This is a genomic window from Variovorax jilinensis (assembly GCF_030316885.1).
GTDB classification, from domain to species: Bacteria; Pseudomonadota; Gammaproteobacteria; order Burkholderiales; family Burkholderiaceae_C; genus Variovorax; species Variovorax jilinensis.
Genome location: NZ_JASZYQ010000008.1, coordinates 114,924 through 172,431, shown reverse-complemented (window position 1 = coordinate 172,431; position 57,508 = coordinate 114,924). Strand labels below are relative to the sequence as shown.

The following is a 57,508-nucleotide window of genomic DNA, read 5'->3' as shown; positions in this document are numbered from 1 at the left end:
GACCGGGCGCACCTCGAAGGGCGTGGCCGCCTTCTCGACCAGGAACAGCGAGAGCTCGCCATTGCAGCTCTCGCTGAAGGTGCGCGCCACCACGATGCCGAAGTCGGCGAAGAGACCGCCGGTGATCCACAGCTTGTTGCCGTTGAGCACGTAGCGGTCGCCGCGCTTGTCGGCGCGGGTCTTGATCTCGGCCACGTTCGAACCCACGTCGGGTTCGGAGATCGAGACGAAGGTGCGCCGCTCGTTCCTGAGCAGCGGGCGCATGAATCGCTCCTTCTGCGCCTCGGTGCCGTAGGCGCCGATGATGCCGGCCACGATGTTGAGCGTGTTCACCATCACGCGCAGCGAGAGCCAGCAGTAGCCGGTCTCTTCCATCATCACGGCCCAGGTCGGGAAGTCGATTCCCAGCCCGCCATCCGCCTCGGGCAATGTGCCGCCCAGGTAGCCGAAGTCCATCAGGCCGGTCAGCACCTCGTAGGGAAACTGCTTGTCGGCCTCCGCCTTGGCGATCAGCGGGCCGACCTTGTCCTTGAGATAGCGACGGATGTTGTCGCGCAGCAGGATCTGGTCGGCGTCGAGGCCGTCGATGTCCACGGATTCAGCCATAGCGGCCTCCGGTGACGAACAGCGTGGTGCCCGTGATGTAGCGCGCATGCTCGGAGGCCATGAAGGCCACCGCGCCGCCGATGTCCTCGGGCTGGCCCGGGAAGGTGACCTGGTTCTTGGCCATCACGTTGGCCTTGATGGTCTCGTAGTTGGGCAGGCTCTTGATGTACTCGGTCTCGATGTAGCCCGGCGCGATCGCGTTGACCGTGATGCCGTTCCTCGCCTGCTCGAAGGACAGCGCCCGCGTGAAGCCGACCAGCCCGGCTTTGGCGCTGGAATAGTTGGCCTGGCCTGGATTGCCGAACAGCGCGCGCGAGGTGATGTTGACGATGCGGCCCCACTTGCGCTCCTGCATGTGCGGGATGGCTGCGCGGCAGCAGTGGAAAGCGCCCTTGAGCGTGACGTCGAGCACCAGGTCCCAGTCGCTCTCGTCCATCTTGAGCAGCGTGCGGTCCTTCACGAGGCCGGCGTTGTTCACCAGCACGTCGATGCGGCCGAAGGCCTCGCGTCCGGCCTCCACCATGGCGCGCACCTGCGCCTCGTTGCGCACGTCGCAAGCCGTGGCGATGGCGCGGCCGCCCCCGGCCACGATGCCCTGCGCGGTCTGCTGCGCGGCGTCGGCGTCCAGGTCGGTGATGACCACCGCCATGCCTTCCCGCGCCAGCATGCGCGCCGTTTCCGCGCCGATGCCGCGCGCCGATCCGGTCACGATCGCGACGCGGTCTTTCAATCCGAGGTCCATATCAGTCTCTCCTGTTTCAAGTGGTGGTTTCGTGATCGGCCAGCAGTGCGCTGCTCGATTCGCGCAGCGCCCGCAGGTAGATGTCGTGGTTGCGATCCATGCGCTCGGTCGGCCCGGCCAGCGACAGCGCGACCGGCTGCTCGTTGAGCCAGCCCGATACCGCCAGCGCGCGCACCCCTTCGATGCCCTCGCCGCGCGTTTCGTACCAGCCCGCGTCGCGGCTCTTCTCGAGCTGCTGCGCAAGGGTGTCGATCCGGACCACGGTGTCGGAAGTCACGGCGCGCAGCCGCAGCTGCTCGAGTTCCGCGGTGAGCGCCGGCGCCGGCAAGGCCCCGAGCAGGGCCTTGCCGAGTGCCGACGCATTGAGCGCCACCCGCTCGCCCACATCGAGGATGTAGCGCAGCGGCAACCGACTCGGCTGGGCGGCGGCGATCTTGGCGGCGTGCCGGTCCAACACGCCGAAGAAGGCGCTTTCGTTGGTGCGCTCGGCCAGCTGGTCGACCGCCTCGCGCGCCAGGGTGAGGAAGGCGTCGTTCTCGGTCACCTGCCGCGCCACCTGGTGCAGGCGGGCGCTGGGGTAGAAGCGCCGCGACCGCGGCGTGCGGTTGAGGTAGCCCAGCGTGTGCAAGGTGTGCAGCAGGTCCGAGCAGCTGCTCTCCGCCAGTGACAGGTGCCGCGCCATCTCGGAATTGCTGAGCTCCCGTCGCTCGCGGGCAAAGACCTCGAAGACGGCCAGCGTCCGGCTGACGGCAGGGATCACGGAAGGCATGGGCGGGGTCCAAAAAAAGATTCGTCTAATCCGAGGATGCGTATTACTATACGCCACGTCGGATTGATGTCGAGTTCCTTTTTTTCGATCCCGCATGCGTTTTCATCCCGCCAACCCTCGGAGACACCCCATGAAACTGCCCTTGTCCAAGCCGAAGGCGCGCCGCGCCCGGCGCCTCGTCCTCGCCCTGTTCGCCGGCCTCGCCGTGCTCGCGCAGATGCCCGCCGCGGTCGCGCAAACGGCCTATCCGTCCAAGACCGTCACCCTGGTGGTGCCCGGGCCGGCCGGTGGCATCACCGACCAGTTGGGACGCCTGATTGCGACCAAGGTGGGCGAGCGCCTGGGCCGCACGGTGATCGTGGACAACCGGGCCGGCGCCGGCGGCAACCTCGCCGCCGAAGCGGTGGCCCGGGCGGAACCGGACGGCTACACGCTGTTGATGGGCACCCAGGGCACGCAGGCCACCAACCAGTTCCTCTACAAGAACCTGCATATCGACCCGGAGCGCGATTTCGTGCCCGTGCATGCGCTGATCTCGATCCCGAACATCCTGGTCGTCAACGCCAGTCGCCCATACCGCACGGTCAAGGAGCTCACCGACTACGCGCGCGCCAATCCCGGCAAGCTGACGGTCGCCTCGGCCGGCAACGGCACCGGCACCCACCTGTCCGCCGAGCTGTTCCAGGCCGTCGCCGGCGTGAAATTCGTCCATGTGCCCTATCGCGGCAGCGCGCCGGCCATCAACGACCTGCTGGGCGGGACGGTCGACCTCAGCTTCGACTACCCGATCACCACGCTGGGCCACGTCGAGGCCGGCAAGCTGCGCGCGCTCGCGGTCACGGGTCCCAACCGGCTCGCCGCGCTGCCGCAGGTGCCGACGATTGCCGAAGCGGGCTATCCGGCCGCCGAGTCGACGTCGTGGATCGGCCTGTTCTTCCCGGCCCGGACGCCCGCGGCGGCGGTCGATCGCTGGAAGACGGAACTGGATGCCGTTCTGCGCGATCCGGCCGTGGTCGAGAGTCTCGCGCGCATGGGCGGCGCGCCGCTGATGCTGTCGGGCGCGAAGTTCGGCAGCTTCGTGCAGGGCGAGCGCAGCAAGTGGAAGGACATCATCCAGCGCTCCGGCGCCACGGTGGACTGACATGAAGGGGACGACAGACGCACCGGGCGCACTGGCCGGCCTGCGCGTGATCGACCTCACGCAGATGCTGGCAGGGCCGGTCTGCACCCAGGTGTTGGCCGATCACGGCGCGGAGGTGATCAAGATCGAATCGCTCGCCGGGGACGGCATCCGCACCTCCGGGCCCTTCCGCCCCGACGATCAGCTGCGCGCCTTCGGCGGCTACTTCCAGAGCGTGAACCGCAACAAGTCGTCGATCGCGATCGATCTCAAGCAGGCCGAGGGCCGCGCACTGCTGGAGCGCCTGGTGCGCGACGCCGACGTGGTCGTCGAGAACTTCCGCACGGGCGTGATGGAGCGGCTGGGCCTGGGCTTCGAGCAGTTGCGCGAGTCCAATCCACGGCTGGTCTATGCCGCCATCCGCGGCTTCGGCGATCCGCGCAGCGGTGAGAGCCCCTACGCCCACTGGCCCGCGTACGACGTCGTCGCGCAAGCCATGGGCGGCATCATGAGCATCACCGGCACGGCCGAGGGCGGCCCGACCAAGATCGGTCCCGGCATCGGCGACATCGTGCCGGGCCTGATGCTCGGCATCGGCATCCTGGCCGCGGTGCACCATGCGCAGCGCACCGGCCGCGGGCAGTTCGTCGACGTGGCGATGGCCGACAGCGTGCTCGCGTTGTGCGAGCGCATCGTCTACCAGCAGTCGTACGAAGGCCGCACGCCCGGCCCGGAAGGCAACCGCCACCCGCTGCTGTGTCCCTTCGGCTTGTTCGAGGCCACCGACGGCTGGGTCGCTGTTGCCTGCCCCGACGAGAAGCTGTGGGGCCAGCTGGCCCGGATCATCGGCCGGCCCGAGATGGTCGACGATCCGCGCTACGCGACCAACCCTGCGCGCGTGGACCATGCGGCAGATGTCATCGCCGCCGTCGAGGCGTTCACCCGCCGCCACAGCAAGGCCGAGTTGGCGAGGCAGCTGGGGGGCGTCACGCCGTTCGGCCCGGTCTACACGGCGCGCGACATCTTCGACGACCCCCATTTCGCCAAGCGCGAGATGCTGGTCGAGGTCGAGCACCCGGGCTGCAGCACGCCGGTGCGTATTGCCGGCGTGCCGATCAAGCTCAGCGAGACACCGGGCGGCATCCACCGCCGCGCACCCCTGTTGGGAGAGCACACCGATGCGGTGCTGCACGGCCTCGGTCTCGGGCCGGAAGAGGTCGCGCAACTGCGCGCGCAACGTGTCGTCGCTTGAGCACGGCACTTCACATCACAGGAACCGACATGCAGACATTGACCGAGGAGCGCAAGCTCATCCAGGAGGCCGCGCGCGAATTCACCCTGAAGCGCGTGCTGCCGCTGGCCAACAAGCTCGACCCCGAAAAAGGCGCCATCCCGCGCGAGCTGATCGACGAGATGGCCGAGCTCGGCTATTTCTCGATCCTGATTCCCGAGGAATACGGCGGCCTGGGGTTGGGCGCCTTCGAATACTGCCTGGTGGCCGAGCAACTGGCGCGCGGCTGGATGAGCGTCGCCAGCCTGATCGCGCGCGGCAACGGACTGATCGGCGCCCTGAAGTCGCTGAGCCCCGAGCGCAAGCAGTCGTGCCTCCCGCGCATGGCGCGCGGCGAGTACCTCGGCGCCTTCGCCTTGTCGGAACCCAATGCCGGCTCCGACGTCGCCAACATCACCTGCCGCGCGGTGCGCGACGGCGACCACTGGGAGATCACCGGCAGCAAGTACTGGTGCACCTTCGCCGATCAGGCCGACTTCATCCTGGTGTTCGCGCGCACCGATACGAAGATCGATCCGAAGGCCCGCCACCGCGGCATCTCCGCCTTCATGGTGGACAAGCCGCGCGGAGAATTGCCGCATGGCTGCCAGGGCAGCGTGATCCCGAAGATCGGCTACCACGGCTGGACCACCTGGGAGCTGGCCTTCGACAAGTGCCGCGTGCCCGCCGGCAGCATGGTGGGCGAAGAAGGACGCGGCTTCTACCTGGCCACCGCCGGCTTGGAGACGGCGCGTGCGCACACGGCCGCGCGCTCGATCGGCCTTGCGCAAGGCGCGCTGGAAGACTCTCTCACCTATGCCAGGGACCGCAATCAGTTCGGCAAGGCCATCGGCGATTTCCAGGCGATCCGCTTCAAGCTGGCCGACATGGCCACGCAGATCGAAGCCGCGCGCAGCCTGATGCATGCCGTGTGCCTGAAGATCGACGAGGGCGAGCGCTGCAGCACAGAGGCGGCCATGGTCAAACTCTTCGCCAGCGAGATGAGCGAGCAGGTGACGAGCGAGGGGCTGCAGATCCACGGCGGCGCCGGCTACACGACCCACTTCGCGGCCGAGCGCTACTGGCGCGACGCGCGCCTGACCAAGATCTTCGAAGGCACTTCGGAGATCCAGAAACGCATCATCTCCGACGCGCTGCTGGGCAAGGCATCGGCATGAGCAAGCAACGCAGCGGCAACTTCTTCGAGGACTTTCACCTCGGCCAGCGCTTCGCGCATGCGACGCCGCGCACCCTCGGCCTGGCGGACCAGAGCCTGTACATCGCGCTGACCGGCAGCCGCGCTTGCCTGCACAGCGCGGACACCACCGCACAGGCCCTCGGCTTCGCACGGCGCCCAATCGAAGACCTTCTGGTCTTCAACACCGCCTTCGGCAAGACCGTGCCGGACATCTCGCTCAACGCGGTGGCCAACCTCGGCTATGCCGAACTGCGCTTCCTGGAGCCCGTGTTCGACGGCGACACCCTCGGCGTCGAGAGCGAGGTGATCGGGCTCAAGGAGAACGCCAACCGACGCAGCGGGGTGGTCTACGTACGCTCCAGCGCGCGCAACCAGCACGGCCGCGAAGTGTTGGGCTGGGTGCGCTGGGTGATGGTCCACAAGCGGGATGCGGCCGCGGCCTGTGGCGAGCCGGTGCTGCCATCGTTGGCCGCCCATGTCGCGCCGGACGCCCTCGCCCTGCAGGTCTTCGGCGAACAGGTGGCGAGCGCACCGCGCGTCACGGGCTGCAGCGATCAATACGAAGACTACGCCGTCGGCGAGCGCATCGACCACCCGGCGGCCATGACCCTCAACGACAGCGACCACAGCCTGGCCACGCGGCTCTACCAGAACACCGCCAAGGCCCACTTCGATGCCGCCACGATGGCGCGGAGCCCGATGCAGCGCCGCCTGGTGTACGGCGGCCACGTCATGTCGATCTGCAAGGCGCTGGCCTACGACGGCTTCGAGAACCTGCTGTCGATCCTGGCCATCCACGGCGGCCGCCACGTGGCGCCGACCTTCGCGGGCGACACCCTGCGCTGCGCGACCCAAGTCGTCGAGTGCCTCGACTTCGAAGGCGCGCCGGTGGGTGCCCTGCGCCTGCGCATGGTGGGTGCCAAGAACGTCGAGGCCACCGAGCAGATCCGCTTCACCGCGCCCAGCGAGCCGCCCGATCCGCACACGGTGCTCGATCTCGACCTCACCGTTGCCCTTCCCAAAAAACGCATCCATCGACAACACCCATGACCCACCCCGTTCACCCCGACCAGGCCCTCTTTTCCGGCGAGAAGGCGTTTCCGGTGCTCGCCGCGTGCGAGCATTTCGCCGGCAGCGAGAAGCTGATCCTCAAAGCACTGGCGCTCCAGGACGAACTCGGGCCCGTCTTCGACATCACCTGCGATTGCGAGGACGGTGCCCGCGCCGGCGAGGAACAGGCCCACGCGCAGATGGTCGCCACCCGCATCAACGCACCCGACAACCGCCATAAAAAGCTGGGCGTTCGCATCCACGACCCTTCGCATCCGGCCTGGCGCCAGGATGTCGAGATCGTGGTCGGCACGGCGGCCGAACACCTGGCCTACGTCACCATTCCCAAGGCAACCTCGGCGGCCCAGGTGGCCGAGGTGATCGATGCCGTGCAGCGCGTGGCGCGCGGCGCGGGCCGGACCGCACCGGTCCCGATCCATGCGTTGATCGAAACGCATGGCGCGCTGCGCGAGGTGCAGGCCATCGCCGCCTTGCCCCACCTCGAGGTGCTGGACTTCGGCCTCATGGATTTCGTGAGCGGCCATCACGGCGCCATCCCGGCCTCGGCGATGCGCAGCCCGGGCCAGTTCGAGCACCGGCTGCTCGCGCGGGCCAAGGCCGAGGTCACGGCCGCAGCACTTGCCGCCGGCGTCGTGCCCGCGCACAACGTCTGCCTGAACCTCAAGGACGCGCAGGTGATCGGCAGCGATGCGCGGCGAGCGCGCGACGAGTTCGGTTTCCAACGCATGTGGAGCATCTACCCCGCGCAGATCGTGCCGATCATCGAAGCGATGCGACCCGACTTCCAGGAGGTGGCCGATGGCACGAAGATCCTGCTCGCCGCCCAGGCGAACGACTGGGGCCCGATCCAGTACGAGGGCGAACTGCACGACCGCGCCACCTACCGCTATTTCTGGAGCGTCCTGAAGAAGGCGGACGCCACCGGAATGAGGTTGCCGGCCGCCGCGCGCCAGGCCTTCTTCGGCGCACGGTAGGACGCCCTCCGGCCGAGGCGTTGCCGAATCTTGCGAAACTACGCGTTTTCGTTCGGAGAATCTGATGCCTTCCCTGGTCGCCGGCGCGACGCGCACCCTTGCCGTCATCGAGATCTTTGCGCGCGAGAAGCGCGCACTGTCCAACTCGGACGTGGCACGCATGCTGTCCGTGGCGGACAGCAGCAGCCTCGACCTGTTGCACACGATGCACACGGCCGGCTATCTCATGCGGACCTCGCGCACCCTGCGCTACTACCCCACCGCCCGTCTGTGGGAGGCAGCCCAGCAAATCAACGAGAACGACCCGCTTTCTACCGTCGCCCGCGAGGCGGTGGAGCAGCTGGTGGAAAAGACCGGCGAGAGCGCCTTCTTCGGCGTCCTCGACAACGACGCCGCCAAGGTGGTGGCAGCGCAGTCGAGCCGCCAGCCCCTGCGCTACGTCGTCGAGGTGGGCGACCGGGTGAACCTGCGGGCCTCCGCGCTCGGCAAGGCGCTGCTGGGCCTGCAGTCGGACGAGGAGCTGGGCGCCATGCTCGGCAAGATGAGCTTCAAGCCGATCACGCGGCGCACCATCACGGACCCCAAGCGCTTTCGCAGCGCGGTGGTCAAGAGCCGCGAGCAGGGTTGGGCCGAGGCGCTGGGCGAAGGCACCGACGGCGTCGACGGCCTGGCGGTGGCCGGCTGGATCGGCGAGCTGCCCGTCGGCCTTTCGCTTGCCGGACCGAGCGAGCGCATGCAGCACCGTCGCGCCGACTACCTCGAGGCGCTGAAGAGCGTCGCGGCGGCGCTGCTGATCGGATAGTTGCGCCGGCGGCCAGCCTCAGGCCGTGCCTTTACCTTCGACCGCGCGGTCCCAGTCGTAGGCCGGCGACTCCTTGCGCAGGAAACGCTGCACGGCATCGGCATGGAAGGGCAGCGACATCGCCACCGCCTGTTGGTGGGCTTCGATCTCGGCCATAGTGCGGTAGTCGCAGTCGAAGCTGCGGTTCAGCGAATTCTTGATCATGCCCAGCGCGTCGCGCGGGCCGCGCGCGAGCCGCGCTGCCAGGTGGCGCGCTTCGTCGAGCAAGCATGCCGGCTCGTGCACGGCATGGACGATGCCGAGCGACCGGGCCTCCTCGGCACCGAAGCGCCGCGCGGTCATCATGAGCTCCTTGGCCTTTGCCAGGCCGACCAGCCGCGGCAGGGTATGAAAGGCGCCGAAGTCAGGCACCATGCCCATCCTTGCAAAGACCATGCAGAAGCTGGCACGGGTGGATGCCAGCACGAAGTCGGCCATGAGCGCGATCGAGGCCCCGGCGCCGAAGGCCGGGCCATCCACCGCGGCGATCACCGGCACGTCGAGCGAGCGCAGCCGGTCCAGCCAGCGATGATGATCGGCGGCGATGCGGCTGCGCGCCTGTGCGGCCGCCCCTGCCTCGGACTGCGAGGCGTGCATGGCGGCCATGCCTTTCACGTCACCGCCGGCACAAAAGCTGCCGTCGGAGCCGGTGACGATCAGGGCGCGGATGCCGCGGTCGTTCTCGACCCGCTCGAGCATGTCGCGGTAGTCCTCGCGCATCGCCATGCTCAGCGCGTTGCGCGCTTCCGGCCGCCGGTGCGTGAACTCGGCCACGCCGCCGGGGCCGATGCGAAGCGTCGCCTCGCGCAGCGCGAGGAGGTCCGATGTGGTCATCGTTCAGCGCTCCCGGGAAGCGCCTGGGCCGCGTCGCGGTACCACGCGATGCCATGGACGTCCTCGTGCACCACTGCCTCCCCGCGATCGACGAGGTAGTGAAGATAGGCTACCGCCTCGCCGGTCGCGAGCTGCTGGACGAACACGCTGGCGAACTCCTTGCGGCCGAACAAGGTCTCGAAGCAATCGACCGCGCGGCGATCCGCTTGCTCAAGAGCGTCGCGCAGTCGGTCTAAGGCCCGATGCCGCTTGCGCTCGAGCTGCGCGAGCCGCCCGTGCAGCCCGCGGAACGGATCGTGGTGGGCGGGAAGCACCAGCACGTCGTCGGGCACCACCCGCCGTAGCATCGCGAGGGAGGCAAGCCAGTCCTGCATGGGATTCGCGCCGGGCTCGGAGGGCCAGACCGACACGTTGGAAGAGATGCTCGGCAGCACCTGGTCGCCCGATAGCAACAGGCCGCGTGCCGGACAGTACAGGCAGGCGTGTTCGGTCGAATGGCCGCTGCCGACCAGCACCTGCCAATCGTCGTCACCGATGCGAACGCACTCGCCGTCGCGGATGCGCCGATAGCGCGTGGGCAGGGGCGCCATGTGCCGTCCCATCGGTTGCAACGCGCCCAACGCCGCGGCATCCCAGCCGGCGCGCGCGTAGAAGGACAGCTCGGACGCCGACATCAAGCCCCCGCTGCGGGCCTGCAGCAAGGATGCCTGGAGGTACTCGCTGCGCGTCATCCACAGCTCGCCATCGAACTCCGCGCACAACCAGCCGGCCATGCCGACATGGTCCGCGTGCAGATGGGTGCCGATCACGCGCCGGACCGGTCGGCCTTCGAGCGGCCCCGCCGGCGACAACAGTCGACGCCATACCTCGAGCGCTGGCTCGTTGGACATGCCGCAGTCGACCACGGTCCAGCCGTCGCCGTCGCGCAGTGCCCAGGCATTGACGGTCTGGCCGCTGGGCAGCGGCAGGCGCTGCCAGAGGATTCCCGGCGCGATCTCGAGCGCCACGCCGAGTGCAGGCGCAACCCCGCAAGGAAAGTGCAGCGGCGCGTCAGGCGCCGCCGCGCGTTCCTCCATGCAAGTGGCGCTCATGTCGAGCCCCGGTCGGCCCAGAAGGGCTCGCGCAGCTTTGTCTTGAGAATCTTGCCGGCGCTCGACAGCGGCAGCGCGTCGCGGAACGCGACGCTCTTCGGGCACTTGTAGCCGGCGATCAGCTCGCGGCAGTGGGCGCGCACCGCGGCCTCGTCCAGTTCGGCACCCGGCCGGCACACCACGATGGCATGCACCGCCTCCCCCCACTTCTCGTGCGGGATGCCGATCACGGCGCACATCGCGACATCCGGGTGCTGGGCGATGGCGTTCTCCACCTCGGCGGAATAGACGTTCTCGCCGCCGCTGACGATCATGTCCTTGATGCGGTCGACGACGTAGAGCCGGCCGTCGGCGTCCATGTAGCCGCCGTCGCCCGTGTGCAGCCAGCCGTTGCGCAAGGCCCTCGCGGTCTCTTCGGGCTTGTTCCAGTAGCCCAGCATCATGTTGGGCCCGCGCGCGGTGATCTCGCCCACCATGTCACGCGGCACTTCCTGCCCTTCCGGATCGACGATCCGCACTAGCACGGCCAGGGCCGGACGGCCCACAGAGCGCGACACGCCGCTCCTTCGCGCAGCCTCGCTGTGGTCCGCCGGGCCGCTGGACGAGATGACGGGACAGGCCTCCGTCAACCCATAGGCATGCGAAAGCTCCACCTGCGGCAGCTTGTGAACCGCCTGCTCGACCATCACGCTGGCACTCGGCGAGGCGCCATAGCCCAGCCGCCTGAAGCTCGCAAGGTCGAACTTGTCGAAGTCGGGGTGCTCCAACACCGCCTGGATCATGGTCGGCACCATCACCGTGTCCGTGATCCTCTCGCGCTCGATCGCCTCGAGCACCGCGCGCGGATCGAAGGCCCGCAATACCGCCTGGCATTCGCCCGCGATGGATTGCATGACCACCCGCCCCACCCCGGCAATGTGAAACAGCGGCACCACGTGCAAGGTGGTGCTGCCCTGCAGGATCGGCGTCTCGGCCAGCCGCTGGACCGCCGCCGACCACAGGTTCAGGTGCGATTGCATGACCCCCTTGGGATGCCCTGTGGTGCCGCCCGTGTACATGATGCAGGCGAGGTCGTTGCCGCCGCGGCCGGCATCGGCGGCAGTGGCGTGCCCCGCGATCAGGTGTTCGTAGTCCAGCATTCCGTCCGGGGCCGGGCCCTCGCCGGCGTGGATCAAGAGCGGGGCATGGCGGGCCCCGGCAGCGATCCTCGGTGCCAGCGGTGCGAAGGCGTCGTCGACGATCAGGATGCGGGTGTCGCAGTCGTCGAGCGAGTAGACGATCTCGGGCACGCTCCAACGCGTGTTGACCGGATTGAGCACACCGCCGGCCCACCACACGCCCATGATGCATTCGAGGAAGCGGTCGGAATTGAGGGCCAGCACGCCGACGCGATCGCCCGCCTGCAGGCCTGCCGAGCGCAGCGCGCCGGCGAGCCGGCCGACGCGTTCGCCGTGTTCCTGGAAGCTGCGGCGACGCTTGCCGAAGATGGTCGCCGTCTTGCCGGGCGTCTGCTGCATGGACCGCTGGAGGCTGAGCGTGAGATACATGGTCGGGTCGATTTCCTGCTCTGTCTTCAAGCGCCCACGCGGGCCAGGCGCGCGGCCTGCGCATCGACGTCGCCGCAGAGATGATCCAGCACATGGACCCGGCGCAGGCAATGTCCGACGGCGTATTCCTCGGTCATGCCGATGCCGCCATGCGACTGGATGGCGGCCTGGCAAAGCAGGCGCGCGTGCCGGCCGATCACCAGCTTGGCTCTGGCCAATTCGATGCCGGACGCGGGTGAGCCGGTGTCGTCCGCCGCCACAGCGGCCGCCATCGCCATGCTGCGCGCGATCTCCAGACTGACCTTCATCTCGGCGATGCGATGGCGCAGCGCCTGGTACTCGCCGATCAGGCGGCCGAATTGCTTGCGCGTGGTCACGTAGCCGGTGCTGAGTTCGAAGGCCTTGTCCATGGCCCCGATCATGCCGGCGCAGGCGGCGGCTGTCCCGGCGTCGAGCGTCGCCTGGATGGCGGCATGCTGGTGCGCGAGATCGGCCGGGTCGCCCAAGGCCGAGGCCGCAACACCGCGCAGCGTGAGTTCGGCTGCCGGCGTGTCATCGACCAAGCGGAACCGGCGCAGCCCCACGCCTGCGGCAGCGGGGTCGACGAGGAACAGCGCCACGCCCTGCGTCGCATTCACGTCTCCCGCCACGCGGGCGCTCACCACCAGCCAGCCCGCCGCATCGGCATGCAGCACCAGGGGCTTGCGACCATCGAGCCGCCAGCCATCACCGTCGCGAACGGCGCAGGTCGGCGCGCCCTCTTCCTCCTCGTCCGCCCAGGCCAGGCGCAGTTCGCCGGCGGCAAGCGGGGGCAGCAGCGCATCCTTCTGCGCCTCGCTGCCCGCCAGGTGTACGGCCGTACCGCCGAGGACGCAGGAGGCCAGCACGGGCTCCAGCGTCAAGGCACGCCCGAGCGCTTCGAGCAGCGGCAGTCGATCGACCGCCGTGCCGCCCAATCCGCCGTGGGCCTCTGGAATGCCGAGCGCGAGCACGCCCAGTTCTGCCAGCTGGCGCCAGACCTGCGGGCTCCATCCTTCGGCCGAGGCCGCGATGGTCCGGCGCTGCTCGAAGCCGTAGTGATCGCCCAGCAGCCGCGACAGGCTCTCGGACAGCAGCAGCTGTTCTTGCGTGATCTCGAAATTCATGTGCGTCAGCCCAGGATGGCCTTGGCCAGGATGTCCTTCTGCACCTCGCTCGATCCGCCGTAGATCGAGGTGGCGCGATGGAAGAAATAGCGCGACACCGTCGCCGCATCGGCATGGAGGGCGTCCGCGCCGTCGCTGGCCCGCCGCTCCAGCCCCGCGAGGCCGGAGACGCGCGCGAGCAGGGCGGTGATCTCCTGGATCAGCTCCGAGCCCTTGAGCTTGAGCACCGAGGCGAAGCCCGGCAGCGTGCGCCCGATGTCCGGATCGAGCAGGAAGCGCCAGGCCGTGAGTTCCAGCGCACGCACCTCCGCGCCCAGCGCCGCCAGTTCGCCGCCGAACTTCGCGTCGTCGACGAGGCGCGTGCCACCGCACCTCGGCCGGCTGGCCAGCTCGCGCGCATAGTCCAGCCGCTCCCAGCACTGGCCCACGCTGGCCACCGACACCCGCTCGCTGACCAGCAGGTACTTGGCACAGTCCCAGCCCCGGCCCTCCTCGCCCACCAGGTTCTCGACCGGCACCCTCACGTCGTCGAGGAACACCTCGTTGAGATGGTGCTGGCCGTCGATGGACACGATCGGGCGCACCGTGATGCCCGGGCTCTTCATGTCGATCAGCAGGAAGGAAATCCCGTCCTGCTTGCGCGCCGCCTGCTCGGTGCGTACCAGCGCGAACATCCAGTCGGCCTGGTGCGCATGGGTGGTCCAGATCTTCTGGCCGTTGACCCGGTAGTGCTCGCCCTCGCGCTCGGCCCGCGTGCGCAGCGAGGCCAGGTCGGAGCCGGAGCCGGGCTCCGAGAAGCCCTGACAGAACCAGAGATCCAGGTTGGCGAGCTTGGGCAGGAAGAAGCGCTTCTGCGCCTCGGTGCCATAGCGCAGCAGGACGGTGCCCAGCATGTTGACGTTGAAGCCGATCGGCTGCGGCGCCGACGCGCGGTAGAGCTCGTCCACCAGGATCAACCGGCGCGCCACGTCCAGCCCGGCCCCGCCGTACTCCGTCGGCCAGTGCGGGGCGGCCCATCCGCGGGTGTTGAGCAAGCGCTGCCAGGTCACCGAATCGCGCTTGCGCGGTGCATGGCCGCGACGCAGGCGCTGGCGGATTTCGTCGGGCAGGTGGTCTCGGATAAAAACGCGCACCTCGTCGCGAAAAGCGGCCTGGGTGGGGTCGAGTTCGAGCTTCATGGCAGTCGGATGTCGGCCTTGCCGTGGTTGATGACCAGGGTGTCGCGTTCGAGCGCGCGGGCACGGAAGGAGCCGTCGTCCCACAGCTCGACCCGCACCGTGTCGCCCGGCAGCACGGGTGCGCTGAAGCGCAGGCTGAGCGCGGCCAGGCGTGCGGCGTCGTAGTCGCAGAGCGTGCGCAGCAACGCGTGGCCGCACAGCCCCAGCGTGCACAGGCCATGCAGGATCGGTCGCGCATAGCCGGCCTTCGCGGCTGCCGCCGGGTCGGCATGCAGCGGGTTCAAGTCGCCATTGAGTCGGTAGTAGAGCGCCTGCTCGGGCCGTGTCGGAAGGTCGAGCGTGTGGTCGGGCGCACGGTCGGGCGGCCGATGCGCCGGAGCGACCGGCCGCGTGGGCCCGCCGAAGCCGCCGTCGCCGCGCAGGAACAGCGTGCTGTGCAGCACGGCGCAGCGCTCTCCGGTGGCGGCATTGCGCAGCTCTTTCTCGGTGTAGAGCAGCGCACCCCTGTCCGCGCCCTTGTCGACGACGTCGAGCACACGCAGCCGGGCGACGATCTCGCCCTCGGTCGGGAGCGGAGCCTCGAAGCGCATCGACTGCTCGCCATGCACCGCGCGGACGTAGTCGATGCCGAGCGCCGGATCCGCCATCCATGGCCCTTGCGGCGCCAGCACCACCGCCATGAAGGGCAGGATCGGCATGTCCGCGCGCGCGGGATCCACGAAGGACAGCTGACGGGCGTCAAGCGGGTCCTGGCCCAGCCCCACGGACAGCGCATACAGGGCCGCATCGCGGCGAGAAAGCTTCTGCCGCGCCTCCGGGATGGGATGGTCGAGCAGTTTCGGAAGGTCGATCATTGCGTCGAGGCTCCTACATCGGGTCCCAGGCGAAGACATCGCGCGACAGCTCCAGCGGCGCCATCGACGGCCTGAAGGCCGGGATCGCGCGCTCGATGCAGCCCTGCACCGTCCAGCCGGCCGAGTCGTGCATGGTGCGGATCGGGCGCGGCTGCGAGAACAGGAAGATCTCGTTGTTGCGCACGCCGAAGATCTGGCCCGTCACTTCGCTGGCCGGGTCGCTGAGCAGCGCCAGGGTGAAGGGCGCGATCTTGTCGGCCTCCATGGTCATCAGCATCTTCATGCGGGCGGCCTGTTGGGGCGTTTCCGTCGGGATGCTGCCGACCATGCGGGTGAAGGCGAACGGTGCGATGCAATTGGAACGCACGCCGAACTTCTGCATGTCCACCGCGATCGACTTGGACAGGCCCACGATGCCCATCTTGGCGGCGGCATAGTTCGCCTGGCCCAGGTTGCCGACCAGGCCCGAAGTGGAGGTCATGTGGACGTAGGCGCCGCCCTGCTGCGCCTTGAAGTGCGGTGCCGCCGCGCGCGCCACGTTCCAGCTGCCCTTGAGGTGGACGCGGATGACGGCGTCGAACTCGTCCTCGCTCATCTTGTGGAACAGCGCATCGCGCAGGTTGCCGGCATTGTTCACCACGCCGTCGACCCGGCCGTACAGGTCCAGCGCCTGCTGCACGATCCGGTTGGCGCCGCTCCAGTCGGCGACGCTGTCGGTGTTGGCGCTGGCCACGCCGCCTTCCGCCCGGATCAGCTCGACGGTCTCCTGCGCCGGGCCGGCACTGGACTCGGTGCCGTCGATCCTCACGCCAAGGTCGTTCACGACCACCCTCGCGCCCTGGCGCGCCGCCTCGCGCGCGATGCCGCGCCCCACGCCGGCGCCCGCGCCGGTGACGATGATGACCTTGTCTTCAAGCTGCTTCATGTCGCTTTCCTTTCGTCGTTGGTTGCCGGTGCCGGTGGCTCAATGCAGGCCCAGCAGGCTCACCGCGGCCACGCCCTGGTAGGGAACGCCGCCCAGGTTGTGCGTCAGTCCCAGGCTCGGGTTGCGCAGCTGGCGCTCGCCCGCGCGTCCCTGCAGCTGGTTGTAGATCTCGTAGGCCATGCGCAGGCCGGAGGCGCCGATCGGATGACCGAAGCACTTGAGGCCGCCATCCACCTGGCACGGAACGCCGCCCCCCTCGCGGTCGTAGAAGCCGTCGAGGACGTCGTGCACCGCTGCGCCGGGCTCCGAGATGAACAGGTCCTCCATCGTCACCAGCTCGGTGATCGAGAAGCAGTCGTGCACCTCCATCAGCGAGACCTGCTTGCGCGGGTTGCTCACGCCGGCCTCGGCGTAGGCCCGGCTCGCGGCACTGCGCGTGTTGCGCACGTGGCTGCCGTCCCAGGTGTTGGTGCTCGATTCGATGCCCGAGCTCGCGCTCAGCTGGATGGCCTTGATGGTCACCATGTCCTTGCGTCCCAGCGCCCGCGCGATCTCGGGCGTGGTCACGATGGCGCAGGCCGCGCCGTCGCTGACGCCGCAGCAGTCGAACAGGCCCAGCGGGTCGGCGATCATCGGCGCGCCGAGGATCTGCTCCATGGTCACGGGCTTGCGCAGATGCGCCTTGGGGCTGAGCGCGCCGTTCTGATGGCTCTTCCACGACACCCGCGCGATGGCTCGCTTCAGTTCGTCGCGCGAGATGCCATGGCGCGCGCGGTAGCCATCGGCCAGCTGCGCGAAGCCCGCCGGCGCCGAGCCGAGCGGCAACCAGAGGTCGTTGAAGGTGCCCTTGTAGGTGGGCGGCAGGCCGCCGTAGCCGGTGTCCTTGAGTTTCTCGGCGCCGATGGCCAGGGCGATGTCGACCGCGCCCGACGCCACCGCATAGGCGGCGCCGCGCAGCGCCTCGGTGCCGGTGGCGCACATGTTCTCCACCCGGCTCACCGGGATGCCATCCAGCCGCAGCGCCAGAGACGCCGGGATGGCCGAGTTGCCGATGTTGATCTGGTCGAGGCAGGAGCCGAACCAGGCGGCTTCGATCTGCTTGCGCTCGATGCCGGCGTCCGAGAGCGCCTCGTTGAAGGCCTCCGCCATCAGTTCGGGCGTTCCCGCATCGAAGCGTTCGCCGAAGCGCGAGCAGCCCATGCCGATGATCGCGACCTTGTCCTTGATACCTGTTGCCATGTCTCGGTCGCTCCTCAAGCCGCCACGGGCGTGGCCTTCCAGAAATAGCGCGCGTAGCCGCGCGCGGCGTCGACGTCCTTGATGCGGTAGGTCATGCGCAGCGGCATGCCCACGTCGAGCCCGGCCGTACCGACATCGACGATCTCCATCAGCATGCGGGCGCCGTTGTCGAACTGCACGAAGCCCACATGCAGCGGCGGCGCCGGGTGATAGGAAAGCCAGTCCGCGGTGCAGGTCAGCAGCTTCGCGGGCACGTCGCTGAGGGGTACGGGCTCGCTCTCGGCGGCGGGCGCGCCGCAGCCCTCGCCGACGCAATAAGCCAGGCGCGGGAACTGCACGGTGTTGCAGCGCCGGCACCGGCAGCCGACCATGGCGCCGAGCTGCCCGGCGCTTCGGTATTGCTCGCTCAGCGCGGTCTTGACCGGCTTCTCCGAGCGCATGCCCCATTCCAGTTCGATGCCCTTGTCGTAGGACAGCATGCGCAGGTAGTCGCCCTGCACCTGGGCGTCGGCCAAGGCCGAGCGCAGGCCGCGGCCCGGCCGGTACTCTTCGACGGCCCGCGTGGCGCGCATCACCATCACGTCGCAGCCCTGCCCGAAGCCGACCACCACGATGACCTCGCCAGGCCGGCAACGCTCGAGCGCGTCGACGAGCATCAGGCAAGGGTGCGCCGCGCCGGCATAGCCGCAGGGCTCGTCGAGCGCCGTGCCGAGCGTCTCGACGGCGAAGCCGCAGCGCTTGGCCACCATCGCGCCGCTGCCCTTCAACGGCGAGGCGAACACGAAGTGGTTCACCTCGGTGGCATCGAGCCGCGCCGACTCGAGCGCGGCGGCGACCGCCTGCGGCACGATCTTGGCGTAGCCCTCGTCGCGGATCCAACGCTCTTCCCAGTAGTAGTCGTGCTTGGCTTCGCTCGCGCGGAAGTGGTCCAAGAACATGTTCCAGACGCTGTGGGCGCCGATCAGCTCGGCGATCACGGCCTCGTGTCCCAACGTGAAGGCAGCGGCGCCGGCGCCGTAACTCAGCTCCTGGGCGCTCGCGGGCTTGGCACTTGGATGGTCGCTGGCGATGAAGACCGCTTGGCCATCGGCCGCGCGAAGTTGCGCCAGCAGGCCGCTCACGCCGGCCCGCTGCGACTGGCCCAGGTCGATGGTCCGGATGTCCGCCGGCAGGTCGAGTGCGGCGGCAACGATGCTCGTGCCCTGCAGGTCCGCGAATGCGGGCCGCGTGGTGGCCATCGCCAGGGACTGGATCGCAGCGCGCGCCACAGCGGGCAGGGCGCTGCGCGCCGCCTCCACCGCCATCGTGATGCTGTCCTCGTCCCAGCTGCAGAAGGCACGGTGGCCCTTTGCGGGCGCGGCCTGGGGCGCCATCCAGCGATGGGCGGCGGCGATCGCCTCCCGCTGCATCCGAAGGCGTGGCACGTAGGTGCCGTAGCCGGTGATTCCGTAGGTCATGGGTTCGTTTGCGATGGTTGTCATGGGCGGGGACCCGTCTCGTGCTGTGCCTGCAACTGCCGCCACAGCACCTTGCCGGTACCGGACTTGGGCAGCGCGTCGACGAATTCGACGAGGCGCGGCACCTTGTAGGCGGCCAGGCGACCGCGCAGGAATTCGATCATGGATTGCGACGACGCACCCTCGGCGGCGGCACGCCGAAGGACCACCAGCGCCTTGACCGACTCGCCGCGCCGTGCATCGGACACCCCGATCACGCAAGCCTCCTGCACCGCGGGATGGCCGAACAGGCAGGCCTCGATCTCGGCCGGCCAGACCTTGAGGCCCGACGCATTGATCATTCGCTTGAGCCGATCGGTGATGTAGAAGTAGCCGTCCTCGTCGAAGTGGCCGATGTCGCCGCTGCGCACGAAGGCCTTGCCGTCGATCTCGATGAAGGCCTCCCGTGTCGCCGCGGGCTGCTGCCAGTAACCATCGAACTGGGTCGCGCAATGCATCACGATCTCGCCCGCCTCGTTCGGCCCGAGCTCGGCGCCCGTGACGGGGTCGATGACCCGGGCGTCCACGTTGATCTGCGGGATGCCGCCGCATTGCAGGCGCGGCGCCTGCGGCGGATTCATGTGCGAGCTGCCGCAGGTCTCGGTCATGCCGTAGCACTCGATGAACGGGACTCCGAAGCGCCGCCGCACCTCGCGCGCGACGGCCGCCGGCATGGCGGTGGCACCGCCATACAAGCGTTGCAGCGAGGACACGTCGTGCTGCGCCAGTTCGGGACGGTCCATCAGTTCGACCAGCATCGGCGTGACCGCAGCCCAGCGGTCGATGCGGCAGCGTTCGATCAGCGCCGGGATGGCGCCGGCATCCCACCGCGCCAGCAACACGATGGTGCGCCCCTCGCAGACCGCCTGGTTCATGGCGCACATGCCCGCGACGTGGTTCATCGGCAGCACGATCAGGTCGCTGCATTCGGGCGCGCCCGCAAACCACAGCGATCGCTGCGCCACCCCGAGCGAGAAGGCACCGTGCCGCAGCATCGCGCCCTTGGGCTTGCCGGTGGTGCCCGAGGTGTAGGCGATCGCGGCCAGATCGTCCGGCCCGCTGTCCATCGGGCGCGGCTCGATGCCGGCCGCCAGCGCGCCGGCGAAGTCGTGCAGTTGGGGCCGGCTGACACGGTCGCACGGCCGCCGCGGTTCGCGCACGAATTCGGGTGGCGCCACGAGCGGCACCTGCGCGTCGGTGCCCGCCATGTCGGCGCAGGCACCGACGACGCAGCCGGCGATGAGGCCACCGGTCAGCGCAGCGTCGATGCGCGGCAGCATGTCCTGCGTCAGGATCATCACGTGGGCGCCGGCATCGGCGGCGAAGTAGGCGACCTCTTCCGGCGTGCTCATGGGGCTGAGCGACACCACCACGGCGTCGCAACGCTGGATGGCGTGGTAGCCGATGATGAACTGCGGACAGTTCTGCATCAGCAGCATGACCCGGTCGCCGCGTGCCACGCCCAGGTGCTGCTGCAGGTAGCCCGCGAGGTTCAGCACCGCCTGATGAAGCTCCCTGAAGCTGGTCGCCCGGCCGTAGTAGTCGATCGCGGTCTTGTCCGGCGACCGGCGCGCGACCGCCTCCAGGCGGTCGTACAACGTGCCGCCCGGCGCCTCCAGCGTGTGCGGCACGCCGTCCGGCCAGTGCTTGTGATGGCGCTTCGAGGTCATTGGCCCAGCACTCCGAATTCCTCGATGAGCCGGCTCCAGTAGGCGAAGTCGTCCTGGACGATGCGGCGGGCATCGGCGGGCGTGCCGCCCTTGGCGCCGAGGCCGAAGCCCATGAACTGCTGCACCACCTCGTGCTGCTTGACGGCCCGGTCGACCTCGAGCGCGATCTTGTTCACCACCTCGTCGGGGGTGCCGGCCGGCGCGAACAACATGCCCCAGCTTTCGCGGTCGAAGCCGACGAAGCCCTGCTCCTTGAAGGTGGGCACCTCGGGCATCAGCGGCGAGCGCTCGGCACTCGCCACGGCCAGGCCGCGCGCCTTGCCGGAATCCAGCGCCTTCCTGGCGCCGGTCCCGCTCAGGAAGCCCAGCTTGATATGGCCGCCGAGCAGGGCCGTCAGAATGGTCGCATCGCCGGTGTACGGAACATGGGTCATTTCGATGCCCGCGACGTTCTCCAGCCGCCGACCCATGTAGTGGCCGGTGGTGCCTGCACCGTGCGATCCGTAGCTCAGATCACCCGCGCGACCCGTCGCCGACGTCAGCACCTGCTTGAGGTCGCCCTGCGAACTCTGGTTGCTGGCCATGAGGAAGACGGCCGACGAGAAGACCAGCGAGACGGGCTTGAAATCCTTCAGCGTGCGATAGCGCACTGTCGGCCGCGTCATCTCGGTGGCAAGCATGATCGGCGAATGGACCAGCAACGTGTAGCCGTCGGGAAGGCTCCGGGCCACCAATTCGGTACCGATGGCACCGTTGGCGCCCGGGCGGTTCTCGACGATCACCGGCTGGCCCCACGCGGCGCCCAGGCGCTCGGCCACCGAGCGCGCGACGGCATCGGTGGGTCCGCCCGCCGGATAGGGCAGCACGAGGCGAACAGGCTTGTCGGGGTAGGCCGAGGCCAGGCCGGTCACGACGACCAGCACCAGTGCAGCACACGCTTTCGCGATGCGTTTCATTCTTGTCTCCATGCGAGTTCTTCGATCCGCGCCTGCGGAATGACGATCCTTCGGCGATGCATGAATGATCGCCAGGCATGCGCGCCGGCGCACTACCCCGCTGGAGTAGGTTCGTGCTTGGAGCCGGGTAGGTCGAGCCGCCGGGCCTACGGTGCGTGTCCAGCCGACTCGCGGCTGGCGTTCAGATCGCGCAGGCGGGCCACCGCCTCGTCCCGCGCCGCAACGCCCAGCTTGCCGTAGATGTTCTTGAGGTGGAACTTGACCGTATCGAGGCTGACGTCGAGCACCCGCGCGATCTTCTTGTTGGGCATGGCTTGCGCTAGCAAGGACAGGACTTCGTATTCCCTGTCGCTGAGCGCTGCGGCCGGTACCGGTGCGGAGGAGCGTCGCTGCGCGGTCGCCGGAGACGGCGCATGGGTTCGATCGGCCGCGGCCAGCAGCCGGTTGACATGGAAGGCCAGCACCGGTTCAAGATCTGCGCCATTCAGCAGCGCGCGCAACATCCGCGGCAGTTCGGGGGAGACATCGAGCAGGCCACGCACCAGGCCTAGGCTATGGCCGATGCGCAAGCCTTCGATGAGCTTCTCGCGCGCGGCCGCCGGCTCTCCCATGCCGAAGCTCGCCAGCGCCCCTTGGACCTGCAACTCGGCCGCGCCTCTGTTCAGCGGCTGGTTGGCTGCGTCAGTGCGTGCTTTCAGCTGCTTGGCCGCGCTTGCGAAGTCGCATCCATTCAGTGCCATGTCGCAGCGCGCACGAGCCAGGCTGTCGGCGATCCGCGCAGCGATCGAACCCCCGTCTTCCTGCCGATGAAGTAGCGCTTCCAGGCGCTGCACGATGCCCACCGCTTCGCCAGGCTCGCCTCGAACCAGGTGAAAGCGCAGCCGGAACTCCAGCGCCTGCGCGAGGATGCGGTCGAAGCGATAGCGCGCCGCGTAGTCCTCAAGCCGGTCGATGACGGCGAACGCCTCCTCATCGCGACCGGAGAGCCGATGGCAACCCGCCAACGTGACAAGGGATCGAAACACGACACCGGGCAAGGTCAGTCGCTCGGTGGCTGCGACCCGCGACTCGAGCAGCTCTTTCGCGGCTTCGACCTCGTCGATCTCGTAGAGGACGTCGGCGAGCACCGCCGCCGAGGTGCAGGCCACGCCGCCGAAAGCCGCACCGCGCAGCTCGGCCGCGCGCAAAACCTCTCGTGCAAGCTGCTCGGCCTCGCTGAGCTTGCCCTGGCGGCGCAGGCTGGACGCCAGCATGCAGCGACCCAGCAGCGCACTTAGCTGTGCGCCGTTGCGGTGCCGCGCATCGTCGAAGGCATGACTCGCCTGTTCGTAGGCGCCCTCGTGGTTGTAGGTCCAGGCGAGCAGGTTGGCGCGGCTGGTCCAGGCCAGGTCCTTGGCATCCACCGGGATGTCGTTCAAGGCCGCAAGAAGACCGACCACCACGTCGGTCCGGTCCTGCTGCGCCGCCAGCCCGCAGCGCAACAGCAGGAGGTCGTAGCGCTGGCGCACATCGAGCGTCTGCTGCCGGGCTTCCATCTGCCGCAAACTGGCATCGCAGGCTATGAAGTCGCGCGCGTACATGGCCAGGTAGGCCTGCGCCAGGTGAAGATCGAAGTGCTGCAGGATCGCCTCGCCGGGCAGCTGGCGCAGCAGCTGTGCGAGCTGCGACAGCTCGCCGCTCGACAGCAGGTCGTGCGCGCTGGCCTCGACGAGCGAAACCGCCTGTGCCATGTCACCCGCTTGCACCGCGTGATGCACTGCATCTTCCAGCTCGCCGCGAGCGATGAACCAACGGCAGGCAGCGACGTGAAGCGCGCGGCACTGCACGAGCGGCCATTGCTCGATGCGCGCCAGCAGCGTCTCCCGCAGCAGGGGGTGAAGGCGATACCACGGCTCGCGCTCGGCGCCGCCGGTCTGGGTGATGAAGAAGTTGTCCTCTTCCAACCTCGTGAGCCTGGCGCGCACGCGCGGCAGCGGCTGCGAAGGCACAAGCAGCGAGGCGCAAAGCGGCACGCAGAAGCGGCTGCAGACCGAAACACGGGTCAGCATGTCCAGGTCATCCGGTGCGATGTGCACCAGCACTTCGCGCTCGAAGTAGCTGGCGAAGGCATGCGCATCGCGCACGCGAACCGGCGCATATCCGGCATCGCTCCGGCCTTCCTTGGTCCGCAGGTCGAGCGCGAAGAGCTGCAGGCCCGCCACCCAGCCATCGGTGAGCTCGTGCAGGGCCCGGGCATCGCCGGCGTCAATGCGGCCCAATTGCCCGCGAAGATAGCGCTCCGACTCGTCGGCGCTGAAGCGCAGGTCGCGCATGTCCAGCTCGGTGACAAGACCGCGAGAGCGCAGGCGCTCGAACGAGAGCGGCAACGCCGTGCGCGAACTCAGGGCCACGTGCAAACGCGCGGGTGCATAGTCCAGCAGCCACTGGATGGCCCGAAAGATCCGCGGCTCCCGCAGGTGCTGCAGGTCGTCGAGCATTAGCACCAGTTCGCGCTGGCGCAAGGCGATGCCCTGGACCAGCGCGATGATCCAGCGCTCGATCTCGGCGTCGGATTCGACGCCCTCGGTCAGCAGTCCGGCCTCCTCCAGGAGGGAGGCGTCGACGCTGGCGATGCTGGTCAACAAGTCGCGCAGGAAGCGCTGAAGTTGATCGTGGGCCGGCACCAGCGACAGCGAGGCGACGTCGAAATCCAGGGACAGCAGCTCCTGCCGCCACGCCACCAAGGTGCTGGTCTTGCCGCTGCCCGCCTGGCCCAGCACGACCACGCAGCGCTGGCGCCGCGCCTCGACCAGGCGCGCCATCAGCGCCTCGCGCTTTATCAATTTGCGTAAGGCAAGCGGCCGTGTCGACTTGGCAATCTGTGCCATGACTCCTGTCTCCTGACGAAAACCTCGGTCGGCTCGTCGGCTGTCGAAATCAGGCGATGTTAGCAACGACCCATTCGGATGTGATCGAGCGCGCGCGCAACGCCACGGACACGACCAGCGTCAATCACCGCTGGTGCGCCGAAGGCTCAGTTGCCCTGCCTGACGGCACGCGGCTGCCAAGCAAGCCACCGCTCTCGAAGACGGCCGACAAAGACGGAGCCTCGGCAACCGATGAAAGCGAGAACGTGTTATGTAGCTGCGGTTGAGCATCCCGGGCGTATGCTCCGTCGATTCCGCTGGAGAATGTTTGAGAAAACGGGAGAAAACATGTCACTCGCGCCAGTGCTGAGCGATCAAGAGATCAGCGACGCTTATATCTATCTGTTGAGCCGACTTCTCGTGTTGCAGCAACAGCAGAAGGACTTCAAGGACGGCTTCCAATGGAACCGGCCGGTGCACCGTGAACCAGGGCAAGTAGCCTGGGCCAACCCCAACCTTGATGTCGCGTACTCGGAAGCATGGATCGCCATCGACGAGAAGAGCTACCTTCTGCTGAGTGTTCCTGAGATTGCAGGCCGCTACTACACGGTCCACTTCTTGAATGGCTGGGGCGAGACGGTGGCCAACATTAACGAACGGGCATTTCTCGAGCGGCCCAGCGGCGATTTCGCTGTGTGCCTCGCGGGGGCAGACGTGAAACTTCCATCGCTGGCCCGACGGGTGGATGTGCCGAGCAAATATCTTCGCGTACTGCTTCGGGTGGAACTGGGCTCCGATTGGGACGCGGCCGTCGCTCTACAGCACAAGTTCAAATTCGAAATCATCGGCCGTCCCGAACTGCCGGAACGCATTCCGCAGACCGTGATGTTCGAGCCAGACGCATTGCCGGGTGTCGAAGCCTTCGAGTCGGCCGAACTCGCGCTAGACAGTGAGGCCGACATCAACCCTGGCATGGAGAAGCTGCAGGCCGACACGCGCGCCATCGCACGAGCGGTGAGGGACACGGCGGAGGGCAAGCGCATCGACGCCGTGGTCCGCGAAAAGGCTATACCCGCGTTCAGGGCCGGGCTGCGCGTCGTGGGCCACGGAATCCGAAAGGACGGCTGGGCGCTGCCGGCGACTTCCGGCGCTTACGGGCAAGACTGGCTGACGCGCACGTATGCCAACTACGGCGGCATCTGGGCGAACACGCCGCAGGAGGTCATCTACTACAAGGGCGCCGCGGACAGCAACGACGAGCCGCTCGACTCCGGCCACGTCTACACCTTGACCTTTCCGAGCGAGAAGTTGCCGATGCAATACGCCACCTACTTCTGGTCGGTGATCGCGGTGGACTCGGTCAACCGGCGGGTGCTGGTCAATCCGCTGAAGCGCTATCTGCTGAACAATCAATCGAGGCTGCAGCTCTCGGGCGATGGCTCGCTCACGCTCTACTTCGCGGACGACAAGCCGATCGATGCGCCAGAGCCGAACTGGCTGCCAACGCCCAAGGGCCAGCAATACAACCTAACCTTGCGCTTCTACCGACCGCGAGGCGAGGTCGCGGCGCGGAACTATTTTCCGCCCCCGCTGCTGAAGCGATAACGCATCGGGCGGCGGCGTAGGCCCGTCTCCCTGCACCGGCTTTTACCGAGGTGGGTCCTTGTCACCCAACGGGTGCAGGTCTCCAATGGCCCTGAACGCCATTTCGCGACGTTGCGAACCAGCTGTTCAAAGCAGTAGTCGACCTGGTCGTTGCCAGCACCGAACCGCGAAGGGCAAGTTTCTAAGTAGACCGGCCGGTCGCGCACAAAAGCGCGAATGTCAGGTAACCGCGTCCTCCGACGCTCGCCGGCGGAAATCGACGGACTGCCACCAGTCTGAAGCGGATATGCAGGCCGCGCTGGCACTGGCGGAGCGTTGGGTGGGCGTTCGACCATTAGAGCAAAACCGACGATTGCGTTTCCGGCCTATGCAAGCCAGCTCTTCCGACACCGCAATGATTGAACTCGGCAGACGGCTCGTGAATCATTCTCGACACGACTTTCTGGTCGCTGGCAGGCCTGTCGGCTTTGGCCATTTCTTCTTTTCCCAGGTGGCCACACGACCATGCCGACGCCCAGTGAACAGGTTGCGTAGAGGTTGGACTCGGCTGCGTTTGCCATCGTCCGCTGGGCTTTCAGGCTGGCCCGGCGGCTGCGACTGAATCAACCGCTAGATAGTGTCGAACAAGTGGCCGCTCCGGGCCAATGTGATAGCGCGCGGTCTCGCCTTGGAGGTCGGCATCCGCGCGTGACACGCGCTCATGCTGGCGCAGATGTTCGACCCAAGATTCAACCAGGAACCACTCGATAAGGCGCTCGGGGTCGCTTGCGTCTTCGCCAATACCCCATGCATAGGCACCATCGCGACGCCGCTCCACCGACAGACGCTGCACGGCCTGCCAAAAAGCCGTCCGGTCCTGCTTGCGCACATGGTATTCGACTTGAACCATGACCGGCCCGCGATCGTTGGCCACCGGCGCCGCCAGGAACGGCTCAGGCCAATGGTGCGATGGCTGCAAGTCGGCGTCGCCTGCCGGCAGCTTGATGCGATGGAAGACGGCGGCCGCGATCACCAGCCCCGCCGCTGCGATCAACAGCGCCAACGGCACGCCAGTTTGCTGCGCGACCAGCCCCCAGCCCAGGCTGCCCGCCGCCAATGCCCCGTTGAAGACGGTGAGGTAGACGGCAAGCCCGCGGCCCCGTACCCAATTGGGCATGATCGATTGCGCCACGGCATTGAGCGTGGTGAGCGCCACGATCCAACCAAAGCCGAGCACCAACAGCAACAATCCGGCCAGCCACTTCGGCGGTGTCAGGAACAAGGCCGCCATCACGCCCGCGGTGATCAGCGAGGCCAGCAGCACCAGCCCGTCGGCATCGAGCCGTGCGCGAATGCGTGGCATCGCTACGGCCCCTGCGATGGCACCCGCGCCCACGGCACCGAGCAGTACGCCGTAGAAGCCGGCCGAGCCACCCAGCATTTGGCGTGTGACCAGCGGCAATAGCGCCCAGATCGAACTTGCGAAAAGAAAGAACACCGCGGCGCGCAGCAGCACCACGTGCAGCTCACGGCTTGCGCGCGTGAAGCGAATACCCGCACGGAACGCGCCCAGAAAGTCCTCCTGTAAGGCGGCGTCGGCCGTCGGGGGACGACGCCACCAGAGCAGTGCCGCGATCACGAAAACATAGCTCAGCAGGTCGACGCCATACGTCAGCGCCGCGCCGAAGCTGGCCAGCAGCAAGCCGCCGGCGGCCGGGCCGATCGAGCGCGCGATATTCACGCCGAGCGAATTGAGCGCCACCGCGTTCTTGAGTTCGGCGCGCGGCACCAGTTCCGGCACGATCGATTGCCAGGTCGGTCCCATCAACGCCGCTCCGATGCCGCCCATGAAGGTCAGCAGCACCAGCGCTGCGACGCTGAGCGTGCCGGACTTCGCGAGTACCAGCAGCGCGAGGCTCACGAGTGCCAGGAAGGCCTGAGTGCCGATCAGGAAGCGGCGCCGATCGAGGATGTCCGAGAGCACGCCCGCTGGGATCGCGAGCAGAAAGACCGGAAGCGTGGCCGCAGCCTGCACCAGCGCCACGGCGGCCGGGCTGGCCGATAGCTCGGTGACCATCCACGCGCTGGCTACGTCGCGCATGAAAGTGCCGATGTTGCCCAAAACAGTGGCCGCCCAAAGCACGGCGAACACGCGCTCGCGCAGCGGTGCGAAACTGCCGCGCGGCGTGGATCCGGCAGTCGCGGCGGCCGGTTCAGACGGCGCATCGGTCATGGGCGTGCCGCATTCTCTGGCCCATCTCGAAGGTCATGCCACGCGACGAACACAAAGCCGCCGACCAGACCCCAGTGCTCAAAGAAGGTGTTGGCCATCATGAAGCGTTCGGGCGGTGCAAACTCCCAGAACCGATTGGCGACGAAGGTCGCGAGCACTGTGAAGCCGGCCAACACGAGCGCGCCGAGCCAGCGGTAAAACCCGGTAAGAACCATGAGCGAGGCCCCCAGCTCGACCACGATCGTCGCGATGCCGATCGGCGCGGCTGGCGCGATACCGAAATGGTGGAGCTCGGCCAGCGCTCCGGCGAAGTCCGTGGCCTTGTTGAAATCGCCCTGCAAATAGGCGCCGCACAGGGCCAGCAACGCGAACCAGCGCACTACTTCGGTCTTGAAAGCGTTGCGCAGTGCTTTCATCGTTAGACCGCCCAACAGGCGCAGCCGAGTGCGCCCCAGAAGCTCTTGAGGTCCGTCACCGGCACTTGCCGGGTCCAAGCGGTGGCATGGCGGTGACCGTGCAGGCTACAGGCATTGGCGCAAGCGCATGACGTCACGGCGGCGGCAGCGCGCGCAGCCTGTAGCGGCGCGCCCTCGCGCTCGTTCCAGCGGTCGTACCCGCCGAACATTCGCACGGGCGACCAGTCGGGCATGGCTGGCGGCGGCGCGCCGTCATCTTCCGAAGCGAAGGGTCCTGCACCGAAGACCACTTTGCCACCTACGATCGTGAGCAGAGCGCTGGTGTCGGCGATGTCGGATTCGGGGCAAGCGAAGAAATCGCGGTCGGGCACCACGAGGTCTGCAAGCTGGTCGACTTCGATTCGGCCCTTCTTGCCAACATCGTTGGAAAACCAGGTGACGTTCTCGGTCCACATGCGCAATGCGGTTTCGCGGTCCAGGCAGTTGCGCTGCGGCGTGATCTGCAGCCCACCCACCGTGCGACCGGTAGTGAGCCACGCAAGGGACACCCAAGGGTTAAACGATGCGACGCGCGTCGCGTCCGTGCCGGCCGACACTTTTGCGCCTTTCTCCAGCATCCGCTTGACCGGCGGAGTTGCCTCCGCCGCGCGCGCCCCGTAGCGCTCGACAAAGCTTTCGCCCTGATAGGCCATGCGGTGCTGCACCGCGACGCCCCCACCGAGCGCGGCGATGCGGTCGATCGACGCTTCGGAGATCGTCTCGGCGTGGTCGAAGAACCAGTTCAGCCCGGCCAGCGGGATCTCCCTGTCGACCTTCTCGAACACGTCGAGTGCCCGGCTGATGGTTTCGTCATAGGTCGCATGCATGCGCCACGGCCACCGGTTTTGCGCGAGGACGCGCACCACCTCCTCGAGATCGGCCTCCATGTTCGGCGGCATGTCGGGGCGCGGCTGGCGGAAGTCTTCGAAGTCGGCCGCAGAGAACACCAGCATTTCGCCGGCACCGTTATGGCGAAAGTAGTCGTCGCCCTGCTTGTAGGTCGACTGGGCCGTCCAGTTGAGGAAGTCCTGCTTTTCCTCTTTCGGCTTCTGGGTGAATAGGTTGTAAGCGAGGCGGACCGTGAGCTGACCTGCTTCGGAGAGCTGGCGGATGACCTCGTAGTCCTCGGGATAGTTCTGGAAGCCGCCGCCCGCGTCGATCGCACCGGTCACGCCGAGACGGTTTAGTTCGCGCATGAAGTGGCGCGTCGAATTGAGCTGGTACTCGAAGGGCAGCTTCGGCCCTTTGGCAAGCGTCGCGTAGAGGATCGCAGCGTTGGGCTTGGCCAGCAGCAGCCCGGTCGGGTTGCCGGCCGAATCGCGCGCGATCTCGCCGCCCGGCGGCGCCGGAGTATCCCGGCTGTAGCCGACCGCGCGCAGCGCAGCGCCGTTGAGCAGCGCCCGGTCGTAGAGGTGCAGGATGAAGACCGGCGTGTCGGGTGCGACCGCATTGAGCTCGTCGAGCGTCGGCAGCCGCCGCTCGGCGAACTGGTGCTCGGTGAAGCCGCCGACGACGCGCAGCCATTGCGGCGCGGGCGTTACGGCAACCTGGCGGCGCAGCATGTCCATCGCATCGGCCAGGCTGCGCACGCCATCCCAGCGCAGTTCCAGATTGAAGTTGAGGCCCCCGCGAATGATGTGCAGGTGGTTGTCGATCAGCCCTGGCAGCACGCTGCGGCCCTGCAGGTCGATGCGGCGCGTGCGCGGTCCGGCAAGTCGGGTCGTTTCTTCGTTACTGCCGACGCAGGTGAAGCGACCGTCGCGGATGGCGACGGCTTCGGCGGCGGGGTTGGCGCGGGCGAGCGTCGTAAATCGACCGTTGTGCAGGATCAGGTCCGGCGCCTCTCTATCACCCATGACGACGATCTCCCAGCAACGGGGACCTTGCCTGCGCTTGCGCGTCGCACTGCGGCAATTCGCCGAACACGTGCGGCTTGACCTGATGATGAAACCACGAAGCGTGTGCCGGATCCTTGTTGAACACCTGCTTCACCAATGGCGGGATCTGCTCGCCCAGCAGGATGCCCAGCAGTCCCACCAACGCGATCACCGGTGGAGCCGGCGAGCGCACGTTGAAAAGCGCGTACATCACGCCGACCAGCAAGCCGATCGCGACAGAGACCAGATAGGGCTTCATGGCCGCACGCCTCAGCCTTCGTGGGCGCCGAACATGGTTTTGGCGTAGATGATGCCGAGCCCGTAGGCGCCGGCGAACTTGCGCGCGATGCCGGTCGTGAGCTCGTAAGTCTCGCCGCGGGCCCAGTCGCGCTGCATCTCGAGCAGATACTGCAGGGACGTCATCGGCCGCGCGCCGGCCTGCACCATGCGATCCATGGCACGGTTGTGGGCCTCGGACGAGACGTCGCCACAGGCATCGGCCAGCACGTAGACCTCATAGCCTTGCGCCAGCGCCGACAACGCCGGGCCGACGATGCACACGCTGGTCCACAGACCGCACAGCACCAGCCGGCCCTTGCCGATTTCGTTGACGCGCCGGACCACGCTTGCGTCTTCCCATGTGTTCATCGAGGTTCGGTCGAGCACGGTCTGTTTCGGGAAGGCTGCAATGATCTCGTCGAACATCGGACCAGAGAAGCTCTTCTCGGCCACGGTTGTCAGGATGGTCGAGGCGGCGAAGCCTGCCGCCGCATGGGCCACCAACGCAGCGTTGGTGCGCAATGAGACCGCATCGATCGAGTGGGTCGCAAATGCCATCTGCGACTGGAAGTCGATCATGATGAGCGTGTGGTCATCGGGCGTGAGCAGGAGGGGGCCGGGGACGGGCTTGGCAACGATGGACATTTGTCAATTCCTCTAAGTTGAGTACACGACCGGGACGCTATCGCTCGCCAGGGCTACCGGTCTTGTCCAAAAAGACGGCGTTTTGCCGCTTTTGTCGATGGCGTGAAACCGTTCGCACTCGCGTTTTTGTGCACCGCCGTGGTTGTTTTGAGGGCAGAATCGCCGGCGCACCGCGACTAACAGGCATCGAAAGGCTTGGCGATGGACGGAACCAATTGCGCTCCGCGAAGGCTGACTTCCTATTTGGGGGTGGCAGACACACCCACCCTCTTTGCTGGCACGCTCGACAAGGCTTCACTGTTCGTCAACCGCGAGCGTGTCGGCTCACCGGGCCACGGGTTGACGCCGCTCTACGACCTAGAAGATGCCTTTGCCGTCTACCTTCATCTGTGTGATTTCAATCGCCTCGAACTGTGGCGCGACGGTCGCCGCATGCGCACAGCACCATATGTGACCGGTGCGGTCATCCTCTACAACCTTGACCAGCAGTGGCGCGCAAACATGATCGACCCGTTCGACTGTCTGCATTTCCATGTGACTCGTACTGCTTTCGACGAAGTGGTCGACGAGTTCGGTGGACCGCGCATCGGAATGCTTCACTGCGCTCCGGAAGAATGCGCGGTCGACCACGTCCTGTTGGGTTTGGGGCAGGCGTTGCTGCCGGCGCTCGCCCGACCTAGCGAGGCCAATTCGCTGTTTGTGGAGCATGTCGGCATCTCGCTCTACATCCACCTGGCCACCCAGTACGGCGGTCTCCAGTTGCCACACCGTCGACGCGCTGGGGCACTTGCCCCGTGGCAGGAGAAACGCGCGAAGGACTATCTCCAGCATCACCTCGCCGAGGATGTGTCGCTTGCCCACCTTGCGACGGAATGCGGCCTTTCACGCAGTCATTTCACGCGCGCGTTTCGCCTTTCCACAGGCCTGCCGCCCCATCGCTGGCTCCTGGACCAGCGAATCCGAATGGCCAAGCACCTACTGGTCCATGGAGAAATCTCGCTCATTGAGGCCGCCGCTGCCTGCGGCTTCGCGGATCAGAGCCACTTCACGCGAAGCTTCACTCGAGCGACCGGCATCAGCCCCGGCGCCTGGCGGCGAGCGCGCATGCACTGAATTTGGACGCGTCCTGCCCGCCATTGTTTAGCTTGGCATAGTCGTCTGCACTGGTTACGCGCTCTAAAAGTTGCACTCACCTGAGGGGTAGCCGGCTAACTAGTAAGCGTCCACTTTGCAGCGGTTGCAGTCCTTCCCATCGACTAACACGAATGACAGCAACTCGTCGCCCTCCTGATAATCGTGGCGCCATGCCCGGCCATCTTTGTTTAGACGCCAAGCAAAGGCTTAAGAGCGCCAGGAGCTAGCCGCCACCTCCCGATAGAACGCATCAATCGCCTCGACCATTTGCGAGAGGCCGGGTTGTTCCAGCGGATAGTGACCGGCTTGCTCAAGCATGACGCTCTTCACCGGCACTATTTTCAGCCGTCGCAGAAACGGTTCGCTCAGGTACAAGGGTGTCCAACGATCCTCCGCTGGCTGGGTCAGCAGAACGGGACATACATCAAAGGCCTCGGGCTCGCTGACGGGGCGGTAGGCCAAATAAGAACTGAGGAACGCCAAGGTCATCGCATTGCCAGCAGAACGCTTGTCCGACAGCCACACCTTCAGCGCGGCTGGATTGTTGACCAAGGTGTGCATCTTGCTGGCCAGCTTCATGGGCATGCGCATCGCCGCCAGCGGCGTCCTGGCGCCAAGGTGAAGCATCGGACCACCAACCCGGCTCATGAATAGGCTTAGCGAAGTCTCGTCGCGAACCCTCCGGCTACTGGTGTCCAGGAACGTCATTCCAACGATGCCCTTGACCTTTTTGTTCAGTGCCGCGACGTGATAGGTCAGCATGCCGCCGGCACTCAATCCGTACAGGACGATGGGACGATCGTCCCGTGCAAGTTCGGCATCGATCAGGTCGCTTCCCGCCTGCACCCAATCGTCATAGCGAACGATGGCCATTTCAGCGACTTCGGTCATGCCGTACTCGGGCATGTCAATGGCAATGGTCTCGTAGCCACGTCGGGCCAGTGGAGCGCCCAGGATCATGGAGATCTGCCGGCCGTTTGTGCCCACGCCGTGGAACAGGATCACCTTGACCTCGGCCCGAGGATTTCTGTAGCTATCGAGGTGAATCTTGTGGCCGCGCCAGTTCCACCATTCCTCTGTCGGCTCGTGTCCCTCCCGGAAGTGAAAATCGACGGGGAGAAACGCTTGCATCTCGCGCCACACCGGCTCGTTTGAGTAGGTCATTGCCATCGTTGACTCCTGGACTGATGGAGAAGAACGGACGGATTCACCGAAGGTGCCCCTGGCGACTCAGGCCAGTAGCTATAGAAGACAGGGGCGATTGGGGTATTGGGCACCCGTATAGAGGCCCACGAGAACGCCGACAGCCGATTCAAGGACACCCAAACCAGCAACTCGCTGGTCTTGGTACCGAAGCGCCTCGCGTACTTTCCCGATCCGGTCCCTTGCGCCTGGTCAACTGTGGCTACGCGCTGTGCGCGCCACACTCAGGCTTGGTGCCCCATGAAGCGGCCTATGGCAGCGTCAAGCTGGCATCCTTCGCGGTTCTCAGCACGTCGGCAAAATGGTGATTGACGTCGCGGTGACCCGCTTCATCGTCGCGTACGGCCAGCACCACGTCCCGCAAACTGGCGCTCGGTGCTAGGTGCCAATAGTCAATGGCTATCTGGGGGGCAGAGACGTTGTCTACGCGCCCCGCATCAATTTCGGCCAGATAGAGGCTATAGCTGATCACTGCCTGCTCCTCAAAATATCCCACCAACCGGTGCGCAGTCCGTGAAGATAGGAGGTAAAGCCCAAGGAAGAAGACGAAAAACAGCGCCTGGGCCACGAGCACCATTGCTCGCTCGAACCAGCTGGGCTTGGCGATTTCCAGGAATGTCATCAGATGCATCCGCTCGTTCTCCGCTTCGTCCAGCAAAGTGCGGATCCAGCCGTGATCTTCCTCCAAGCGGCGCAGGCAGCGCAGGTGGACGAGCATCCCGCCCACCATGCCCGGAACTGCCGCCACCGTCTCCAGCACGATGGCCCTGTTGCCATATCGCTTGGCAAACAGGGTGTCCGCAATGAATCGCAGCCCGAGAGTGATTGCCAACGCCACCTTGTCCGAAGCACCCTCGGCTTCGTGATGCAAGGTGAGGTCGTGGGGCGCATCATCGTTGGCCATGGCACTCGATCGTCAGTTGCGGTTGACCTTCGTCCGCTCGGCGTCCTGCAGGCCCCCGCCTACTTGACGCCATAGTTCTCGCCGTAGGAGGGGATCTGCCCGGCCTTGTTCACCTTCGCGACTGATTCGCGGCTGGCCTTTCGGCCTGCGGTGCGTTCCGCGCGAGACACTTTCGCCGTCGGGGCCGGCTTCGGATCTCCCTCCCCGGGCTCGAACTCGCGCGCTGCCTGCGCACCTTCGACCTTTCGTTCCTGGCGGGCGGCCTGCCTGCCCGACGCTGAAACCCTCGCCTTCGGCTCAGGCTTGGGGTCGCCCTCGCCGGACTTGAATGATCGGGTGGCTTCGGCCCCCTGGGCTCGGCGTTCTGCACGAACTGCCGACTTGTCCGTCGAGCTGGACTGAGCATACACGGGCGCTGCCCACAACTGTGCGGCTATGACGCCGAACGCGAGGATGAGTGTCTTCTGGCGCGAGGTGATCATGGAGATGCTCCTTGGTTAGGTAGCTCGATATTGCGAAAGAGCCTCGACGAGGTCGAGTTAATTGCCGTCAAACTTGATTGTTCATGCGGCTAGCGCTACCCCGTTTAACCCGCGTTCATGCGCAGCACGAGCGGTCGCGACCAACAGGTCCGGTCGGCGGACACCACCTGGCGAGACCATTCGGCACCAGGGGCTGCCGGGCTGGAGCGATCGTCTTGTCGCATGGACTCCGTTTCGCAAATAGCGCTGGGCACCGCGGTGGCGGTCGCCACGATGGGCCGACGCACTGCCGTGTGGAAGTCCGGCGCTTTGGGGTGCGGTGGCCGGCACGCTGCCCGATCTGGATGTGCTGATCGACCACAGCAACCCGATCGCCAACACGGTGCAGCACCGCGCCGAAAGTCATGGACCATGCTGGCTGACGCTCGGTGGGTGGCTTGCACGCCAACGCGACCGGCCTCGCCATCAGCACGGCCTATTTGGCATGGGGTGTCGTCGCCCAACACCAAGTCGAACCGGTGGCCCATGCCCCATTTGCCGGCCAGGGCATTCCGACGGAGCGCGTGCTTGTCACGCCCACGGCTTTCAACTCCTTGTTGTGGCGCGTCATCGTGGTGGGGGGCGAGCGATACCGAGGGATCTCAGCCACGCATCAACTTCGAGCGTTTCGACCACGGTACCGGCGTGGCGACGGACGCGGCAGGGTTGCCAGAAGTGCGACGCATCGCAAAGTTCAGCAAGGCTTCTGCGGGCCGCAGGACAATGGAAACGCCGTGACCGCACCGACCTGCGAATGGGCGAGGAGCCGAACTGCACCTTTGGGCTCACGTTGGCCGAACGGCAAGGCTCCCTGGTGTTGATGGTGCCACCACGCCAGCTGCCCATGTGAACGGACGTGGGTCGTGCCTCGTCCTGGCTCTGGCGCCGTGCGCAGGGCGAAACCTTGCAGTCCCCGTGCTGGGCAACCGATCCCAGAGCCGCAACGAGAATTCACCACGCTTAACCCCGAAGCTCCGTATGACCCACTAGAGTTCCTGGACGCGGTCGATCGCGCAAGGAGATGGGCATGAGTAATTCGTCATCTTTGACGCGCCGGCGTGCCCTCGTCGTCGGAGCTGCGTCGGCCGTCGGCAGTCTGGCACCGGCGCAAGGCCGGGTGCTTCAACGCGTGACGCTGGGACAGGTGTCGCTCAGCTTCTACGCCGTCACGGGGGCGGTCGTCCAGGCGGTGCTGGAGCGCCTCGGACATCCCGTTCAGCTGCGAACAGGTCCTCACGACGAGATGTTTCCGTTGCTGAGCCAGGGCAGCATCGACCTCATGGCCGCAGCTTGGCTGCCCGAGGGGCATGCGACCTACTGGGCCCAGTATGGCGCCGAGGCGATCGAGGTGGCCCGGCTTTACGAAGGTGCCCACTTCTTCTGGGCAGTGCCGAGTTATGTCCCGGAGAACGAGGTCCGGAGCATCGGCGACCTGGCGAGGCCCGATGTGGCACGGCGCATGACGCGGCAGATCCAGGGCATCGGTACCGGGGCGACCATCACGGCAGTCTCCCAGACTGCCGTGCGCGCCTATGGGCTCGATGCCCTCGGCTACGCGGTACGCCCAGGAACACAGGCAGAGTGGATCGACTACTACGAAGCCGCGGTTCGCGAACGCCGCTGGTTCGTTTTCCCGACATGGGCGCCGCAGTACCTGAACCGTGGGGGCCAGCTACGGGCGCTTCGTGATACCCAGAACGTGCTGGGCGGATCCAATCGTGCGGCATTGGTCGCTCCGACGGCGCGCTGGCAGAGTCTTCCCGCATCGACTCGGGTGGCACTGTCGAAGGTCAGTCTCGGGCTCGATGCGGTGAACGAGATGGACTGGCTGGTCAACGTCGAGAAGATCGCGCCGCGCGAGGCTGCCAGCGTGTGGATCCGTGCAAATGAACCCCGCTTCACAGCGTGGGTTCAGGGTTGACGCTGTTCGCCGCAGCGTGAAATGAATTTCCTGGCTGGCGCGCCCGTCGGTGCCTAGAGCGCGCCGTGAGGCTCGAATCCCCCTCCATTTACCGTATTTAACTCGGGCCCTGCCCAGGCTCGCCATACACTTGAGCGGCCGCATCCCACCGACGGGGGTTTGCTTGACTGCCTTGATTTCCGAGGTTGATAGTTCATTCGCATTCGGACCGTTCCTTCTGATTCCCGAGCAGCAGTTGCTCCTGGAAGATGAAAAACCCGTCCGCATCAGCCGGCGTGCCTTCTATCTGCTGACGGCACTCGTCCAAAACCACGGCCAGGTCGTCAGCAAGCGAGAGCTATTGTCGCGTGCCTGGCCCGGAAGGGTCGTGGAAGAAGGCAATCTTAAGGTCAACATTGCCGCCATCAGGCGTCTTCTCGGTGAAGGCCCCAGCCCGCCTCGCTATATCGCGACCGTGGTCGGAAGAGGCTACCGCTTCATCGAGACCGTGCGGTATGCATCTCATCTCGACCCGAAGGCTCTCCATCCCACACCGCCAAGGCGCGCGGGCAACCTGCCTCCCTCGACCAAGCGCATCTTCGGTAGGGAGCATGCGATCCGCTCGATCCTGCAGGATCTGGAAAACACCCGTTTGGTCTCAATCGTAGGACCTGGCGGCGTGGGTAAGACGACCGTCGCCCTCGCGGTTGCCGACAGCGCTGCGGGTTCCCTCAAGGGAGGCGCCTGGCTCGTCGACCTCTCCCTGCTGGACCAGCAGTCGAAGGTGCCCCAAGCGATAGCCGACGTCATGCGATCGAGCACCCGAAAGGCAGACGACAAGGCCGTAGAGCCCAGCGAACTGCTGCGCGACCGCGAGATGCTGCTGGTCCTCGACAACTGCGAGCACCTGATCGGTGCGGTCGCCACATGCGCTGATCAGTTGCTGGCGAGCACCCGGAACGTGAAGCTCGTCACCACCAGCCGCGAACCCCTGTGCATTCGGGGCGAACGCGTGCGGCGGTTGACCGGTCTGGGCCTGCCGCCGACGATGGCGGGCATCAAGGCACGAGAGGCCCTGGATTTCCCGTCCGTGCAACTGTTCGCAGACCGGGCTGCCGAAAAGTTCAAGGCGTTCAGGCTGGATGACGTGAACGCGCCGAAGGTCGCCGCGATATGCCACAGGCTAGACGGCCATGCGCTGGCGATCGAACGTGTCGCCCAGCGGGTCGGTGCATTGAGCATTGAAAGGATGCTGGACCATCTCGACAGGCGCTTTCACATGTTCGACGGCTATCACGAAGGGCCCGAGCGGCACCGGACGCTGACAGCGAACGTCAACGCAAGCTATACCTTGCTGTCCCCCAGCGAGCAGGCCGTCATGCGCCGCTTGTCGATCTTCGCCGGCGGCTTCAGCCTGGAATCGGCTTGCGCGATCGGCGGCGCTCAGGACATTGATCGCGAGACGGTGGTCGAAAGCATTGCCAGCCTGGTGGCCAAATCCCTCCTTTTGGCCGAGTTGCGCAACGGCGAGATGCGCTACAGCCAGGCCCATGTCACGCGAGCCTTTGCAATAGAGAAACTGAACGAGCACGGAGAACTGGAAAACGTGCGGCGCCACGCGGATCACTTGACTGAGCTGTTCGGGAACGCGGATGGTCGCGCGGGGTGACGCGTGCGTCGCGGGAAGCGCGCCAGCCACGTCAGCGAAGCTGTCGGAACTTCCGTCCGCTGCCACGAGAGGCCGCAACAACAACCTCCCGGCGATGGCGACGCGTGTGGTCGGACGAAGAGAGGTCATCGACCTCCTTCATCAAGAGGTGCTCCGGTCCCGGCTCGTCTCCATCGTCGGCGCGGGAGGCGTCGGCAAGACGACGGTGGCGATCTCGGTGGCGGAACGGGCGATCGGCGCGTTCTTGGATGGTGTCTGGTTGGTAGACTTCGCGCCCTTGCGCGACCCGTCCCTGGTGCCGAATGCCATCGCCAACGCGACGGGCCTGGTCGTGCACTCGGCGAGCATCCTCTCCGCCCTCTGCAGGTTCGTGCGGGAGCGCCGGATGCTGCTTGTTCTCGACAACTGCGAGCACATGGTCTCTGCCATCGCCACATGCGTGGGACAGCTCCTGCGTGAAGCTCCGGGCGTCCATGCCTTGACCACGAGCCGCGCTGCGCTTCGCATGGACGGCGAGCAGGTGCACCGGCTGGAGGGCCTGGCCTCGCCTGCCGACTCCACCGATCTGACGGCGAAGCACGCGCTGGCCTATCCCGCCATCGATCTCTTCGTCGATCGCGCCACCGACCGGCTGGAGAGCTTTGTTCTCGACGATGCGGACGCGCCCGCCGTTGCCGACATCTGCAGGAGTCTCGACGGCATCGCCCTTGCGATCGAACTTGCCGCCATGCGAGTCGACGTCTTCGGCGTGAAGGGCCTGCAGAAACAACTGGATGACCGGTTTCGTCTGCTCGCGGGGCGGCGGGCTGGTCTCGAGCGACACCGAACGCTGGCAGCGACGCTCGACTGGAGCTACGGCCTGCTTCCCGAAAGCGAAGCCCGCCTGTTGCGAGACGTCTCCGTCTTTACTGGCGCATTCCGACTCTCGGGCGCCTCGGCCGTGGCAGTCAGCACGCCCAGCGAGACAGCAAGCAAGCTGGCAGAGCTTGGCGCGAATTCCCTGCTGTCGGTCGAAACCGATGCGCTGGGTGCAAGCTATCGCCTCCTGGAAAGCACGCGTGCCTATTGCCTGGAAAAGCTCGTTGCTGCCGGCGAAGACTCGCAGATCCGCCTACGCCACGCGGAGTATGTCTGCACGGCCCTGGAGCGGGCAGCCAGTGAATGGGGACAGCAGCCGTCCCGTGTTTGGGGGGCCGCATACGGCGCCTATCTCGACGACTTCCGGTCCGCGCTCGCCTGGACGATTTCAAACTCCGCACATCGCCGCCTGCAGATCCGCCTGACGGCCGCCGGGACGCTGCTTTGGAACCACTTTTCGCTGACAGACGAAAGTCGCACGCATCTCGCACGGGCGATCGCAGAGCTCGGCGAGGCTGGCTCCGAGGGCACGGCGGTTGAAATGAACCTTCAGTTTGCACTGGCGGGCGCCATCCTCTATACGTGCGGGATCGTCTCAGAGGCGCGATTGGCCATGCGCCGTGCTCTTCAAATTTCGGAGCAACTCGACGACGTTGATTTCCGCCTGCGCTGCCTGCGACTGATCGGAGCCTATGAGCTGTTTAACGGGGAGCACGATGCAGGAATCCGTACGCTCGAGACTTTCCAGTCCATCGCCGCAGTCGAAGATCCTTCGGCGTCAGCAGAAGGCGAGACGCATTTGTGTCTTGGAGAAATGTTCGTCGGCCGGCTCCAGAGCGCGCGCAAACGCATGGAGCGTCTCCATGCGCAGCATTCGCAGGATTTCAACGACGCCCGCTTCGCGCGCTTTCAGTACAGCAACAGCGTCAACATACTGGTCGTGCTGAGTCACGTGCAAGCTATGACAGGGCTTCCCGAGACCGCGGCGCGGACAGCGGAAAAGATACTCGAGTACGGACGCCAGGCGTCGCATGAACTCTCGTTGAGTATCGCTCTCGTCTACAACACCCTTTTGTATTTCTGGCTCGGCCGCGAAGAAGATTGCAGCCGCCACGCCGAAATGCTTGACGAGCATGTCGAACGGCACGGAATCATGACTTGGCGGCCCATCGTCACCTTTTGTCGCGGCGCCATTGCTGCCATCGGGCAGCCCGGGCACGCTGACGGGATCGACAGGCTCCGGCGATCGGTCGTCGAGTTTCGGGCGATCGGCCACATGGCGAGGCTGCCTTTCTACATGGCCGTACTGGGGCATGCACTGGCAAAGCAATCCCGCTTCCAAGAGGCCGAGGCAACGATCCACGAGGCACTGGAGCTTGCGGCGCTCCAGAACGAGAAATGGTGCTTGCCCGAAATTCTGCGCATTCAGGCTTTCGTGGCCCATGACCAAGCTCGACATGAAGAGGCCGAGTTGCTGTTGCTGCAGTCGATCTCAGTATCGAAAGAAATCGGAACGCTGACCTGGCACTTGCGCGCCTCGAATGATCTGGCGGCACTGTGGCAGGCCCAGTCACGCACAAAGGAGGCGAGAACCATGCTGAAGTCCGTCTACGATGCCTTCAGTGAGGGCTTCCAAACCCGCGATATGGTCGTCGCCGCCAGGCTGCTGGTCGATCTGCAGTAGCGCACCCGACGCAGACGGAGACGGTCGTGGCAGACGACACAGACCCGCAAGCTTCGCGAAGCTTCGCCTTCGGGCCATTCACGCTCGTGCCCGAGCGCCAGCTGCTGTTGCGCGGCAACGGCACAGTCCGGATCGGTGGGCGCGCCCTCGACATCCTCACGGCGCTGGTGGAACACCCCGGCGAGCTTGTGAGCAAGCGCGAATTGATGGCGCGCGTCTGGCCCGACGTAGTGGTCGACGAGGGCAGCCTCAAGGTCAACATGGCGGCCCTGCGACGGGTTCTTGGGGACGGGGTGGGTACGTCGCAATTCATCGCGACGGTGGTCGGACGGGGCTATCGATTCGTCGCCTCGGTTTTGGCAAGCGGATCGGACGGCCCGATACCGCTCGCTTCGGGAGCAGCTAGACCCAACCACAACTTGCCGACCGGAACAACGCGCATCTTCGGCAGGTCGGCCGCCATCGACGCCATTCGGCGCGAGCTCGACGACTCGCGCCTCGTCTCCATCATCGGCGCTGGCGGCATCGGGAAAACGACGGTTGCACTTGCAGTCGCCGAGGGAGCACTCGGGTCGCTCAAAGACGGTGTCTGGCTGGTCGACCTGGCACTTCTGACGGAGCCGGCCCTTGTGGCCAATGCCATCGCGACGACGCTCGGTCTGGCCGGGTATTCGGCCAGCATGCTCGCCACCTTGTGCGAGTTTCTGCGTGACCGTGAGATGCTGCTCGCGATCGACAACTGCGAGCACGTCATCGAGGCCGCCTCCGCCTGCGCCAATCAGATCCTGGCACACGCACCCGGGGTGAAGATTCTCGTCACGAGCCGCGAGCCACTGCTGGTGAAGGGGGAGTGCGTTCGCAGGCTGTCGGGGCTAGGCACGCCGCCTGAATCGGCGCACCTGAGCGCCGAAGAAGCCCTTACCTTCCCCGCCGTTCAACTCTTCGTCGATCGCGCGACCGAGAGGCTCGAATCGTTCAAGCTGTGCGACTCGGATGCTCCGCTTGTCGCAGAGATCTGCCGCCGACTCGATGGTTTGGCGCTTGCGATCGAGTTCGCCGCGACGCGCGTCGATGTGTTCGGTGTCGGTGGTCTGTTGAAGCAACTCGACGAGCGATTCCACAACCTTGTCGGGCGACGAGCTGGCCCGGATCGACAACGCACGCTGACGGCGACCCTCGACTGGAGCTACGGCCTTCTCTCGGAAGGAGAAGCCGCGCTGCTGCGTGCCATGTCGGTATTCGCCGGCGTGTTCGACATTGCGGGCGCATCGGCGGTGGCCAATGCGTCTCCCAACGACGCTGCACTGAGACTGGCGCAACTCGCCGCGAAATCCCTTCTTGCGATGGATCTCGACGCCGACGGTATTGCCTATCGCCTGCTGGAAACGACGCGAACCCATTGCCTCGAACGCTTGCGAGTCAACGCAGAAGAGCAGGCGGTGCGCCACCGGCATGCCGAGTATGTGTGCGCCGTGCTTGATCGGGCCTCGAGCGAATGGGCGCAACGTCCTGCGCAAGAGTGGGGGTCCACCTACGCACGCGTCCTCGACGATCTACGCGGAGCCCTCGCATGGGCTGTGCGCGATGAGGCGAATCGCTCGCTGCTCATTCGACTGACTGTCGCAGGAACCCTGCTTTGGAATCACTTCTCGCTCACCGCCGAATGCCGCGTCCATGTCTCGCGAGCAGTCGAGGAGCTCGAACCCGCGGGACTTGCTGGAACAGCGCTCGAGATGAAGCTCAAGCTGTGGCTCGGCGGCTCGACGATGCTCACGCATGGTCTTAAACCCCAAGCGCTTATCGCCGTTCGGCGGGCACTGGAGATTGCCGTTCAGCTCGACGACACCGACTATCGGCTGCGCTGCCTGTCGATGATCGGGATCTACGAACTCTTCATTGGCGAGCACGACACCGGGCTGCGTACGCTGGAGAACTTTGCGTCGGTTGCCGCGGCGCACGATCCATCCTCCCTGCCGGAGAGCGAAGTGCACTCGGCCATCGCCGAACTTCTACTCGGTCGTCTCCAAGAGGCCCGGCAACGGCTCGAGCCCCTCCATCAGCGCGATCTGCGCTATTTCAACGGATCGTATGGCGTGCGGTACATGTTCGACACGATCGTGCTGCTGGAGAGTGCGCTGTCGCATGTTCAATGGTTGTCGGGTTTCCCCGACACTGCCGCGCGCACAGTGGCCGCCGCGGTCGGGCGTGCAAGCCCAACCCATCATCTTTCGCTGAACAATGCCCTCTCGTATTCGTGCCCGGTTCTGTATTGGAGCGGGTACTACGAGGAATGCGGCCGATGCGTGGCTAGGCTCGACGAACACGTCGCCAAGCATGGCTTGGTGACCCGGCGCCCGATCGCCAGCTTCTATCGCGCTGCACTGGCATGCAGGCAAGGCGACCGATCGCCGGGTACCGTTGATGCCCTCCAAGGCGCCATTGAGGAGTTCCGCAATATCAACTGCCTGGCGCGGATGCCCTACTACTTGAGCGTTCTGGCGGACGCGCTCGTTCAGGGTGGGCGCTTTGGCGAAGCTGAAACAACGATCCGAACCGCGCTCGATATTGCATATGGACAGAACGAGGCCTGGTGCCTTCCCGAACTCCTCCGAATACAGGCCTCCGTTCGATTGGCCCAGTCCCAGGCCGATGAAGCAGAAGTCCTGCTTGGCAAGTCCATGGCAATTGCTCACGAGATCACTGCATTGTCATGGCGCTTGCGCGCAGCCAACGCGCTCGCAAAGCTCTGGTGCGCTCGATCAAGAGGGAGTGACGCGCACACGATGCTGTTGCCCATATTCAACCGTTTCACCGAGGGGTTCGCAACCCGCGACCTCGTGATCGCAGCCGACATCCTCGCGGGTCTTTCCCAGGAGCGACGAGTTCAATGAAGATCGAGACAAACAGCCGAAGCGGTGTTCTCATCCTGGCATTGCTCCTGGCGGTCAACGTAGTCAACTACATCGACCGCCAATTGCCATACATCCTGGTCGACGCCATTCGCAGTGAGCTGGGGTTATCGGACGCGCAGTTCGGGGTGATGGCGGGCACGTCTTACTCACTCGCCTTTTCCGTTTGCGCGCTCTTCCTCGCGCGCATTTCGGACCGCTTCAGTGCCCGCGCAGTTCTGTCCGCTTCGCTACTGGTCTGGAGCCTTATGACCACGCTGGGAGGATTTGCGCAGAGTTTTCAGCACCTCGTCATGGCCAGGATTGGTGTCGGTGCCGGCGAGTCAGGCGCGATGCCCGCCGCTCATGCCCTTATCGCGCGCATCTATCCCGCGCGAAACCACGCCTTTGTCTACGCGGTCTTCTCGCTCGCAGTGCCCATCGGCAGCACCCTCGGCCTGATGCTTGGCGGTTGGATCAACGACGCCATGGGATGGAGGCATGCGTTCTTCGTGATCGGGTTGCCTGGCGTGCTGCTGGCGGTGCTGGTATGGCGGGTCCTGCCCGAACTGCAGGTCAATGTGCCGGCGAACCCATCGGCACCGAGCTTCGCCCAAGTCGTGAAGCACATGTTTGGCATCCGGTCCTATGCGCACACGACGGCCGCGTGTGTGGCGTTCGGTGTCGCCTACTTTGCGATGACCGTATTCGGGCCGGCTTTTCTGATGCGAGTGCATGGCCAGTCGGCGGGCCAGGCAGGACTGGCTTTGGGAATCGCCAGCGGTCTGGGCGGCGCTGCCGGCATTCTCGGCGGTGGAATTCTTGCCGACAGGCTGGGCAGAAAAGACCCCCGCTGGCGCCAGTTCGTCCCCTCGATCGGTGTGGCGCTGTGTGCCCCCGCTGCGATCTGGGCATGGCTGGCGCCAGATCTGCAGACCGCGCTTGTCATGCTGGGCCTGGTCCATCTGCTCGGGATGTTGTGCCTGGCGCCCACCTGGGCGAACGTCCAGCTACTTGCACCCGACGACATGCGCGCCACCGCGGCCGCGCTTGTGCAGTTCTGCATCTTGCTGGTCGGTGCCTCCCTGGGCCCGTTCGCGGTCGGATGGCTCAGCGACCAGCTGACGCCGCAATTTGGCGCCGCAGGCTTGCGCTACGCGCTATGCGGAGTAGCCGTTTTCCTTGTCTGGGCTGCACTGCACTATTTCCTCGCCGGTCAGGCCATGGGGCGCGATCTGACGCGCAGCCGTGGCAGTCTGGCTCGCGCCTCCGCTTAACCGCAATTAACTCGTCAACGGCCAGTCTGCGGACCACACTTCCATGCACGCCGAAAGCATCACGCAACGGCGAACGCAGAAGGGGTCATTATGGACACGGCAGTCAGCGACATTGCGTCCGCCCACAGCACCGGCATACCCTATGTAACGGGAAACTTCGCACCACTGATGAACGAGGTGACCGCCTTCGATCTGGAGGTGGTCGGCCGCATCCCCGAAAGCTTAAACGGGCGCTTCCTGCGGATGGGACCCAACCCTGTCGACGAGCGCGACGTAGCCTGGCTCAAAAGCTACCACTGGTTCATGGGCGCGGGCATGGCGCACGGTGTGCGGCTGCGAGATGGCAAGGCCGAATGGATGCGCAGCCGCTTCGTCGTAGATGCACACACGGCGAAGGTTCGGCGTGTCGAACCCATCCCAGGGCCAGGCGCGGGCCAGCGCGACACCCCCGTCAACACGAACCTGATTCTTGTCGGCGGCAAGCTCTGCGCCGTGGCAGAGGCCGGCGGGCTTCCGGTCGAACTCGACTACGAATTGGAGAGTGTGCGGCGCACCGATTTCGGCGGCACGCTCGAAGCCGGCTTCACCGGCCACACGAAACGCGACCCGGTCACTGGCGAGCAACACGCACTGACCTACGAGCCATTCCAGCCGGTGCGCTACGTATCGATCGGGCCAGACGGACGCGCGACCACCAAGGCACGTATCGACCTGCCGCACATCCCAATGATCCACGACATGGCGTTCACGCAGGCGTTCATCGTCGTCCCGGATTTTCCGGTGACCTTCCAGCCCGAGCGCTCGCACACCGGATTCCCCTGGCTTTGGGATGATCGCCGTCCTTCTCGCATCGGCCTTCTGCCGCGCGATGGCGATGTCTCACGTCTTCAATGGTTCGAGGTGCCGCGCTGCTTCGCCTTTCACTTTGCCAACGCCTATGACGACGGCGACCTCACCATCATCGATCTGCCCAAGCACCCGAGCATGTTTCGCACGGATCAGAACGGCCCCGACGAAGGCGCGCCGGTTCTGGTGCGCTGGACGCTCGACCGCACGACCGGGCGCCTGAGCGAGACCGTGTTGGACGACCGGGGAAACGACTTCCCGCGCATCAACGGACGCCGTGGCGGACTGCACTACCGCTACATCTACACGGCGCACTGGGGTGAGCGCGTGGCCTTCGGGCCCGCCATAAAGCATGACCTGCAGCGAGGGACGAACGAAGTTCATGACTACGGCCGCGGTTGCATGACGACAGAGCCCGTCTTCGTGCGCAAGCCAGGGGCGCTCTCAGAAGACGAGGGCTGGATCATGTCCTCCGTCTACGACCCCGACCGCCACCGCAGTGACATCGTCATCCTCGATGCGCAGGACTTCAGCGGCGAGCCTGTTGCGAGGATCCGTCTGCCGGTGCGCATTCCCTTCACTTTCCATGGCGGCTGGGCGCCTGATTCAGGCACCACGCCACCCTCCGTCTGACCGGGAACTCCGGTCACAAGCCGTCCCGCAACGCAACGCCAACGCAAGGACTCATCATGAGACTCCAAGGAAAAGTAGTGCTGGTCACCGGTGCCGCCAGTGGCATCGGGCAAGCCGTGTCGGAGCTGTTCGCCAAGGAAGGCGCGACGGTCTTCGCCTCCGACATTGCGTCGGCCGAAACACCCTACTCCAGCGGCATCCACGCCATGACACTCGACGTCACCAGCGAGGATGCCTGGCAGAACGCAGTCGACGCTGTCGTTCAGAAGAGCGGACGCCTGGACGTTCTCATCAACAACGCCGGAATCATTGCCTACGAGCCCGTCCATGAATTGGACCTCAATGCGTGGAACCGGATGATCGCGGTCGACCAAACCGGCGTGTTTCTCGGCATGCGCGAAGCGGTGCGCGTCATGCGAAGGCAGAAATCAGGGTCCATCGTCAACATCTCGTCGATTTGGGGCAACGCCGCGGTCGCGGGCGCACATTCGTACCACGCAGCCAAGGGAGCGGTTCGCAACATGTCGAAGAACGCGGCGATGACCTATGTCGCCGAGGGGATTCGCGTGAACTCGGTGCATCCGGGTTTCATCCACACGCCGTTGACCGACGCACAAGCGGGCGACCTCAATGATGCCGTCATCGCTTCGACCCCGATGAAGCGCGGCGGCACGCCGCTCGAGGTCGCCAACGGCTGCCTCTTCCTGGCCTCCGACGAGGCGAGCTACATCACCGGCATCGAGTTGGTGATCGACGGCGGCTATCTCGCGCAATAGCCCCGCACTGACATCCACACCACCATACTGAAGCGGGGCCATCATGAACGACGGCACTGAGGGGAAAGTTGTGCTCATCACTGGGGGCGGCACCGGGCTCGGCGCGGAGACCGCGCGCCTGCTTGCTTCGAAGGGAGCAAAGGTCGCAGTGGCGGCGCGGCGCAAGGAAAAGCTCGATAGGGTCGTTGCCGAGATCGGTGCTGCAGGCGGCCAGGCACGTGCGTGCCCATTGGACGTTACCGACAAGAGCCAGATGCAGGCAGTCGTTAACGCTGTGATTGCCGAGTTCGGTCGGCTAGACGTGCTTGTCAACAACGCCGGCCTCATGCCCATCCGCCCCATGTCAGAGGTGAACACAGACGAATGGGACGCCATGATCGATGTGAATCTCAAGGGCACGCTCTATGGAATCGCAGCGGCGCTGCCGGCCTTCCTCGCCCAGGAAAGCGGCCACATCATCACCATGAGTTCCGTCGCAGGCCTCAAGGTGTCGGCTCCGGGCGGCGTCGTCTATTCGGGCACCAAGTTCGCTGTGCGCGCAGTTTCAGAGGGGTTGCGGCTCGAAGTCGGACCCAAGATCCGCGTAACCACCATCGCGCCCGGCTACGTCGAAAGCGACCTCAAGTACGGCACAACAAGCGGCGCACGATCGATTGTGATGGACATCTACAAGGCCGCCATCCCGGCCAGCTCAGTAGCGCGCGCCATCGCCTATGCAATCGAGCAGCCAGCCGATGTCGACATCAACGAGATCGTCCTGCGCCCGACCTCGCAGGAATACTGACCGGGCGCCTGTCGGTGCCTTTTTCGCAACCCCCGTACCAGGAGTGCATACGTGACATACCCACACCACCCCAGTGAGATGAAGTTGAACCGCCGAGAGCTCGTTCAAGTTGCCGAAGCCGCGGTTCTAGGTGGACTCGTGTTCGCAGCTTCACCGGCGGCTGCGCAAGCGGATCGACCACCGAGCTCTGCGGTGCGAAACGGCGGACCGCTTGGTGCGAGACTGCAAGGCGTACAGCACTTCGGCCTGACCGTGCAGAACATGGACCGCGCCTATGCGTTCTATACGGAAGTGCTCGGCGGTACCGAAGTCATGCGCGACGGCGACTTTCAGGGCGAGCGTATTCACAACACCCTGCTCACAGACCAGGAAATCGAAGCGCGCGTGCGCAGGGTCAACCCGCGGACATTGGGGGTTCCGGACCTCAAAGGCGGCGCACAACGGCTGGATGTGCGCTTCATCCAATTCGACAACGTCGTGATCGAACTTTTGCAGTACCGCGACGCAGAGCAGCCTACCGGCAGCGGCGCAGCCTTTGCAGAGCCGCTCGACAAGATGAGTCCGGCATTCCCGCGCATGATGCACATCTGCTTCTATCTTCGCGATGACGTCGATTTCAACAAGTTCATCACCGATCTCGAAGCGGAATCGGCTCGACGCGGGATGACGCAAGTGCGCGCCAATCGCGTGGCCACGGTCACGACGGAAGAACAGCGACGGGCAGCCCCGACGGTCGCCAACAGCAACAGCATCACGGAAGGAAAGTCCAATGGGTGGACGCTGATCTATTGCAAAGGTCCCGAGGGTGAGCAACTCGAGTTCGTTCAGGCGCTGGGGCCAGTCAAACGCGTGTTTGACAACGCGCGCGCCGCTCACCTGAAAGTCGCGAGCCGGTGATACGGCCAAGTACCTTTCCAATTCAACGCAAGGAGAACGACATGCCCCGTGGAACAGTGAGGCGCACAGCGCTCGCAGCGCTTGCAGCAGCAACATGGATCGCGAGCACAACACCGGCGGTGGCGCAGTCCGCTGGTGGCCTACGCTACGACGGAGTTCCCGCTGGAGCCATTGCCATCGTCGCGGAGGTCCGCGCCAAGCCCGGCAAAGAAGACGAGATGCGCAAGGCCACATTGCCGCTGGTCGCGCAGGTTCGGCAAGAACGGAACAACCTTCTCTATTTTCTTCACGAAGACCGGCAGGCGCCGGGGCAATTTGTCTTTTACGAGATCTTTTCCAGTCAGGCGGACTTCGAGGCGCACAACGCCACACCGCATGTTCAGGCTTGGTTCGCCAGGCTGCCCGAACTCGCTGATGGCGGCGTGAAAGTGGTGCGCATGGAGATTCTCGGCAACAGGCCAGCACCATGAGTGTCGTTGGTGCCCACGGGCATCAGCACCAACGCTTCACCGCCACCGCTCGCCCTTCGCGCATTCCCCGTCGTGCAGGGACCTTGCCAGTCATCAGTCACCTCCTTCACCGCTGCGCGCCACCATCTCATCACGGCGAGACGTACCTATTGGTCTTTGGAAAGCCCCTGCGATCGCCCTTGCGGAATTCTTCCGCTGCCGAAGCTGAAGCGGTCCTAGAGCTTGGATGATTCGATTGACCGCACCAGTCTAGAACTCGCTTTCAAGCTTGGATCCCAACATGGTTTGTGCCAAGAGGCAGACGATCGACCACTCTTCCCGCGCTCTCCGTGGAGGCGTGAAGAAGTCCGGAATCGAAATCCTCCACGCAGCAGATGCGGCACCCCACGGAGCGCATGGGATCAGGACGAGGCGATGAATCCACATGACCTGCTTGGTAACTGGTTTCTGGTCTCGTTCGGCTTATGCGGCACCGACGGCAGCCACTTCAAGTCACCTGGGCGAGGACGTATCTGCCAAGGCCGGATCTTCGAACGCTATCTCGCCATCCACCAAGGTCAGCAGGCTTCTCGTAGCGGGCAATGCGGGTAGAGACACGTTCAGAATGTCCTGTGAAAGTAGCGTCAAGTCGGCCGCCATGCTCACTCCGATGAGTCCCTTGCTGCCCTCCTGCTTCTCAGCGTAGGCCGCACCGGCCGTATAGGCGAGCAAGGCTTGCTCGCGCGACAGCGCCTCGCGCGGAGATGCGGCATAGGTTGTGGCAAGCATGATGTTGAGGAAGGGGTTGGCTTCCTCGGCACCTGCATCCGATCCCAGCGCGAGCGGCACGCCGGCTGCCAGCAGGCTCTTCAGCATCGAGTGTGGCTCTGAAGGACGCCGAGGCGCGCCGGCGGGAGGGAAGTGTGTCGGGTTCTGAATAACGACGACGCCGAGCCGAGCCGCCTGCGCAAGCGTGTCGTCGCGGATGCCGTCGCCGTGCTCGATTCGAACCCTCTTTTCCCGCCACGCGTCCGCGGAGGCCAGCGATTCCATCATGGCGAAAACACGATCGGTTTCGGCATCGCCGACGACATGCAGCGCCACCTGCCCGGGGCGACGCAACGCAGTCTGCAGGATCTCGCCCAACTGCGCATCGCTGTGATTCGAGCGACCACGCCAGTCCGGACGCCCGGCATACGGTTCGCGCCGCAGCGCATTCTGCTCGATCGGCGTACCGTCGAGCATCCATTTCGGGCCATCGATGCGCACCCGTGGCGGCAGGGTCTTCGGCGCTGCGTCCATCGCAGACCACGCGCCGGCAATGCTGGGTACGGCACCGGTCGCCCATGAATAGACCGTCCACTTCTGCGGCGTCTTCGCCTTCGCCAGCGTGTCCAGAGTGACCTCGAGCGTCTTGCCGCTGTTCATCAGGTGGATGCTGGTCACCCCCCAGCGCGCATAACGCTGAGCCGCGGCCTGGAACGACGGCGCGAGCTTTGCGGGGTCATTCGGCGTTGCGCGGATCTCGGGAACGGGTGACGCGCCCTCGTCCGCGCGGCCGTTGAGCCGTCCGGCGGCGTCACGCCCCCATTGGCCGCCGATCGGATCTGTGACGTCCTCGGTGATTCCGATTCGCTGCAGAGCGGCGCTGTTGACGATTGCCGTGTGGCCCCAGAAGCCGCGCAGCAGCACCGGCCGGTCGGGGGCGACACCGTCAAGCGCCACCCGCCAGTTGCGCTGGTCGCGGGCAACGAGCGGGCCGATCCAGGCGCTGATCCAATTGCCGGGCGTCCTTGCCGCGGCGGCAACGGCGGCGAGTGCCTGTTCGGGTGTCGGTCCGGGAAAGGGCAACCCTGGCATGGGCAGCGGCACTGAGGGCAGCGTGCTGCCGAGGTGGACATGGGTTTCGATCAGGCCCGGGGTGACGAGTCTGCCGCCTGCGTCGATGACGCGTGTGGCCGGACCTGCCAGCGCGCGAATCTGGGCATTGCCGCCGACGGCACTGAACAACCCGTCCTCGACCGCCACGGCTTCGGCCCGGGGCTGCGCCGGGTCGGCGGTGAAGACGTTGGCGTTCACGATGATCAACGAGGGTGCGGCAATGGCGGCTTCGCCAGAAAGGGCCAGGGCAAGAATGGCGTGACGCGTGAAGGGCATGGCGAGTCCCGGAGGTTGACGATTTCGCACGATCCATCCGCGGCCGAGGAAAGTCCCGATCGCAGGACGAAAACAGACGAAATCAGACTAAATCGAGTGGTGCCGCGCGCAGAATGGTTCACGCGCATTCCTGCGCAGAGGCTTCGCTGTGGATCGAGCCGAACATGATTTCATCGTCACACCGACGCGTCTGCAGGTCGCAGGCTTCGTCGTCGACCTCGCACAGCAAGCCCTCCTGGACGCTGCCGGCAAGCCGGTGGAACTGCGGCCGCAGGCGTTTCAGGTCTTGCGTCTCCTCGCGCAAAGCGCAGGCCGGCTGGTCACCAAAGATGAGCTGATGGCCGCTGTCTGGCCGGGGGTCGTCGTTACAGACGACTCGCTCGTCCAGGCGGTCGGCGACGTGCGTCGCGCCCTCGGCGACACAGGCCACCGCCTGGTGAAGACCGTGCCGCGCCGCGGCTACCTGCTGGTGGCGGCCACCATGGCGAATGAAACCCATAACCGGAGCGCCGAGGTCACAGGTGGTACATCGAGTCTCGCTCGCCGTTGGCTGGTCCTCGGCAGCGTAACAATCGTGCTGCTAGGCGCGGCGGCCTTCTGGCAGGCGCGCGTTCGAACAGAAGCGTCCAGGGCAGTAGACGATCCCGGTGGACTCCCTTCAATCGCGGTGCTCGCATTCAAGGGCCCGCCCGGTGACGCCGACGGCGCGGTTCTCGCCCGCAACGTAGCGGCGGACTTGGTGTCCGAGTTGGCGCGCAGCCCCAACCTGCGCGTCGTCTCGAGCCAGTCGAGCTTCCAGTTCGCCGACGGCATGACGCCGTTGGCGGAGGTAGGGAAGCGGCTGCGCAGCCGCCACATCGTGGACGGCACGGTGCGCCGCGAAGGCGAGCAGTTGCGGATGGGTGTCGAATTGCTTGACAGCCAGGATGGTCGGGTCGTCTGGTCGGGTTCCGACATGGTCGATCGAGCCGCGCTCGGCGCCGCCCAACTGGCGCTGGTAGGCCGAATCGCCGGCACGCTGCAGGCCAAGGTGGCCGGGACCGAGCAGCAGCGTGCGCTTGCGCAGCCGCCGAAGACGCTCGACGCCTATGTGTTGGTGGCGCATGGAAGGGCCATGCTGTTGCGGTACAACGCGCAGGGCATCCGCGAATCGCGGCGCCTTCTTACCGAGGCCGTCGCGATCGACCCGGACTTCGCACCGGCATGGGCCTTCCTCGGCATTGCCAACACAGTCGACATCGGTCTGCATCTGACCGGCGAGTGGGACGAGCGTCGCATCGACGAAGTGCTGCACCAGATCAGACGTGCGATCGAACTGCAGCCGGGCCTTCCGACCGCCTATGTCGCCTTGTCGCAGGCGCTGAGTCGGGCAGGAGACCTTGATGGCGCACTTGCGGCCGCGCAGCAGGCATGCCGACTCAGTCCGAACGATGCTGAGTGCTTTTACGTCGTTGGCGCGGCACATCTTCAACTCGGCCAAGTCGAGCCCGCTCTCGGCAACCTAGAGCAGGCAATGAACCGAAATCCGCTACCCCCTGCGTACCTCCCAGCTTTTTATGCCACCGCGCTATGGGCGAATGGACGCTTCGAAGAAGCAATTCGCGTAGCCGATGACTGCCTGACGCGGGCGCCGGACTTCTGGCGTTGTCGCCAGGATCGGATTGCCGCCCTGGTCGAACTCGATCGCCTGCCCGAAGCCCGGAAGGAGGCGGCAGTGTTGCAGTCGAAGGTTCCTCGCATAGGGAGCGGATGGTTCGGCTCGACATTTGGCGATCGCGCCGCGGCCCTGCGTGAGCGGCGCGTGACTGCTGCGCGGGTGGCCGGCATCCCTGACATGCCCAAAGTCGAGCAATAGGAATTCGATCAGCCGAAGCATCGTCGAATGCGGGCTAGAACCAGTTGACCGTGCCGTGACTGCGAAACTGTGCGGGGCCAGCGACCTTCGCTCACCGCTTTCCCCCAGCCTGTATTCTCAACGTGTCGGTCATGCGGCCGGTGAGCAGCGGAAGCGGACTGACGAGCCGATGAAGAAGTCGTCTGGCCTCGATCCAAACCCAACTCAGAAACGCTTTTTCGGAGTTCAGCATTCAAGTGCGGGCCAGTTAGACCTTGGGGTAACCGATCGCGGCAGCAGACCGCGAGGCAGAACCGGCGAAGTCTCGGACGGCGCGCCAGCTGGATGCATTTCAATGCCGGCTGGAACCGTCAGGCCGTCGGGACTGAACGCAGAAATTTCAGCAATTCTTCCGACCACCATTTCGCGAAGCGCACCGTGCCATGGCCACAGGTGTTGGCGCTCGCCGGCACGACAAAAAGACTCGTATCCTGCAGGCGGCCGATGGCCCGCTCCAGGGCTCCGGTTTCTTGCGGATTGCGCTCGTCGTCAGCCGACACGACCGCCAGGACATGTGCCCGGAGTCGATCGAGGCCGGGCGACGGGTCGTAGTCGTGCGCGGCCTCGTACTGGTAGAGCAGGTCGTTCGCATCCGTGTCGAAGGCTCGCGCCCGCAAGGCGGCCAACCACCGGTCGGCGGCCTCACGGTCGGGCGCGGCTTTGTCGATGGCCAGGGTGCCGCCATTCGTTGCCACATTGAATGCCTCCCATGCGGCACGGGCGCCGGGCGGCTGGGCGGTGTACTGACCCGCCTGCCATTGCGGATCGTTCCGAATGGCGTCGGCCATCACACGCCGCAACAGCCAATTGCGGCCCGACATCGGCGCCGGCTGTGAAGAGAGTGGAACCAGCGCATCCATGACGGCCGGATGACGCACACCCCAGAGCCACGCATGCATGCCGCCCATGGATGTGCCCAGCACCAGCCGCAGCCTGTGCAGGCCAAGGCCTTCGGTCACCAGCCGGTGCTGTGCATCCACCATGTCCTCGTAGCCATAGCGCGGAAATCCGGTGCGCAGCCCGTCCGAGGGTTTGCTGCTGCGGCCGTGACCGATGGCGTCCGGCAGCACGATGAAATGCGTGGCTGCATCCAGCGCCTGGCCGGGTCCGAACAACTCGCCACCAAATTCCGGCGACAGCATGCCGCGGCCCGTGCCGCCCGTGCCGTGCAGCACAAGCACAGGGGCGCCCTTGGGATTGCCGAGCACGGTGTACCCGAGCCGGAGTTCCGGCAGCGTCTCGCCGCTGTGGAACCGAACGTTCCGCGCGATGAACTCACGTTCCTCCGGCGTGCGCCATGCGATCTCTGCGAGGGATGCTGAGGTCTTCACGGCGAAGACGGCGCGGCCAGCAGCCCCTCAGCGTCCAGGTCGAAGTTCAGCTCGAGTTTCAGGCCCAGCGGATCCTTCACGAAAACCTGATGCAGGTGCGTGCCCTTCAGTGGCGACTCCTCGAAGGGGATGCCCTCGGCTTGAAGCGACGCGCGGGTCGAGACCAGCCCGTGCGCGACCAGTGCAATGTGGTCGAGCCCGCCGCCGCCGCCGCGCGCCGGGGTTTCCTTCAGCAATGCATTGAGGTGCACCAGAGCGTGCCCGCCGGCGTAGAGCCAGTACCCGGGGTTCCGCAGGTCCGGCCGATAGCCCTCAGTCAAGCCGAGCGTGCGGGTGTAGAACGCCAAGAGCACCGGCAGGTCAGCAGGCGCGCAGCCGACCGTGAAGTGATGAAGCGTCGAGACGTTGGCGATCATGCGGCGCTTCCCGGCGAGGCGCGGCACAGCACTGTGTCCATCGCGGCGCCGAGAAGCCCGGCCGCGTCGTCTGCACTGCCTCGCGAACGCCAGGCCACGTGGCCGTCCGGCCGCACCAGCGCTGCGCCGTCGGCTTCCAAGCCATAGGTCTGCAGCCAGTCAGCTCCGTCTTGTTGGCGCTCGTCGCCGATGACCACGCATTCGATGCGCGGCGACGGCAGCCCTGTCGCCGCATCGCGCCATGCGACACCGCCGGGCGCCGTAAGGAGCACGAACCCTCGCCCCAGGTAGTCGAGCGTGGACTGGGTGCATCCGTCCGGTGCGAGCGCAACGTGCGGCGCACGGCAACCCGGCGTGGCACTGGGCGCGTACTGCAGCACCGGGTCGTCGACATGGTGCCCGATCCCGTCCGGCGCCACGGCCCCGGCGGCGTAGTTGGCGCCGAAGATCAGGCCGACCTCGTTGAGGAATTCCTTGCGGGGCAAGACGGCTTTCTCCTGGCGCGCCGTGCGCCCCATCGACAGTGCGTTCAGGAGGCTTGTCTGGGTCACCGCCTGCCCCACCGGTCGCCGCTCGGTGTCATAGCTGTCCAGCAAACCGTCGCCGGCCTCGCCGTGGAGGACGGCCGCCAGTTTCCATGCCAGATTCTGGGCATCCTGTACGCCGGTGTTCAGACCAAAGCCGCCGGTCGGTGGCATCTCGTGCGCCGCATCGCCGGCCAACAGCACAGGTCCTGAGCGGTAGCGCTGGGCGACCAGCGCTGACGCCTTCCAGGCGCCGACGCCGAGCACCTCGACCGCGATGTCACCGGCGCCCACGGCCCGGCGGATGATCTCAACGCAGAAGTCGGGCGTGAACTGTTCGGGCGTGTAGCCGTAGTGCGCCAGCGAGGTGACCAGAAAGCCCCAGCGGTCGCTGCCGTTGATGGTCATGAACGTGCCGCGCAGTTCCGGCTGCTCGATGAGGTACAGGCCGGCCGGCCGCTCGGTCACCCAGGGCGTGAGGTCGACCCGGCAATGGATGTTGACGCTGTCGTATACGTCGCGTTCGCCGTCGCGCTCGATGCCCAATTGGCGCCGGATGCGGCTCTGCGAGCCATCGGCCGCGATCATGTAACGCGCCCGGATGTCCTGTTCGCGGCCTCCGCTGTCGCGGATGCGCGCGCGCACACCGTCGCCTTCCACCTGCCACTCGACCAGCTCGGTGCCGAAGCGGACCCGTCCCGGGCCATCGGTATCGGCCCGGTGGCGCAGCACCGGTTCCAGCACGTCCTGCGAGCAGCCGCAGTTGCCCGTGACCGAGAACGCCTGGCTCGCAGCGCCGCGTGTGGGGACCAGCCGGTTAATCTCGCGTCCAGCAAGGCTCTCCACCCACATCACCATGCCATTGAAGCGCGCCGGCATCGCGACGGCGCGGATCGCGTCTTCAAGGCCGATCTGGCGGTACATCTCCATTGTGCGCGCATTGAGCGCACGGGCCTTGGGCAGCGTCGCCGTGCCTTCATGGCGCTCGATCAGCAGCGAGTCGATGCCGAAGTGCGACAGGTAGACGGAAGCGGTGAGGCCCACGGGGCCGCCGCCAACGATGAGGACAGGAATCTCCAGCATTTGTCAGATCTCCAAGGCGCCACACGGCGCGCACAGGTTGAGGCGCTAGGCCAGGAAGTCGATCAGGTGGTGGGCCATCAAGTCGGGCGCCTGAGTCACGGCCAGATGACCCACATCGGGCAGCACGATGCTCTGGCTGCCGGAAATGCCTTGCGCGAGGGAAAGGGTCAGTGCCATGGGCACAACCCGGTCCAGCGCACCGGCGATCAGCAACGTGGGCTTCGCAATGCGGCCG

48 protein-coding genes (2 of these 48 only partly in view) are annotated in these 57,508 nt (G+C 65.9%); 20 read left to right on the top strand and 28 right to left on the bottom strand.

Annotated features, from left to right (window positions below; all coding sequences use genetic code 11):
• The 3 genes in view from QTH87_RS23080 to QTH87_RS23070 are tightly spaced (at most 16 nt apart) and all read right to left on the bottom strand, a layout consistent with a single transcriptional unit that may run on beyond the window.
• A protein-coding gene (locus tag QTH87_RS23080) for an acyl-CoA dehydrogenase family protein (protein ID WP_286612420.1) crosses the window boundary here: on the bottom strand, positions 1-606 show its 5' portion. 558 nt of this gene lie to the left of the window's left edge; 606 of the gene's 1,164 nt are visible here — the first part of the coding sequence; its start codon is at positions 604-606; its stop codon lies beyond the left edge, outside the window.
• A complete protein-coding gene (locus QTH87_RS23075) occupies positions 599-1,348 on the bottom strand; it encodes an SDR family NAD(P)-dependent oxidoreductase (RefSeq protein ID WP_286612419.1) in 750 nt (249 codons plus the stop codon). Before QTH87_RS23075 ends, QTH87_RS23080 begins: the two co-directional genes overlap by 8 nt.
• A 16-nt stretch (positions 1,349-1,364) precedes the next feature.
• On the bottom strand, positions 1,365-2,117 hold the full coding sequence (locus QTH87_RS23070) for an IclR family transcriptional regulator (protein ID WP_286612418.1): 753 nt from the start codon (positions 2,115-2,117) through the stop codon (positions 1,365-1,367).
• Between the two features lie 130 nt (positions 2,118-2,247).
• Between QTH87_RS23070 and QTH87_RS23065 the strand changes: the two genes are divergently transcribed.
• The 6 genes from QTH87_RS23065 to QTH87_RS23040 all read left to right on the top strand — a co-directional run bounded on the left by QTH87_RS23065 (position 2,248) and on the right by QTH87_RS23040 (position 8,552).
• Positions 2,248-3,258 (top strand): Bug family tripartite tricarboxylate transporter substrate binding protein, encoded by a 1,011-nt coding sequence (locus tag QTH87_RS23065; RefSeq protein ID WP_286612417.1) that lies wholly within the window; start codon positions 2,248-2,250, stop codon positions 3,256-3,258.
• 1 nt (position 3,259) lies between these two features.
• The gene (locus QTH87_RS23060; protein WP_286612416.1) at positions 3,260-4,489 is read left to right on the top strand and encodes a CaiB/BaiF CoA transferase family protein; all 1,230 of its coding nucleotides are present in this window, start codon (positions 3,260-3,262) and stop codon (positions 4,487-4,489) included.
• Positions 4,490-4,518: 29 nt separating this feature from the next.
• Positions 4,519-5,685, top strand: a complete 1,167-nt coding sequence (locus QTH87_RS23055; RefSeq protein WP_286612415.1) for an acyl-CoA dehydrogenase family protein — start codon at positions 4,519-4,521, stop codon at positions 5,683-5,685.
• Complete coding sequence (locus QTH87_RS23050; protein ID WP_286612414.1) at positions 5,682-6,755, top strand: MaoC family dehydratase; 1,074 nt, start codon at positions 5,682-5,684, stop codon at positions 6,753-6,755. Before QTH87_RS23055 ends, QTH87_RS23050 begins: the two co-directional genes overlap by 4 nt.
• Positions 6,752-7,750, top strand: coding sequence for an HpcH/HpaI aldolase/citrate lyase family protein (locus QTH87_RS23045; RefSeq protein ID WP_286612413.1), 999 nt, complete (start codon positions 6,752-6,754; stop codon positions 7,748-7,750). The genes QTH87_RS23050 and QTH87_RS23045 overlap by 4 nt, the downstream gene beginning before the upstream one ends.
• 64 nt (positions 7,751-7,814) lie before the next feature.
• A complete protein-coding gene (locus QTH87_RS23040; RefSeq protein ID WP_286612412.1) occupies positions 7,815-8,552 on the top strand; it encodes an IclR family transcriptional regulator in 738 nt (245 codons plus the stop codon).
• 18 nt (positions 8,553-8,570) lie between these two features.
• Here the strand turns inward: QTH87_RS23040 and QTH87_RS23035 are convergent, their stop codons facing one another.
• The 12 genes from QTH87_RS23035 to QTH87_RS22980 form a co-directional block, all read right to left on the bottom strand.
• Entirely contained in the window at positions 8,571-9,425 is an 855-nt protein-coding gene (locus tag QTH87_RS23035; protein WP_286612411.1) for an enoyl-CoA hydratase/isomerase family protein, read from the bottom strand.
• Positions 9,422-10,432 (bottom strand): MBL fold metallo-hydrolase, encoded by a 1,011-nt coding sequence (locus QTH87_RS23030; protein ID WP_286612410.1) that lies wholly within the window; start codon positions 10,430-10,432, stop codon positions 9,422-9,424. Before QTH87_RS23030 ends, QTH87_RS23035 begins: the two co-directional genes overlap by 4 nt.
• Positions 10,433-10,512: 80 nt before the next feature.
• Positions 10,513-12,063: a long-chain-fatty-acid--CoA ligase gene (locus QTH87_RS23025; protein WP_286612431.1), complete on the bottom strand. Its 1,551-nt coding sequence runs from the start codon at positions 12,061-12,063 to the stop codon at positions 10,513-10,515.
• A 26-nt stretch (positions 12,064-12,089) separates the two neighbouring features.
• Positions 12,090-13,208: an acyl-CoA dehydrogenase family protein gene (locus QTH87_RS23020; protein WP_286612409.1), complete on the bottom strand. Its 1,119-nt coding sequence runs from the start codon at positions 13,206-13,208 to the stop codon at positions 12,090-12,092.
• Positions 13,209-13,213: 5 nt separating this feature from the next.
• A complete protein-coding gene (locus QTH87_RS23015; protein ID WP_286612408.1) occupies positions 13,214-14,386 on the bottom strand; it encodes an acyl-CoA dehydrogenase family protein in 1,173 nt (390 codons plus the stop codon).
• On the bottom strand, positions 14,383-15,240 hold the full coding sequence (locus QTH87_RS23010) for a MaoC/PaaZ C-terminal domain-containing protein (RefSeq protein WP_286612407.1): 858 nt from the start codon (positions 15,238-15,240) through the stop codon (positions 14,383-14,385). Before QTH87_RS23010 ends, QTH87_RS23015 begins: the two co-directional genes overlap by 4 nt.
• A 13-nt stretch (positions 15,241-15,253) precedes the next feature.
• Complete coding sequence (locus tag QTH87_RS23005) at positions 15,254-16,165, bottom strand: SDR family NAD(P)-dependent oxidoreductase (RefSeq protein ID WP_286612406.1); 912 nt, start codon at positions 16,163-16,165, stop codon at positions 15,254-15,256.
• A gap of 39 nt (positions 16,166-16,204) precedes the next feature.
• Positions 16,205-17,404, bottom strand: coding sequence for an acetyl-CoA acetyltransferase (locus QTH87_RS23000; protein WP_286612405.1), 1,200 nt, complete (start codon positions 17,402-17,404; stop codon positions 16,205-16,207).
• 14 nt (positions 17,405-17,418) lie between these two features.
• Entirely contained in the window at positions 17,419-18,885 is a 1,467-nt protein-coding gene (locus QTH87_RS22995) for a hypothetical protein (protein WP_286612404.1), read from the bottom strand.
• On the bottom strand, positions 18,882-20,570 hold the full coding sequence (locus QTH87_RS22990; RefSeq protein ID WP_286612402.1) for an AMP-binding protein: 1,689 nt from the start codon (positions 20,568-20,570) through the stop codon (positions 18,882-18,884). The genes QTH87_RS22995 and QTH87_RS22990 overlap by 4 nt, the downstream gene beginning before the upstream one ends.
• On the bottom strand, positions 20,567-21,526 hold the full coding sequence (locus tag QTH87_RS22985) for a Bug family tripartite tricarboxylate transporter substrate binding protein (protein ID WP_286612401.1): 960 nt from the start codon (positions 21,524-21,526) through the stop codon (positions 20,567-20,569). The genes QTH87_RS22990 and QTH87_RS22985 overlap by 4 nt, the downstream gene beginning before the upstream one ends.
• A 146-nt stretch (positions 21,527-21,672) precedes the next feature.
• The gene (locus tag QTH87_RS22980; protein ID WP_286612400.1) at positions 21,673-24,327 is read right to left on the bottom strand and encodes a winged helix-turn-helix domain-containing protein; all 2,655 of its coding nucleotides are present in this window, start codon (positions 24,325-24,327) and stop codon (positions 21,673-21,675) included.
• 122 nt (positions 24,328-24,449) lie between these two features.
• Here QTH87_RS22980 and QTH87_RS22975 point away from each other — a divergent pair, with 122 nt between their 5' ends.
• Both QTH87_RS22975 and QTH87_RS22970 read left to right on the top strand, forming a co-directional pair.
• On the top strand, positions 24,450-24,659 hold the full coding sequence (locus QTH87_RS22975; protein WP_286612398.1) for a hypothetical protein: 210 nt from the start codon (positions 24,450-24,452) through the stop codon (positions 24,657-24,659).
• A gap of 61 nt (positions 24,660-24,720) precedes the next feature.
• Entirely contained in the window at positions 24,721-25,977 is a 1,257-nt protein-coding gene (locus QTH87_RS22970) for a DUF1214 domain-containing protein (protein WP_286612396.1), read from the top strand.
• A 574-nt stretch (positions 25,978-26,551) separates the two neighbouring features.
• Here QTH87_RS22970 and QTH87_RS22965 read toward each other — a convergent pair.
• Genes QTH87_RS22965 through QTH87_RS22945 form a run of 5 tightly spaced genes read right to left on the bottom strand, consistent with a single transcriptional unit; the run spans position 26,552 to position 31,445 of the window.
• Positions 26,552-28,189, bottom strand: coding sequence for an MFS transporter (locus tag QTH87_RS22965; RefSeq protein WP_286612395.1), 1,638 nt, complete (start codon positions 28,187-28,189; stop codon positions 26,552-26,554).
• Complete coding sequence (locus QTH87_RS22960) at positions 28,186-28,605, bottom strand: DoxX family protein (RefSeq protein WP_286612394.1); 420 nt, start codon at positions 28,603-28,605, stop codon at positions 28,186-28,188. The genes QTH87_RS22965 and QTH87_RS22960 overlap by 4 nt, the downstream gene beginning before the upstream one ends.
• Positions 28,606-28,607: 2 nt before the next feature.
• Positions 28,608-30,500, bottom strand: a complete 1,893-nt coding sequence (locus QTH87_RS22955) for an amidohydrolase (protein WP_286612393.1) — start codon at positions 30,498-30,500, stop codon at positions 28,608-28,610.
• On the bottom strand, positions 30,493-30,780 hold the full coding sequence (locus tag QTH87_RS22950; protein WP_286612391.1) for a DUF1427 family protein: 288 nt from the start codon (positions 30,778-30,780) through the stop codon (positions 30,493-30,495). Before QTH87_RS22950 ends, QTH87_RS22955 begins: the two co-directional genes overlap by 8 nt.
• Before the next feature lie 11 nt (positions 30,781-30,791).
• A complete protein-coding gene (locus tag QTH87_RS22945; protein WP_286612390.1) occupies positions 30,792-31,445 on the bottom strand; it encodes an isochorismatase family protein in 654 nt (217 codons plus the stop codon).
• Positions 31,446-31,646: 201 nt separating this feature from the next.
• Here QTH87_RS22945 and QTH87_RS22940 point away from each other — a divergent pair, with 201 nt between their 5' ends.
• The gene (locus QTH87_RS22940; RefSeq protein ID WP_286612389.1) at positions 31,647-32,558 is read left to right on the top strand and encodes a helix-turn-helix domain-containing protein; all 912 of its coding nucleotides are present in this window, start codon (positions 31,647-31,649) and stop codon (positions 32,556-32,558) included.
• Positions 32,559-32,786: 228 nt separating this feature from the next.
• Here QTH87_RS22940 and QTH87_RS22935 read toward each other — a convergent pair whose 3' ends face one another.
• The 3 genes from QTH87_RS22935 to QTH87_RS22925 all read right to left on the bottom strand — a co-directional run bounded on the left by QTH87_RS22935 (position 32,787) and on the right by QTH87_RS22925 (position 35,168).
• Positions 32,787-33,749 carry an alpha/beta hydrolase gene (locus QTH87_RS22935; protein WP_286612387.1) on the bottom strand — a complete coding sequence of 321 codons (963 nt, stop codon included), beginning with the start codon at positions 33,747-33,749 and terminating at the stop codon, positions 32,787-32,789.
• A 283-nt stretch (positions 33,750-34,032) separates the two neighbouring features.
• A complete protein-coding gene (locus QTH87_RS22930; protein WP_286612386.1) occupies positions 34,033-34,686 on the bottom strand; it encodes an alternative oxidase in 654 nt (217 codons plus the stop codon).
• A 59-nt stretch (positions 34,687-34,745) separates the two neighbouring features.
• Entirely contained in the window at positions 34,746-35,168 is a 423-nt protein-coding gene (locus tag QTH87_RS22925) for a hypothetical protein (RefSeq protein WP_286612385.1), read from the bottom strand.
• Positions 35,169-36,234: 1,066 nt separating this feature from the next.
• Here QTH87_RS22925 and QTH87_RS22915 point away from each other — a divergent pair.
• The 10 genes from QTH87_RS22915 to QTH87_RS22870 all read left to right on the top strand — a co-directional run bounded on the left by QTH87_RS22915 (position 36,235) and on the right by QTH87_RS22870 (position 49,889).
• Positions 36,235-37,128, top strand: coding sequence for a glycine betaine ABC transporter substrate-binding protein (locus tag QTH87_RS22915; RefSeq protein WP_286612384.1), 894 nt, complete (start codon positions 36,235-36,237; stop codon positions 37,126-37,128).
• Between the two features lie 163 nt (positions 37,129-37,291).
• Entirely contained in the window at positions 37,292-38,776 is a 1,485-nt protein-coding gene (locus QTH87_RS22910) for an ATP-binding protein (protein WP_286612382.1), read from the top strand.
• Positions 38,777-38,870: 94 nt separating this feature from the next.
• The gene (locus tag QTH87_RS22905) at positions 38,871-41,318 is read left to right on the top strand and encodes an ATP-binding protein (protein ID WP_286612381.1); all 2,448 of its coding nucleotides are present in this window, start codon (positions 38,871-38,873) and stop codon (positions 41,316-41,318) included.
• Between the two features lie 26 nt (positions 41,319-41,344).
• Complete coding sequence (locus QTH87_RS22900; protein WP_286612379.1) at positions 41,345-44,209, top strand: ATP-binding protein; 2,865 nt, start codon at positions 41,345-41,347, stop codon at positions 44,207-44,209.
• Positions 44,206-45,483, top strand: a complete 1,278-nt coding sequence (locus QTH87_RS22895; protein WP_286612377.1) for a spinster family MFS transporter — start codon at positions 44,206-44,208, stop codon at positions 45,481-45,483. The genes QTH87_RS22900 and QTH87_RS22895 overlap by 4 nt, the downstream gene beginning before the upstream one ends.
• A 90-nt stretch (positions 45,484-45,573) precedes the next feature.
• Positions 45,574-46,962, top strand: a complete 1,389-nt coding sequence (locus QTH87_RS22890; protein ID WP_286612376.1) for a carotenoid oxygenase family protein — start codon at positions 45,574-45,576, stop codon at positions 46,960-46,962.
• A gap of 56 nt (positions 46,963-47,018) precedes the next feature.
• Positions 47,019-47,738 carry an SDR family NAD(P)-dependent oxidoreductase gene (locus tag QTH87_RS22885; RefSeq protein ID WP_286612375.1) on the top strand — a complete coding sequence of 240 codons (720 nt, stop codon included), beginning with the start codon at positions 47,019-47,021 and terminating at the stop codon, positions 47,736-47,738.
• A gap of 43 nt (positions 47,739-47,781) precedes the next feature.
• Complete coding sequence (locus QTH87_RS22880; RefSeq protein ID WP_286612374.1) at positions 47,782-48,522, top strand: SDR family oxidoreductase; 741 nt, start codon at positions 47,782-47,784, stop codon at positions 48,520-48,522.
• A gap of 78 nt (positions 48,523-48,600) precedes the next feature.
• The gene (locus tag QTH87_RS22875) at positions 48,601-49,419 is read left to right on the top strand and encodes a VOC family protein (RefSeq protein ID WP_286612373.1); all 819 of its coding nucleotides are present in this window, start codon (positions 48,601-48,603) and stop codon (positions 49,417-49,419) included.
• A gap of 41 nt (positions 49,420-49,460) precedes the next feature.
• The gene (locus QTH87_RS22870) at positions 49,461-49,889 is read left to right on the top strand and encodes a putative quinol monooxygenase (protein WP_286612371.1); all 429 of its coding nucleotides are present in this window, start codon (positions 49,461-49,463) and stop codon (positions 49,887-49,889) included.
• Between the two features lie 492 nt (positions 49,890-50,381).
• Here QTH87_RS22870 and QTH87_RS22865 read toward each other — a convergent pair whose 3' ends face one another.
• A complete protein-coding gene (locus QTH87_RS22865; protein ID WP_286612370.1) occupies positions 50,382-52,025 on the bottom strand; it encodes an amidohydrolase in 1,644 nt (547 codons plus the stop codon).
• 148 nt (positions 52,026-52,173) lie between these two features.
• Between QTH87_RS22865 and QTH87_RS22860 the strand changes: the two genes are divergently transcribed.
• Positions 52,174-53,880, top strand: coding sequence for a winged helix-turn-helix domain-containing tetratricopeptide repeat protein (locus QTH87_RS22860; protein ID WP_286612368.1), 1,707 nt, complete (start codon positions 52,174-52,176; stop codon positions 53,878-53,880).
• A gap of 350 nt (positions 53,881-54,230) precedes the next feature.
• Here QTH87_RS22860 and QTH87_RS22855 read toward each other — a convergent pair whose 3' ends face one another.
• The 4 genes in view from QTH87_RS22855 to QTH87_RS22840 are tightly spaced (at most 45 nt apart) and all read right to left on the bottom strand, a layout consistent with a single transcriptional unit that may run on beyond the window.
• Entirely contained in the window at positions 54,231-55,250 is a 1,020-nt protein-coding gene (locus QTH87_RS22855; RefSeq protein ID WP_286612367.1) for an alpha/beta fold hydrolase, read from the bottom strand.
• Complete coding sequence (locus QTH87_RS22850; protein WP_286612366.1) at positions 55,247-55,666, bottom strand: VOC family protein; 420 nt, start codon at positions 55,664-55,666, stop codon at positions 55,247-55,249. Before QTH87_RS22850 ends, QTH87_RS22855 begins: the two co-directional genes overlap by 4 nt.
• The gene (locus QTH87_RS22845; protein WP_286612365.1) at positions 55,663-57,273 is read right to left on the bottom strand and encodes an FAD-dependent monooxygenase; all 1,611 of its coding nucleotides are present in this window, start codon (positions 57,271-57,273) and stop codon (positions 55,663-55,665) included. Before QTH87_RS22845 ends, QTH87_RS22850 begins: the two co-directional genes overlap by 4 nt.
• A 45-nt stretch (positions 57,274-57,318) precedes the next feature.
• On the bottom strand, positions 57,319-57,508 hold the 3' end of the coding sequence (locus QTH87_RS22840) for an alpha/beta fold hydrolase (RefSeq protein ID WP_286612364.1). It continues 593 nt past the right edge of the window; only the last 190 of its 783 coding nucleotides appear in the window; its start codon lies beyond the right edge, outside the window — the gene reads right to left on this strand; it ends in the stop codon at positions 57,319-57,321.

Coding starts and splice junctions, on each gene's coding strand:
- QTH87_RS23075 (WP_286612419.1), bottom strand. CDS start 1,348: ATGGACCTCGGATTGAAAGACCGCGTCGCGATCGTGACCGGATCGGCG.
- QTH87_RS23070 (WP_286612418.1), bottom strand. CDS start 2,117: ATGCCTTCCGTGATCCCTGCCGTCAGCCGGACGCTGGCCGTCTTCGAG.
- QTH87_RS23065 (WP_286612417.1), top strand. CDS start 2,248: ATGAAACTGCCCTTGTCCAAGCCGAAGGCGCGCCGCGCCCGGCGCCTC.
- QTH87_RS23060 (WP_286612416.1), top strand. CDS start 3,260: ATGAAGGGGACGACAGACGCACCGGGCGCACTGGCCGGCCTGCGCGTG.
- QTH87_RS23055 (WP_286612415.1), top strand. CDS start 4,519: ATGCAGACATTGACCGAGGAGCGCAAGCTCATCCAGGAGGCCGCGCGC.
- QTH87_RS23050 (WP_286612414.1), top strand. CDS start 5,682: ATGAGCAAGCAACGCAGCGGCAACTTCTTCGAGGACTTTCACCTCGGC.
- QTH87_RS23045 (WP_286612413.1), top strand. CDS start 6,752: ATGACCCACCCCGTTCACCCCGACCAGGCCCTCTTTTCCGGCGAGAAG.
- QTH87_RS23040 (WP_286612412.1), top strand. CDS start 7,815: ATGCCTTCCCTGGTCGCCGGCGCGACGCGCACCCTTGCCGTCATCGAG.
- QTH87_RS23035 (WP_286612411.1), bottom strand. CDS start 9,425: ATGACCACATCGGACCTCCTCGCGCTGCGCGAGGCGACGCTTCGCATC.
- QTH87_RS23025 (WP_286612431.1), bottom strand. CDS start 12,063: ATGTATCTCACGCTCAGCCTCCAGCGGTCCATGCAGCAGACGCCCGGC.
- QTH87_RS23020 (WP_286612409.1), bottom strand. CDS start 13,208: ATGAATTTCGAGATCACGCAAGAACAGCTGCTGCTGTCCGAGAGCCTG.
- QTH87_RS23015 (WP_286612408.1), bottom strand. CDS start 14,386: ATGAAGCTCGAACTCGACCCCACCCAGGCCGCTTTTCGCGACGAGGTG.
- QTH87_RS23010 (WP_286612407.1), bottom strand. CDS start 15,240: ATGATCGACCTTCCGAAACTGCTCGACCATCCCATCCCGGAGGCGCGG.
- QTH87_RS23005 (WP_286612406.1), bottom strand. CDS start 16,165: ATGAAGCAGCTTGAAGACAAGGTCATCATCGTCACCGGCGCGGGCGCC.
- QTH87_RS23000 (WP_286612405.1), bottom strand. CDS start 17,404: ATGGCAACAGGTATCAAGGACAAGGTCGCGATCATCGGCATGGGCTGC.
- QTH87_RS22995 (WP_286612404.1), bottom strand. CDS start 18,885: ATGACAACCATCGCAAACGAACCCATGACCTACGGAATCACCGGCTAC.
- QTH87_RS22990 (WP_286612402.1), bottom strand. CDS start 20,570: ATGACCTCGAAGCGCCATCACAAGCACTGGCCGGACGGCGTGCCGCAC.
- QTH87_RS22985 (WP_286612401.1), bottom strand. CDS start 21,526: ATGAAACGCATCGCGAAAGCGTGTGCTGCACTGGTGCTGGTCGTCGTG.
- QTH87_RS22980 (WP_286612400.1), bottom strand. CDS start 24,327: ATGGCGCGCCTGGTCGAGGCGCGGCGCCAGCGCTGCGTGGTCGTGCTG.
- QTH87_RS22975 (WP_286612398.1), top strand. CDS start 24,450: ATGTTAGCAACGACCCATTCGGATGTGATCGAGCGCGCGCGCAACGCC.
- QTH87_RS22970 (WP_286612396.1), top strand. CDS start 24,721: ATGTCACTCGCGCCAGTGCTGAGCGATCAAGAGATCAGCGACGCTTAT.
- QTH87_RS22965 (WP_286612395.1), bottom strand. CDS start 28,189: ATGACCGATGCGCCGTCTGAACCGGCCGCCGCGACTGCCGGATCCACG.
- QTH87_RS22960 (WP_286612394.1), bottom strand. CDS start 28,605: ATGAAAGCACTGCGCAACGCTTTCAAGACCGAAGTAGTGCGCTGGTTC.
- QTH87_RS22955 (WP_286612393.1), bottom strand. CDS start 30,500: ATGGGTGATAGAGAGGCGCCGGACCTGATCCTGCACAACGGTCGATTT.
- QTH87_RS22950 (WP_286612391.1), bottom strand. CDS start 30,780: ATGAAGCCCTATCTGGTCTCTGTCGCGATCGGCTTGCTGGTCGGCGTG.
- QTH87_RS22945 (WP_286612390.1), bottom strand. CDS start 31,445: ATGTCCATCGTTGCCAAGCCCGTCCCCGGCCCCCTCCTGCTCACGCCC.
- QTH87_RS22940 (WP_286612389.1), top strand. CDS start 31,647: ATGGACGGAACCAATTGCGCTCCGCGAAGGCTGACTTCCTATTTGGGG.
- QTH87_RS22935 (WP_286612387.1), bottom strand. CDS start 33,749: ATGGCAATGACCTACTCAAACGAGCCGGTGTGGCGCGAGATGCAAGCG.
- QTH87_RS22930 (WP_286612386.1), bottom strand. CDS start 34,686: ATGGCCAACGATGATGCGCCCCACGACCTCACCTTGCATCACGAAGCC.
- QTH87_RS22925 (WP_286612385.1), bottom strand. CDS start 35,168: ATGATCACCTCGCGCCAGAAGACACTCATCCTCGCGTTCGGCGTCATA.
- QTH87_RS22915 (WP_286612384.1), top strand. CDS start 36,235: ATGAGTAATTCGTCATCTTTGACGCGCCGGCGTGCCCTCGTCGTCGGA.
- QTH87_RS22905 (WP_286612381.1), top strand. CDS start 38,871: ATGGCGACGCGTGTGGTCGGACGAAGAGAGGTCATCGACCTCCTTCAT.
- QTH87_RS22895 (WP_286612377.1), top strand. CDS start 44,206: ATGAAGATCGAGACAAACAGCCGAAGCGGTGTTCTCATCCTGGCATTG.
- QTH87_RS22890 (WP_286612376.1), top strand. CDS start 45,574: ATGGACACGGCAGTCAGCGACATTGCGTCCGCCCACAGCACCGGCATA.
- QTH87_RS22885 (WP_286612375.1), top strand. CDS start 47,019: ATGAGACTCCAAGGAAAAGTAGTGCTGGTCACCGGTGCCGCCAGTGGC.
- QTH87_RS22880 (WP_286612374.1), top strand. CDS start 47,782: ATGAACGACGGCACTGAGGGGAAAGTTGTGCTCATCACTGGGGGCGGC.
- QTH87_RS22875 (WP_286612373.1), top strand. CDS start 48,601: ATGAAGTTGAACCGCCGAGAGCTCGTTCAAGTTGCCGAAGCCGCGGTT.
- QTH87_RS22870 (WP_286612371.1), top strand. CDS start 49,461: ATGCCCCGTGGAACAGTGAGGCGCACAGCGCTCGCAGCGCTTGCAGCA.
- QTH87_RS22865 (WP_286612370.1), bottom strand. CDS start 52,025: ATGCCCTTCACGCGTCACGCCATTCTTGCCCTGGCCCTTTCTGGCGAA.
- QTH87_RS22850 (WP_286612366.1), bottom strand. CDS start 55,666: ATGATCGCCAACGTCTCGACGCTTCATCACTTCACGGTCGGCTGCGCG.
- QTH87_RS22845 (WP_286612365.1), bottom strand. CDS start 57,273: ATGCTGGAGATTCCTGTCCTCATCGTTGGCGGCGGCCCCGTGGGCCTC.